Origin of the sequence: Acinetobacter sp. 243_ASPC (assembly GCF_001054715.1) — a bacterium.
GTDB lineage: Bacteria > Pseudomonadota > Gammaproteobacteria > Pseudomonadales > Moraxellaceae > Acinetobacter > Acinetobacter soli.
In genome coordinates this window covers 1-57,671 of sequence record NZ_JVOR01000121.1, presented here as the reverse complement: position 1 = coordinate 57,671, position 57,671 = coordinate 1, and the positions used below count along the sequence as shown (strand labels likewise).

59 protein-coding genes and 1 pseudogene (1 of these 60 running past the window's edge) are annotated in these 57,671 nt (G+C 43.0%); 24 read left to right on the top strand and 36 right to left on the bottom strand.

Going from position 1 to position 57,671, the window contains the following annotated elements:
- Positions 1 to 678, bottom strand: the start of a protein-coding gene (locus ADA42_RS16145) for an EcsC family protein (protein ID WP_048766238.1). It extends 717 nt beyond the left edge of the window; the window shows 678 of its 1,395 coding nt (coding positions 1-678); it begins with the start codon at positions 676 to 678; its stop codon lies off the left edge, out of view.
- A 298-nt stretch (positions 679 to 976) separates the two neighbouring features.
- Here ADA42_RS16145 and ADA42_RS16140 point away from each other — a divergent pair, with 298 nt between their 5' ends.
- A complete protein-coding gene (locus ADA42_RS16140) occupies positions 977 to 2,203 on the top strand; it encodes a beta-ketoacyl synthase N-terminal-like domain-containing protein (RefSeq protein ID WP_004935411.1) in 1,227 nt (408 codons plus the stop codon).
- 307 nt (positions 2,204 to 2,510) lie between these two features.
- Positions 2,511 to 2,963: a protoporphyrinogen oxidase HemJ gene (gene hemJ, locus ADA42_RS16135; RefSeq protein WP_004935408.1), complete on the top strand. Its 453-nt coding sequence runs from the start codon at positions 2,511 to 2,513 to the stop codon at positions 2,961 to 2,963.
- 23 nt (positions 2,964 to 2,986) lie between these two features.
- On the opposite strand, the pseudogene ADA42_RS16130 reads toward hemJ, so the two are convergent.
- Positions 2,987 to 4,115: pseudogene (locus ADA42_RS16130) on the bottom strand (acyltransferase family protein).
- 124 nt (positions 4,116 to 4,239) lie between these two features.
- The gene (locus tag ADA42_RS16125; RefSeq protein WP_025096264.1) at positions 4,240 to 4,917 is read right to left on the bottom strand and encodes an HAD-IA family hydrolase; all 678 of its coding nucleotides are present in this window, start codon (positions 4,915 to 4,917) and stop codon (positions 4,240 to 4,242) included.
- Positions 4,918 to 5,015: 98 nt separating this feature from the next.
- Between ADA42_RS16125 and ADA42_RS16120 the strand changes: the two genes are divergently transcribed.
- Positions 5,016 to 5,783, top strand: a complete 768-nt coding sequence (locus ADA42_RS16120; protein ID WP_048766235.1) for a hydroxymethylpyrimidine/phosphomethylpyrimidine kinase — start codon at positions 5,016 to 5,018, stop codon at positions 5,781 to 5,783.
- A 120-nt stretch (positions 5,784 to 5,903) separates the two neighbouring features.
- Here ADA42_RS16120 and lysM read toward each other — a convergent pair whose 3' ends face one another.
- The 6 genes from lysM to ADA42_RS16090 all read right to left on the bottom strand — a co-directional run bounded on the left by lysM (position 5,904) and on the right by ADA42_RS16090 (position 9,573).
- A complete protein-coding gene (gene lysM / locus ADA42_RS16115; protein ID WP_048766233.1) occupies positions 5,904 to 6,380 on the bottom strand; it encodes a peptidoglycan-binding protein LysM in 477 nt (158 codons plus the stop codon).
- 180 nt (positions 6,381 to 6,560) lie between these two features.
- Positions 6,561 to 6,797 (bottom strand): acyl carrier protein, encoded by a 237-nt coding sequence (gene acpP / locus ADA42_RS16110; protein WP_004935385.1) that lies wholly within the window; start codon positions 6,795 to 6,797, stop codon positions 6,561 to 6,563.
- A gap of 85 nt (positions 6,798 to 6,882) precedes the next feature.
- Positions 6,883 to 7,617, bottom strand: coding sequence for a 3-oxoacyl-ACP reductase FabG (fabG, locus tag ADA42_RS16105; protein WP_048766228.1), 735 nt, complete (start codon positions 7,615 to 7,617; stop codon positions 6,883 to 6,885).
- A complete protein-coding gene (gene fabD, locus ADA42_RS16100) occupies positions 7,614 to 8,600 on the bottom strand; it encodes an ACP S-malonyltransferase (RefSeq protein WP_004935379.1) in 987 nt (328 codons plus the stop codon). Before fabD ends, fabG begins: the two co-directional genes overlap by 4 nt.
- A gap of 154 nt (positions 8,601 to 8,754) precedes the next feature.
- Positions 8,755 to 8,940: a 50S ribosomal protein L32 gene (gene rpmF / locus ADA42_RS16095; RefSeq protein WP_004922151.1), complete on the bottom strand. Its 186-nt coding sequence runs from the start codon at positions 8,938 to 8,940 to the stop codon at positions 8,755 to 8,757.
- A 72-nt stretch (positions 8,941 to 9,012) separates the two neighbouring features.
- Positions 9,013 to 9,573, bottom strand: coding sequence for a YceD family protein (locus tag ADA42_RS16090; protein ID WP_025094556.1), 561 nt, complete (start codon positions 9,571 to 9,573; stop codon positions 9,013 to 9,015).
- Between the two features lie 96 nt (positions 9,574 to 9,669).
- On the opposite strand from ADA42_RS16090, the gene ADA42_RS16085 reads away from it, so the two are divergent.
- Complete coding sequence (locus ADA42_RS16085) at positions 9,670 to 10,332, top strand: elongation factor P hydroxylase (protein WP_048766224.1); 663 nt, start codon at positions 9,670 to 9,672, stop codon at positions 10,330 to 10,332.
- Between the two features lie 101 nt (positions 10,333 to 10,433).
- A complete protein-coding gene (locus ADA42_RS16080) occupies positions 10,434 to 11,051 on the top strand; it encodes an L-threonylcarbamoyladenylate synthase (protein WP_004935370.1) in 618 nt (205 codons plus the stop codon).
- A 21-nt stretch (positions 11,052 to 11,072) separates the two neighbouring features.
- Here ADA42_RS16080 and ADA42_RS16075 read toward each other — a convergent pair whose 3' ends face one another.
- On the bottom strand, positions 11,073 to 11,783 hold the full coding sequence (locus tag ADA42_RS16075; protein ID WP_048766222.1) for a GNAT family N-acetyltransferase: 711 nt from the start codon (positions 11,781 to 11,783) through the stop codon (positions 11,073 to 11,075).
- A 305-nt stretch (positions 11,784 to 12,088) separates the two neighbouring features.
- Here ADA42_RS16075 and ADA42_RS16070 point away from each other — a divergent pair, with 305 nt between their 5' ends.
- Genes ADA42_RS16070 through rluB form a run of 3 tightly spaced genes read left to right on the top strand, consistent with a single transcriptional unit; the run spans position 12,089 to position 14,444 of the window.
- Positions 12,089 to 12,880 carry a segregation and condensation protein A gene (locus ADA42_RS16070; protein ID WP_004935364.1) on the top strand — a complete coding sequence of 264 codons (792 nt, stop codon included), beginning with the start codon at positions 12,089 to 12,091 and terminating at the stop codon, positions 12,878 to 12,880.
- Positions 12,877 to 13,467 carry an SMC-Scp complex subunit ScpB gene (gene scpB / locus ADA42_RS16065; protein ID WP_004935361.1) on the top strand — a complete coding sequence of 197 codons (591 nt, stop codon included), beginning with the start codon at positions 12,877 to 12,879 and terminating at the stop codon, positions 13,465 to 13,467. The genes ADA42_RS16070 and scpB overlap by 4 nt, the downstream gene beginning before the upstream one ends.
- Before the next feature lie 41 nt (positions 13,468 to 13,508).
- Positions 13,509 to 14,444, top strand: coding sequence for a 23S rRNA pseudouridine(2605) synthase RluB (rluB, locus tag ADA42_RS16060; RefSeq protein ID WP_004935357.1), 936 nt, complete (start codon positions 13,509 to 13,511; stop codon positions 14,442 to 14,444).
- A gap of 174 nt (positions 14,445 to 14,618) precedes the next feature.
- Here the strand turns inward: rluB and bioD are convergent, their stop codons facing one another.
- The 5 genes from bioD to ADA42_RS16035 form a co-directional block, all read right to left on the bottom strand.
- Complete coding sequence (gene bioD / locus ADA42_RS16055; protein ID WP_048766220.1) at positions 14,619 to 15,260, bottom strand: dethiobiotin synthase; 642 nt, start codon at positions 15,258 to 15,260, stop codon at positions 14,619 to 14,621.
- Positions 15,257 to 16,024 carry a malonyl-ACP O-methyltransferase BioC gene (gene bioC, locus ADA42_RS16050; RefSeq protein WP_228137589.1) on the bottom strand — a complete coding sequence of 256 codons (768 nt, stop codon included), beginning with the start codon at positions 16,022 to 16,024 and terminating at the stop codon, positions 15,257 to 15,259. Before bioC ends, bioD begins: the two co-directional genes overlap by 4 nt.
- Positions 16,015 to 17,172 (bottom strand): 8-amino-7-oxononanoate synthase, encoded by a 1,158-nt coding sequence (locus tag ADA42_RS16045; RefSeq protein WP_048766217.1) that lies wholly within the window; start codon positions 17,170 to 17,172, stop codon positions 16,015 to 16,017. Before ADA42_RS16045 ends, bioC begins: the two co-directional genes overlap by 10 nt.
- On the bottom strand, positions 17,159 to 18,451 hold the full coding sequence (gene bioA / locus ADA42_RS16040) for an adenosylmethionine--8-amino-7-oxononanoate transaminase (RefSeq protein WP_048766216.1): 1,293 nt from the start codon (positions 18,449 to 18,451) through the stop codon (positions 17,159 to 17,161). The genes ADA42_RS16045 and bioA overlap by 14 nt, the downstream gene beginning before the upstream one ends.
- A 95-nt stretch (positions 18,452 to 18,546) precedes the next feature.
- Entirely contained in the window at positions 18,547 to 19,266 is a 720-nt protein-coding gene (locus ADA42_RS16035) for an alpha/beta fold hydrolase (protein WP_048766214.1), read from the bottom strand.
- Between the two features lie 149 nt (positions 19,267 to 19,415).
- On the opposite strand from ADA42_RS16035, the gene ADA42_RS16030 reads away from it, so the two are divergent.
- The gene (locus ADA42_RS16030; protein ID WP_048766213.1) at positions 19,416 to 19,973 is read left to right on the top strand and encodes a peroxiredoxin; all 558 of its coding nucleotides are present in this window, start codon (positions 19,416 to 19,418) and stop codon (positions 19,971 to 19,973) included.
- 46 nt (positions 19,974 to 20,019) lie between these two features.
- Here ADA42_RS16030 and ADA42_RS16025 read toward each other — a convergent pair whose 3' ends face one another.
- Entirely contained in the window at positions 20,020 to 20,793 is a 774-nt protein-coding gene (locus ADA42_RS16025) for a BapA/Bap/LapF family prefix-like domain-containing protein (RefSeq protein WP_048766211.1), read from the bottom strand.
- Positions 20,794 to 20,975: 182 nt separating this feature from the next.
- A complete protein-coding gene (gene ftn, locus ADA42_RS16020; protein WP_004935333.1) occupies positions 20,976 to 21,440 on the bottom strand; it encodes a heteropolymeric bacterioferritin subunit Ftn in 465 nt (154 codons plus the stop codon).
- 348 nt (positions 21,441 to 21,788) lie between these two features.
- Between ftn and ADA42_RS16015 the strand changes: the two genes are divergently transcribed.
- A complete protein-coding gene (locus ADA42_RS16015; protein ID WP_025094545.1) occupies positions 21,789 to 22,844 on the top strand; it encodes an SDR family oxidoreductase in 1,056 nt (351 codons plus the stop codon).
- A 144-nt stretch (positions 22,845 to 22,988) separates the two neighbouring features.
- Here the strand turns inward: ADA42_RS16015 and ligA are convergent, their stop codons facing one another.
- From ligA to ADA42_RS15990, 5 genes are all read right to left on the bottom strand, one after another.
- Positions 22,989 to 25,019 carry an NAD-dependent DNA ligase LigA gene (ligA, locus tag ADA42_RS16010; RefSeq protein WP_025094544.1) on the bottom strand — a complete coding sequence of 677 codons (2,031 nt, stop codon included), beginning with the start codon at positions 25,017 to 25,019 and terminating at the stop codon, positions 22,989 to 22,991.
- 79 nt (positions 25,020 to 25,098) lie between these two features.
- Positions 25,099 to 26,070 carry a cell division protein ZipA C-terminal FtsZ-binding domain-containing protein gene (locus ADA42_RS16005; protein WP_025094543.1) on the bottom strand — a complete coding sequence of 324 codons (972 nt, stop codon included), beginning with the start codon at positions 26,068 to 26,070 and terminating at the stop codon, positions 25,099 to 25,101.
- A 1-nt stretch (position 26,071) separates the two neighbouring features.
- Entirely contained in the window at positions 26,072 to 29,521 is a 3,450-nt protein-coding gene (gene smc / locus ADA42_RS16000; RefSeq protein ID WP_048766209.1) for a chromosome segregation protein SMC, read from the bottom strand.
- Between the two features lie 95 nt (positions 29,522 to 29,616).
- The gene (locus tag ADA42_RS15995; protein WP_004935317.1) at positions 29,617 to 30,324 is read right to left on the bottom strand and encodes a GntR family transcriptional regulator; all 708 of its coding nucleotides are present in this window, start codon (positions 30,322 to 30,324) and stop codon (positions 29,617 to 29,619) included.
- A 211-nt stretch (positions 30,325 to 30,535) separates the two neighbouring features.
- Positions 30,536 to 31,336 (bottom strand): sulfite exporter TauE/SafE family protein, encoded by an 801-nt coding sequence (locus tag ADA42_RS15990; protein WP_048766207.1) that lies wholly within the window; start codon positions 31,334 to 31,336, stop codon positions 30,536 to 30,538.
- Positions 31,337 to 31,366: 30 nt separating this feature from the next.
- On the opposite strand from ADA42_RS15990, the gene ADA42_RS15985 reads away from it, so the two are divergent.
- Complete coding sequence (locus ADA42_RS15985) at positions 31,367 to 32,137, top strand: biotin--[acetyl-CoA-carboxylase] ligase (protein ID WP_048766205.1); 771 nt, start codon at positions 31,367 to 31,369, stop codon at positions 32,135 to 32,137.
- A complete protein-coding gene (locus ADA42_RS15980; RefSeq protein WP_048766203.1) occupies positions 32,134 to 32,871 on the top strand; it encodes a pantothenate kinase in 738 nt (245 codons plus the stop codon). The genes ADA42_RS15985 and ADA42_RS15980 overlap by 4 nt, the downstream gene beginning before the upstream one ends.
- 44 nt (positions 32,872 to 32,915) lie before the next feature.
- Here ADA42_RS15980 and ffh read toward each other — a convergent pair whose 3' ends face one another.
- Positions 32,916 to 34,325 carry a signal recognition particle protein gene (gene ffh, locus ADA42_RS15975; RefSeq protein WP_048766202.1) on the bottom strand — a complete coding sequence of 470 codons (1,410 nt, stop codon included), beginning with the start codon at positions 34,323 to 34,325 and terminating at the stop codon, positions 32,916 to 32,918.
- 145 nt (positions 34,326 to 34,470) lie between these two features.
- Between ffh and ADA42_RS15970 the strand changes: the two genes are divergently transcribed.
- From ADA42_RS15970 to ADA42_RS15960, 3 genes are all read left to right on the top strand, one after another.
- A complete protein-coding gene (locus tag ADA42_RS15970) occupies positions 34,471 to 35,280 on the top strand; it encodes a cytochrome C assembly family protein (protein ID WP_004935303.1) in 810 nt (269 codons plus the stop codon).
- Positions 35,281 to 35,374: 94 nt separating this feature from the next.
- Positions 35,375 to 36,307, top strand: coding sequence for a tRNA dihydrouridine synthase (locus ADA42_RS15965; protein ID WP_048766200.1), 933 nt, complete (start codon positions 35,375 to 35,377; stop codon positions 36,305 to 36,307).
- A gap of 307 nt (positions 36,308 to 36,614) precedes the next feature.
- On the top strand, positions 36,615 to 37,952 hold the full coding sequence (locus ADA42_RS15960) for an OmpP1/FadL family transporter (protein ID WP_048766198.1): 1,338 nt from the start codon (positions 36,615 to 36,617) through the stop codon (positions 37,950 to 37,952).
- Positions 37,953 to 38,005: 53 nt separating this feature from the next.
- On the opposite strand, the gene thrH is transcribed toward ADA42_RS15960, so the two are convergent.
- A complete protein-coding gene (gene thrH, locus ADA42_RS15955) occupies positions 38,006 to 38,623 on the bottom strand; it encodes a bifunctional phosphoserine phosphatase/homoserine phosphotransferase ThrH (RefSeq protein WP_048766197.1) in 618 nt (205 codons plus the stop codon).
- A 182-nt stretch (positions 38,624 to 38,805) separates the two neighbouring features.
- Between thrH and ADA42_RS15950 the strand changes: the two genes are divergently transcribed.
- Together ADA42_RS15950 and ADA42_RS15945 are read left to right on the top strand one after the other, a co-directional pair.
- Positions 38,806 to 39,540: a phosphoadenylyl-sulfate reductase gene (locus ADA42_RS15950; RefSeq protein WP_004935291.1), complete on the top strand. Its 735-nt coding sequence runs from the start codon at positions 38,806 to 38,808 to the stop codon at positions 39,538 to 39,540.
- 171 nt (positions 39,541 to 39,711) lie between these two features.
- A complete protein-coding gene (locus tag ADA42_RS15945) occupies positions 39,712 to 41,118 on the top strand; it encodes a WS/DGAT/MGAT family O-acyltransferase (RefSeq protein ID WP_004935288.1) in 1,407 nt (468 codons plus the stop codon).
- Between the two features lie 56 nt (positions 41,119 to 41,174).
- Here ADA42_RS15945 and ADA42_RS18620 read toward each other — a convergent pair whose 3' ends face one another.
- From ADA42_RS18620 to ADA42_RS15920, 6 genes are all read right to left on the bottom strand, one after another.
- The gene (locus ADA42_RS18620) at positions 41,175 to 41,348 is read right to left on the bottom strand and encodes a PA1571 family protein (protein ID WP_004935285.1); all 174 of its coding nucleotides are present in this window, start codon (positions 41,346 to 41,348) and stop codon (positions 41,175 to 41,177) included.
- 137 nt (positions 41,349 to 41,485) lie between these two features.
- Complete coding sequence (rng, locus tag ADA42_RS15940; RefSeq protein WP_048766195.1) at positions 41,486 to 42,940, bottom strand: ribonuclease G; 1,455 nt, start codon at positions 42,938 to 42,940, stop codon at positions 41,486 to 41,488.
- A 39-nt stretch (positions 42,941 to 42,979) separates the two neighbouring features.
- Positions 42,980 to 43,546, bottom strand: a complete 567-nt coding sequence (locus ADA42_RS15935; protein WP_048766193.1) for a Maf family nucleotide pyrophosphatase — start codon at positions 43,544 to 43,546, stop codon at positions 42,980 to 42,982.
- Complete coding sequence (gene mreD / locus ADA42_RS15930) at positions 43,534 to 44,025, bottom strand: rod shape-determining protein MreD (protein WP_004935277.1); 492 nt, start codon at positions 44,023 to 44,025, stop codon at positions 43,534 to 43,536. Before mreD ends, ADA42_RS15935 begins: the two co-directional genes overlap by 13 nt.
- Positions 44,012 to 44,869 carry a rod shape-determining protein MreC gene (gene mreC / locus ADA42_RS15925; protein ID WP_004935273.1) on the bottom strand — a complete coding sequence of 286 codons (858 nt, stop codon included), beginning with the start codon at positions 44,867 to 44,869 and terminating at the stop codon, positions 44,012 to 44,014. Before mreC ends, mreD begins: the two co-directional genes overlap by 14 nt.
- 18 nt (positions 44,870 to 44,887) lie before the next feature.
- Positions 44,888 to 45,928 (bottom strand): rod shape-determining protein, encoded by a 1,041-nt coding sequence (locus ADA42_RS15920; RefSeq protein ID WP_004935270.1) that lies wholly within the window; start codon positions 45,926 to 45,928, stop codon positions 44,888 to 44,890.
- 130 nt (positions 45,929 to 46,058) lie between these two features.
- Between ADA42_RS15920 and gatC the strand changes: the two genes are divergently transcribed.
- Genes gatC through ADA42_RS15900 form a run of 4 tightly spaced genes read left to right on the top strand, consistent with a single transcriptional unit; the run spans position 46,059 to position 50,296 of the window.
- A complete protein-coding gene (gene gatC / locus ADA42_RS15915; RefSeq protein WP_048766192.1) occupies positions 46,059 to 46,370 on the top strand; it encodes an Asp-tRNA(Asn)/Glu-tRNA(Gln) amidotransferase subunit GatC in 312 nt (103 codons plus the stop codon).
- A gap of 52 nt (positions 46,371 to 46,422) precedes the next feature.
- A complete protein-coding gene (gene gatA, locus ADA42_RS15910; RefSeq protein WP_048766190.1) occupies positions 46,423 to 47,901 on the top strand; it encodes an Asp-tRNA(Asn)/Glu-tRNA(Gln) amidotransferase subunit GatA in 1,479 nt (492 codons plus the stop codon).
- The gene (gene gatB / locus ADA42_RS15905; RefSeq protein ID WP_048766188.1) at positions 47,901 to 49,388 is read left to right on the top strand and encodes an Asp-tRNA(Asn)/Glu-tRNA(Gln) amidotransferase subunit GatB; all 1,488 of its coding nucleotides are present in this window, start codon (positions 47,901 to 47,903) and stop codon (positions 49,386 to 49,388) included. Before gatA ends, gatB begins: the two co-directional genes overlap by 1 nt.
- A 59-nt stretch (positions 49,389 to 49,447) precedes the next feature.
- Positions 49,448 to 50,296: a hypothetical protein gene (locus tag ADA42_RS15900; RefSeq protein WP_048766187.1), complete on the top strand. Its 849-nt coding sequence runs from the start codon at positions 49,448 to 49,450 to the stop codon at positions 50,294 to 50,296.
- A 195-nt stretch (positions 50,297 to 50,491) separates the two neighbouring features.
- Here ADA42_RS15900 and ADA42_RS18900 read toward each other — a convergent pair whose 3' ends face one another.
- From ADA42_RS18900 to ADA42_RS15880, 4 genes are all read right to left on the bottom strand, one after another.
- Entirely contained in the window at positions 50,492 to 50,617 is a 126-nt protein-coding gene (locus ADA42_RS18900; protein ID WP_193786305.1) for a hypothetical protein, read from the bottom strand.
- Positions 50,618 to 50,785: 168 nt separating this feature from the next.
- The gene (locus ADA42_RS15890) at positions 50,786 to 51,298 is read right to left on the bottom strand and encodes a hypothetical protein (protein ID WP_048766185.1); all 513 of its coding nucleotides are present in this window, start codon (positions 51,296 to 51,298) and stop codon (positions 50,786 to 50,788) included.
- An 81-nt stretch (positions 51,299 to 51,379) separates the two neighbouring features.
- The gene (locus tag ADA42_RS15885; RefSeq protein ID WP_048766183.1) at positions 51,380 to 52,150 is read right to left on the bottom strand and encodes a hypothetical protein; all 771 of its coding nucleotides are present in this window, start codon (positions 52,148 to 52,150) and stop codon (positions 51,380 to 51,382) included.
- 37 nt (positions 52,151 to 52,187) lie between these two features.
- A complete protein-coding gene (locus tag ADA42_RS15880) occupies positions 52,188 to 53,267 on the bottom strand; it encodes a DUF1176 domain-containing protein (protein ID WP_048766182.1) in 1,080 nt (359 codons plus the stop codon).
- A gap of 131 nt (positions 53,268 to 53,398) precedes the next feature.
- Here ADA42_RS15880 and ADA42_RS15875 point away from each other — a divergent pair, with 131 nt between their 5' ends.
- Positions 53,399 to 54,154, top strand: coding sequence for a DUF4850 domain-containing protein (locus ADA42_RS15875; protein ID WP_048766180.1), 756 nt, complete (start codon positions 53,399 to 53,401; stop codon positions 54,152 to 54,154).
- On the opposite strand, the gene ADA42_RS15870 is transcribed toward ADA42_RS15875, so the two are convergent.
- The gene (locus ADA42_RS15870) at positions 54,144 to 55,067 is read right to left on the bottom strand and encodes a LysR substrate-binding domain-containing protein (protein ID WP_004935244.1); all 924 of its coding nucleotides are present in this window, start codon (positions 55,065 to 55,067) and stop codon (positions 54,144 to 54,146) included. The two genes, ADA42_RS15875 and ADA42_RS15870, sit on opposite strands and share 11 nt — an antisense overlap.
- Before the next feature lie 103 nt (positions 55,068 to 55,170).
- On the opposite strand from ADA42_RS15870, the gene ADA42_RS15865 reads away from it, so the two are divergent.
- Positions 55,171 to 55,740, top strand: a complete 570-nt coding sequence (locus ADA42_RS15865) for a chromate transporter (protein ID WP_048766179.1) — start codon at positions 55,171 to 55,173, stop codon at positions 55,738 to 55,740.
- Positions 55,737 to 56,264, top strand: a complete 528-nt coding sequence (locus tag ADA42_RS15860; protein WP_004935238.1) for a chromate transporter — start codon at positions 55,737 to 55,739, stop codon at positions 56,262 to 56,264. The genes ADA42_RS15865 and ADA42_RS15860 overlap by 4 nt, the downstream gene beginning before the upstream one ends.
- A 186-nt stretch (positions 56,265 to 56,450) precedes the next feature.
- Here ADA42_RS15860 and ADA42_RS18185 read toward each other — a convergent pair.
- Positions 56,451 to 57,595 (bottom strand): IS3-like element ISAba14 family transposase gene (locus tag ADA42_RS18185; RefSeq protein ID WP_100833519.1). Its coding sequence is split into 2 segments (ribosomal slippage): positions 56,451 to 57,331 and positions 57,331 to 57,595, totalling 1,146 coding nucleotides; the frame shifts between segments, so codons are not numbered across the junction.
- Positions 57,596 to 57,671: the final 76 nt, after the last annotated feature.

Genomic DNA, 57,671 nt, shown 5'->3' with positions numbered 1-57,671 from the left:
TGCGATCAGACTCAAATCAATTTCTTTAAAAACAAACTCGACGATATCTTGCTGAGTAGAATCACTTAAATTAAACCCGTGCGCATGACCCGTTTGATAGATAGTACGTAGCGCCAGAAGCAGTGACAATGGAACATCAAGGGCCGCTCCAGCAACACCAGTTGCGCCACTGAATGCTCCTTGTGCAATTGCAATCAGTTTATTTTGCTCGATAAAGGCATGACTCAATCGTTGCGAGCGATCTGGATTGGTGGTCAGATCTTCAATACGCTTAACCCCAGCCTCTTCAAGTACACGTTCTAGCGAACTGGTTTGCGCCGTAAAGTCATTAAGGCGGTCAAAAAGATAGTCGGCAATCTTGTCTTGAAAGTCTGGCGATAGAAAATTTGCAACACTATAGACCCGGCCGTAATGTCGACCTAAAAGCTGATGTGATACTTTCGGCAAGTGCTGACGCAACATCTGCTGAGGATTATCATACTTTTCAATTTCAAACGCGCCCTTGATTTGTGATTTTCCTTCTACGGTACGTGACTGATCCACATTGGAATTCATCTTGGAAATTGTGCCGGGAGCAACATGATTTAAGACATCCAAACCCGAAGAGCTGAGCTTTTTAGCCACTCCAAAGGCTGCCGACAACAGGCTCTGGCTTTGATTATTATTAGAATTGGTCATCAAGTACCTCTATATTCTGTTTCTTTCATTTAATGCTAAATACTAGGTGGAGTACGGATTTATCTCAACTTTAATCTGTTTCTTTTAGTTAATTGCTGTACACCACGATGCCTGATGCTGAAACATAGCACAGTTAGGAATACATATAAGATTTGCCATAAGAATTAAAAAATCATTCTGTTATTATGAATGCAATTTTAAACAATCAGCTATTGCGCCTGACGGTTGCACCCGATTGGTCAAATTTTTTGGCGCACTGAAACAAACTCAAGACTATCACCATATAAGGGATACTTAAATGAAACGTGTTGTAATTACTGGTATGGGTATTAACTCATGTATTGGTAACACTCTAGAAGATGTCACTCATTCACTCCAAAATGGAATCTCAGGCACACGTTTTAACCCAACTTATGCAGAACTCAACTTTAAAAGCCATGTGAGTGCAGCTGCAGAACAAGATTTTGACAATATTGATCGTAAACTCAAACGCTTTATGGGTGTTTGTGCAATGTATGCCTATAACTCAGCAGTTGCTGCGGTTGAGCATGCAGGTTTGACTGCTGCGGACCTTGAAGGCAATCCACGCTACGGTATCGTAGGTGGCAGTGGTGGCGGTTCAACTGCATCTGTTGTTGAAATGCAGGAACTACTTGAAACTAAAGGCGCACGTAAAGTGGGACCTTTCTTTGTACCACGTAACATGACCAACACCATTACCGCGAACGTTGGTGTTGCATTCAAACTTCAAGGCGTTTCTCACTCGATTGCCAGCGCATGTGCAACATCTGCAGATGCAATTGGTTATGCGTATAACCTCATCCAATTAGGTAAACAAGACCTGATTCTTGCAGGTGGCGGTGAAGAAGATCACTGGTCTCAAAGCTTGTTGTTTGATGCGATGGGCGCGCTCTGCTCAAAGTACAACGACACACCTGAAACTGCTTCTCGTCCATACTCGGCTGACCGTGATGGTTTCGTGATTGCTGGTGGCGGCGGTTTCTTGGTACTTGAATCACTTGAACACGCTCAAGCACGCGGTGCTAACATTTTAGCTGAAGTTGTTGCTTATGCAGCGAACGCAGACGGTGCAGATATGGTTGCTCCAAGCGGTGAAGGTGCAACACGCTGTATCTTGATGGCACTTGATGAAGCCAAGCAACACGGTGTTGAATCGATTGACTATGTCAATACACATGGCACATCAACCCCTGCTGGTGATATTACGGAGCTTAAAGCAATGGAACGTGCGTTCGGTGAAGGTAAAGTTCCTGCATTCAGCTCAACCAAATCTATGACTGGTCATAGCTTGGGTGCAGCAGGTGTTCACGAAGCGATCTACTCAGTCCTAATGCTTCAAAATGAGTTCATTGCACCAAACATCAACGTGACTGAACTCGACGAGGGCGCAAAAGGCTTCGACATCGTACTTGAAAAGCGTGATACCAAGCTCAACTCGGTAATGAGCAACAGCTTCGGCTTTGGCGGTGTGAATGCTTGCTTAATTTTCAAAAAATGGAATTAATGCCATTTTTGCAAAGCCGATTGGCCTTCTTTAAGTAACATATATGTATATAAAAAGCGGAACAATGGTTCCGCTTTTTTGTTGAGCCTACTCACAATACGACTACACTAAAATTCAATCATCACGCTTGCTGAACGATATCTCAACGTCGATATAAGTAAAAGGCAGATTGCCATTATCCTCTTGAAAAATTCAATCCAACATTGAATACTGTCCATATTCGCTGGGTGCAAACCTTATGATTTCATTTTGTTTTGTTACGTCAAATCATCAGCTTTCCACCATTGTCTTAATTTAAGGAATTGTAATGGATGCTCCATCAGACGCATTTTTATGGGTCAAAGCATTACACATTATTGCGGTAGTGTGTTGGTTCGCTGCCTTATTTTATCTACCTCGACTCTATGTTTATCATGCCATGAGTGAAGATGAGATTAGTCATCGTCGCTTCGAAATTATGGAACGTAAACTATATCGCGGTATCATGTGGCCCTCCATGATTGCAACGCTGATCACGGCTCACTTTTTAGTAGATTGGGGCGATGCCACTCGGCATTATCATGAAGCGCTTTGGTTTTATATTAAAGTGGGGTTAGTGGGACTGCTGGTTATTTATCATTTTGTGTGCGGGTATTATCGTAAAAAACTGATTGGAAATGCGCATTACAAATCACACAAATTCTGGCGTTATTTTAATGAAATGCCGACACTGATTTTATTTGCTGTCGTTATACTGGTGGTGGTTAAACCGCAGTTTTAAATAGCAAAAATTACAATAAAGCCTCAGTCGATCTGAGGCTTTTTAATGACCCATTTATCCCGAATCTTTTGGTTTAATGGTGACGAATAATATTTTTCGATTAACCAGCTCAAAATACAAGTCACAATCAAAAAAAACAATAAGTAGCATGATTTTTTGATCTGGCAAGGTTGTTTTTGGAATATACATCACCTTGATTAACCCTAAAACAATCAAGTGAAACAGATACATCTCATAGCTGCGCTGCCCGATCCAAACCAATATTTTAGAAAAAAAGGTTAAGTTTTTAGCTTGCTGCGGTTGGATAGAGCAAAATATTAATACTGCACTTAATAGCGCAAATACACTTATACTCCATGTACTCACCTCTTTGATCGGCGCATAACCATATAAAGCAATCATCAGAGCAATCACAATAAAAATGACAAGCTGAATATTTCTGAATCGAATTGATATTTTTTGTGCCAGCAGCGCAGTAAGACACCCGATTGCAATCCCATCAAAACTTGAGAAATAATGATACAAATATGCACCGCTTTCTTCGCCCGCATGCAAAAAGCGAAAGTATGGGGCATAGACAATGATCAATATAAGAAATAAAACAAAAAATTTAAATTTACTTCTGCCCAGTATCAAACATAAAAGCGGAAAAGCCAGATAAAAAACTTCCTCAACCGAAAGCGACCACAGCACTCCTAGAGCATAATTGACCCAACCATATTCGATAATTAAAAGATTCATCCAAAAGGTCAAAGCAGCAAAAACAGTAAGGTGATAAGAAACCTCTATACCAATGGGTGCCTGATTCAGAAAAGGTTGCAATCCGAAACTTCCCAATAGTGTAACCATGGATATCAGCAGAACTAAACAAGGAACAATACGAGCAATACGCCGCAGATAAAAATTCCGAATATTGATTTTGGATAAATGGCCTTCTCGACTCAAAGTATGCTGAGTAATAAGAAAACCTGAGATAACAAAAAAAAGCGTGACGCCATAATTACCGTTTCGAGCAACTAAAGTACTTAAAGGTTCACCCAAAACTGACATACCCAGCCAAGTGTCATGCAGTTTATAGGGAATATTAAAATGATGGAGTAGCACCAACAAGATAGCTACTCCTCTTAATATATCAATCCGATAACTTCTCATTTTTTCTCATTCTTATTGTATTAAAACCTATTAAAAATTTAGCAAATACCACTGATTCTTAATCAGTTTTTAGTAAAGCTAGATATTTAAAAATAAAATCAAACATTTTTAAACTCAATATATGTTACTTAGACCTTACATCCTCATGCTTGATCAGTATATTTAAAAGTTGATCAAAACGTTGAATACGATATTTTGGCATTGCCAAATCTAGTTCTTGTGCAGATCCATAACCATATTCCACCGCAATGGTCTCAATTCCATTACGACGCGCACCTAAAATATCGTGCTCGCGATCTCCGACCATGACACATTCGGCAGCATCAAGCTGCTCTTGCTGCAAAATATAAGCAATCAGGTCACCTTTATTGGTACGCTCACCTGTTAACTCGCTTCCATAAGGATGCGTGAAATAGCCAAGCAGTCCGAAATGCTCCAATATGCGTACTGCATAGACGTGTGGTTTTGCAGTGGCCAAATATAGTCGATAGCCTTCCTCTTTAAGCGCTGCTAGCGTCTGAGCCACATGTGGATAAAGCTCATTTTCAAATAACCCCACCACTGAAAATCGCTCACGATAACCCTGTAAAGCCTGCTCTGCTCGCTCATGCTCTGGCTCAACATTTAAAATTTTTGCCAATGATGCCTTAAGTGGTGGACCAATGATCCAGTCAATATTTTCACTTTCAGGCAACACACAACCTACTTTATTTAGACCAAAACGTGCCGATGTCGTGATTCCGACTTTTGGATCAGTTAACGTGCCATCAAGGTCGATCAAAATATTTTTAATGCTGCTCACAATTCATACTCAAACAATGTCAGATGAAAAAATAGGGTCGAGAGTTTTTTTAAACTTGCCTATACTACCTCAAATTCAATATTTTAAGGATGATCGTCGTGCGTCCAACCGTTCTTTGTTTTTCTGGTCTTGATCCTTCTGGCGGCGCTGGATTACAGGCCGATATTGAAGCCATTGGTCAAAGTGGCGCACATGCAGCAATCGCCTGTACAGCACTCACCATTCAAAATTCGCAGCAAGTCTTTGGTTTTGAAGCAACATCGAAAGAATTACTCCTTGCACAAGCAAATGCCGTTGTGGGTGATTTACCCATTCGATGTGTAAAATCGGGTATGCTCGGTACCACTGAAAATATTGCAGCATTGGCTGAGTTTTTACGTGCGCATCCTAACTATCAGTATGTACTTGACCCAGTACTGGTGGCCAACAGCGGCGGCTCGCTAGGCGATCAAGCCACATTGGTGAAAGCCTTTGTTGAACTCATTCCACTGGCAACCATCATTACACCGAATACTGTCGAACTGCGTGCTTTAACTGGATTAGACAACATTGAAGACGCCACACAAAAACTATTTGATTTAGGTGCGCAGGCGATTTTGGTGAAAGGCGGCCATGAAGCAACACCAGATCATATTCGCAATCAGCTCTTTGTAAAAGGTGAACTGGTTGCAGAAAGTACCTGCCCTCGCCTAGAAGGTGAATATCACGGATCAGGATGTTCATTGGCCAGTTTTATAGCAGGACGTCTGGCTTTGGGTGATGAGCTTAAAATCGCGGTTCAACACGCGGAAGTGTGGTTATTTGGTGTGCTTAAAAATGCCGAAACTCCCGTTCCAAATGGGCAAAAGATTCCAAAGCGGTTTTAAGCATTATAATGTGCGCTGTAGATGGAGCTTAAAATTACGTTACAAGCATAGCAAGCTATAGCCATAATGCAAAAAGGGCGCAATTTAATTGCGCCCTTTTACTTAGTTACTTATCACACCTTAAGCAGGAATACGCAGTACCTGTCCTGGAAAAATATCGTCTGCGTCTTTAAGTAATGGTCGATTCGCTTCAAAAATTTTATTGTAGTGATTTGGATCACCATAATATTGTTTTGAGATTTTAGATAAATTATCGCCCGATTTTACCGTATAAAATTGGCTTTCTGGTTCTGGCACTTCGACTGTCATTTGATCATCCACTTTCGCCACATGATCGATATTACCCACAGCCAGTACAATTTTTTCTTTGTCGGCCTGACTTTTCACTTTACCCTGAATCGTGGCCAGATCGGTAGTACTGTTATAGTTGATCACCAAGCCCTGCACGCCCAAACCAAGTTGCTGTACATGTGCCAGTAACTGATTAGCAATTTGCTGGGCTGTGGGTTCCTGAGGTGTAGCGGCTGGTGTTGGTGCTTGTTCGACGTGTGCCTGATTCTTTTTTCCAATTCCTTTAACAAAATCAAAAAGGCCCATCATTTTCTCCTGTTGTTTTTTTCATTAAGCAAATAAACGCCTTTCTAGTAAAACTGAAAATCACTCTGATTTAAGTGGTGATTCCCTTACAGCAAGTAATAAAATGTAAATTGCATCACATATCTTAAATCACACACATAAAAAAACCACCTTGCGGTGGCTTTTATCAACATCAATTAATTAACCAAGTTTTTTGGTTACATAATCAATTGCTGATTGAACAGTTGTGATTTCGTTTGAATCTTCATCAGGAATCGTGATGTCGAAGTCATTTTCGAAAGACATAACAAGTTCAACTAGATCTAGAGAGTCAGCGCCCAAATCATCCATGAAAGATGCTTCGTTTTTGATCTCTTCTGCTTTCATACCAAGTTGTTCAGCAACTGCTTGCTTAACACGTTGTTCGATATCGCTCACAGGAATTCTCCTCATTGCTTGTGGCGTTTTAAATGCCGTTAGTGTAATTGAATATTGGATTTTTTGAAAGTTAATACATCAGCACTTAGGCCATGTATAAACCACCATTTACGTGTAATACCGTGCCAGTAATGTAACTTGCCTTATCGGAAGCCAAATAACTTACTGCATTTGCGATATCTTGTGGTTCACCAAGACGACCCAAAGCGACTTGATCACTCATCTTCTTGCGCAAATCTTCACTCAGCGCATCAGTCATTTCAGTCGCAATAAAGCCAGGTGCGATACTGTTCACCGTAATCTGGCGGCTACCCATCTCTTTTGCAAGGCTGCGGCTAAATGCTTCAATACCGGCTTTAGCGGCTGAATAGTTGGCTTGGCCTGGGTTTGCAAAATGTGCAACCACCGAACTGATATTGATAATACGGCCAAAGCGAGCTTTGGTCATACCCTTCAATACGCGCTTAGAAAGACGATAAACCGCTTTCAGATGAATATTTAGAATGTCGTCCCAGTCATCTTCGCTCATACGCAGCAAGAGATTGTCACGCGTAATACCCGCATTGTTGACCAAGACCAAAACTGGACCATAATTTTGTTCGATGTTTGAAACAACTGCTTCAATTTCATCCAAATTACGTACGTCTAGGGTGAGGCCTGTACCTTGCTCCCCAAAACTTTCAGATAATTTTTCAGCCCCAGATTCGCTGGTTGCTGTACCAACGACAAAGAAACCGTCTTGAATAAGTTGCTGGGCAATCGCTGCACCAATGCCACGGCTCGCGCCTGTTACCAATGCAACTTTACGTTGTTGTGTCATGCAATTTTTCCTTCAGCCACTAAAACTGCATTTAGGGCATCTTCCATGCGACTATTCGTATCGATCGCAAATGCTTTTTCAATATTTGGTAAACGTTTTGCCAGATTGCTTAATACCGTACCCGGGCCACACTCAACAATGTACTGGATGCCTTGATCCTGTAAATATTGCATGGTGCGTGTCCATTGCACAGATTGATACAACTGCGCAGTTAACGCTTGGCGTAATTGAGTCACGTCAGAGGCAATTCCTGCGTTTACATTTTGTATTACAGGTAGGCTTGGTAGCTCAATGGCAGTTTGTTCCAATGCTTCAGCAAATTTTTCTGCCGCAGGCTTCATTAATGAACAATGCGAAGGTACCGAAACAGGCAGTGCAATCGCTTTACCCGACTGCTCTTTTGCAAGCGTCATGACTTGATTGACCAATGCTGCCGAACCTGCAATCACTACCTGACCTTGAGCATTGTAGTTTGCTGCCTCGACAGAGCCTTCACCTGCTGCTGTCACTTGCTTACAAAGCTCAATAACTTGATCGTCTGCCAAGCCCAGAATTGCCGCCATAGCGCCCACACCCTGAGGGACTGCGCTTTGCATCAATTTACCACGCAGATTGACCAATTTGGCCGCATCGCCGAGCGACAACGCACCAGCAGCCACCAACGCACTGTATTCGCCAAGTGAATGTCCTGCAAGGTATTTAGGGGCCAAACCGCCTAAATCCAGCCAGACACGCCATAACGCAATACTTGCCGTTAATAGTACCGGCTGAGTGTTTTCGGTTTGATCAAGCCCTTCGCCACTTTGTGCGATATGCCACAAATCAAAACCGACTGCGTCAGAAGCCTCCGCAAAGGTTTCTTTCACACCACTAAACTGCTCTGCAAGTTCAGCGAGCATGCCGACTTTTTGCGAACCTTGACCAGGAAATACAAATGCAGTTTTCGTTGCTTGAGCGACTTGATCGAGTCGTTTAGCAGACATATAAAAATCCTTTATTTCGTCTTTGCTTAATTTCTAAGGCGGAAATTTATCATTATTCTATAGATTTTATAATTGCGAAAAACAACAAAAAAAGGGAGCTTTCGCTCCCATTTTTTCTACATTAAAGCCTTAAGCTCAATGCAAATTCACTAAATTATTCAGCGTCAGCTGCTTTAGCGAATAATTGACGACCACGGTAGATACCATCTTTAGTCACGTGGTGACGGCGATGAGTTTCACCAGTAGTTTGGTCAACTGTTAATGCATTCTCGGTTAAAGCGTCATGTGAACGGCGCATGTCACGGCGAGAGCGACTTTTACGGTTTTGCTGAACGGCCATGATGGCTCCTTACAAAGATCGAAAAAAATGGATCAGAACAAATTCAGTTATCTCAACCAATAAGTATAACACTTATGAGTTAAGTTTACCTTTCAAACTTGCTAAAACATCAAACGGATTATCACGTTTTTCTTCAACAATGTCCTGAACGGTAGGCTGATGTTTATGTTCACAAGCATCATGCTTGGGAGACAGAGGCATCAACAGTAACAGTTCATCTTCTAGTAATGAGAGTAAATCAACAGTCGCAGGAGTGGTAAAATCACCCTTTGTTGACGATTCACTTTCACCTAAAACGATGAAATCAGCATCCTCATCCAAGCGCTCTATCAGTGACTCATCATCGATCAAGGCAAGACGGAAATCTGAAACAAGAGGAATTTCCACTGGCTCCAGACAACGCTGACATTCTAGCGGAACTTTTGTTTCAACATGACCATCAAACCATACAACGCGATGATACGCATCCATTGATAGTTTACAGTCTATATAGATCAATTGATCATTAATTGATCCAACAGCTTCACGAGCAATACGAGCAAAGCGAGACAATGGCAGTGTTCCTGACCATGTAAAGCCTTGTTCAGCCCATTTATACGGCTCAATCTGTGCCGGAAAGGTATTTGCTGACATAATTAAGGCGGCAATTCTACAAATTCATCAGTACTCTGTCAAAGATTAAGATACAATTTTGTACCAAATCTGACAGAACTCGGGGTAAATTAAGCAATGCACCTGTTGCAGCCGCAACCTGAAGTAACAACTTCATCACTTGTTCGCACCCATCTCACGTGTGATTCTGCCTTGTCGATAGACACAGTGCAACTCTCACCATGGAGAAATTTACAAACTGAGCAGGATCAGGTGGACTGGCTCATTTTACACTTTAATCACTGGTTTTCCCATCAAAATGTGACTTTAGTGAAAGGTGAAGTAGAACCTGAGTATTTTCCTGCATCAAATCATACGCCTGCGCGTATTCAGTTTGCGCATGGTTTCTTTAATAGTGCCTTACATGAAATCAGTCACTGGACGATTGCCGGCGCCAAAAGACGCTTATTGCCAGATTTGGGCTATTGGTATGCTCCTGATGGCCGTACAGCCGAGCAGCAAGCGCTTTTTGAACAGGTCGAAATCAAACCGCAAGCCATTGAATGGTTATTTGCGCAAGCGTTTGGGCGTAAATTTAGAGTATCTCTAGATAACTTAACTGGCGATGGTGGTGACGGCTCGCGATTTAAAGACAATGTCTTTCTTCAGGTGCAAAAGTTTTTTTCAGGCGAGACCAAAATTCCTGCCGATGCATTGCATTTTATTCAATGTATTTGTATGACCACTCGAGACGGTGAGCTTCTTGGCGCACATGAATTTTTACGCAACGCACTGGATTAGATTACATAATCTCTACTTGTGGTCACGCATTCGACGCAGCGCATATGCTTAAATGTAAACACTGACTTTAAAACAATAACAGAATCAAGGAGTATCCAGATATGTTGCATTTGCATATACATCCAGACAATCCGCAAGCACGCTTAATTCATCAAGCAGTGGAGCGTATCCGAGCAGGCGATGTGGTGGTCTACCCGACTGATGCAGCGTACTCGATTGGTTGTCAAATTGGAAATAAATCGGCAATGGAGCGAATTGCTCAAATCCGTGGCTTAGGTCCAAAACATCAATATGCCATTATGTGTTGTGATTTATCCGATATTGCCACCTATGCTAAAGTGGATAACGCGATGTATCGTCTACTTAAGACCAACACACCCTCGATCACGACTTTTATTTTACCTGCAACCAGCGAAGTCCCTAAACGCTTGATGCACCCCAAGAAAAAAACCATTGGCTTACGTATTCCAACCAATCCAATCTGTCAGGCCTTACTTCAAGAACTGGGCGAACCGATCTTGACCAGTACCCTGATATTGCCGGGGCAAGACGATCCACTCGATGACCCTTATGATATTGAAAACCAGCTCGCTAAGCGTGTCGATGTCTTCATTGATGGTGGCTTCGGTACGCTCACTACCACCAGTATTGTAGATTTGTCGGGAGAAAATCCGGAAGTTGTACGCCGAGGTGCCGGCGATGTCAGTGCTTTTGAATAAGCACTGACATGCTGATCAGCCTTAAATCTCCTGACTCGCACATTCGTCCAAACGTCTTTTTTGTTTGCCCAATTTGTCGAAGTTCAGCGGATCAAGCCATTGCAAATAGGTGTTTTGACGCTTTGGCCACTCAATATCAATCATTGAAAACCAAGCGGTATCACGATTACGTCCTTTAGTCACCCGATCTTGCCGGAACAACCCCTCATAGGTAAATCCGAATCTAAGTGCTGCATTTTTTGAAGGTTGGTTAAGGTCATCACACTTCCATTCCACGCGACGCATACCTTGTTGAAAGCAATCTCTCAACAATAAGAAGATCGCTTCAGTGGCAGCGGGTGTTTGTTTTAATCGGTGCGAAAAGTAAACATTACCAATCTCGACTGCTGCATGCTGCGCGCGTAAATTTAGCAGTGCAACCCAACCAACCGCCTTGCCCTCTACGACAATCCAATAATGATGAGAAGGTTCAAAGCCAAACTTACACCTCAGATTTTGCTCAAGTTCAACCTCACTTTGTGGTGCTTCATAAGGCAAATACGTCCAACACCTTGCATCAGGCTCTGAATTCACGCATGTCCAGAGCTGCTTGGCATAATCTAAAGTAAATGTATCTTTTTCAATGGGCAGCAAATCGACATAGTTTCCCGTAAGTGTATGGGCTTTAAATTGAATCGGGACAGCGAGCGCTACCGCATCACCTACGGGCTGACCAAATTGATTCGATTTCATTTTTAGTCCTTGAAATGTGTTTTATATGAATATGTTTTTGCATTGAGGATCAAAAAACTTAAGACCAACATGCTAAATAAGTAGTGTAAGCAGGTAAATCATGTCACCAATTCACAAAGATGGCATCAACAATGTGCCTCTTCATCGATTTAATTTTGGATTTTATTCTTTTAGGCAATGTATTCGATACCAAATTTAGATTAGAATGGCGCATATTTTATTTACTTCTCCTTTTTAAGTAGCGATTATGCGTTACTTACGAAACACTTTCATGCCTTTGAAAATTCGCGTGGCCTAATATTGTAATGAATCAAGCTTTACCTTCTTCAGAAGATCACCTTCCCAATATTCGTGTATTGGATGAATGGCAAGCGTCTATTCCTGAAGATCTTTATATTCCGCCTGCTGCATTTGAAATATTACTCGAACATTTCGAGGGCCCACTCGACTTTTTAATTTACCTGATTCAAAAAAACGGTTTTGATTTATTGCAGGTTGATATTGCACCAATTGCCACGCAATATTTGGCTTACATGGACGCCATGAAATCGCTGGATATCGAACTGACTGCCGACTATATGGTGATGGCGGCATTACTTGCAGATTTAAAATCGCGCCTTTTGCTTCCAAAACCAACGACGCTCTCTATTGAAAAAGACCCTAAACAAGCGCTGATTGATCGTTTAGAAACCTATTTGCGCGTCAAAAAAGCTGCCGAACGTCTTGGACAGTTTCCTGTTTTGGAGCGTGATACCTTTCATCCGAATGTCGGATTAGGTGTGATTGCGCCGATATATGAAGGCTATGATGTACAAAGCCTTCACGATGCATTGTTTTGTATTTTTAATCGTCCCGAACCAGTGACGCATACCGTTGCGCAAGAACCTGTTTTACTTGAAGAGCGTATTGCATATATTGAAGCACAGGTTCAATCGGGTGAGATTTTAAACTTTGTCTCACTGTTAAAGCCACAACAGGGGCGCATGGGCATGGTGGTCACGTTTATGGCCATTTTAGAACTGACGCGCCAGCAAAAAATTAAAATCATCGCTTCTGGTGTAGAGGCACCGCTCGCAATTCAAGGAGCTCAGATATGACCATAGACCAAAGTGCTGCACTGTCTTTTGAAGATATTCATCATGAAGTCTTGTTGCAAATGGAAGCCATTTTGTTTGCAAGTGACGCGCCTGTTTCACTGGCACGTTTAAAAGAAGCATTTAACAATCAATACAGTAAGCAACAGCTTCGGCATTTTTTACAACAACTTGCCGTGTTGCAGCATGGTCGTTCTATTGAATTAATAGAGACTGCTCAAGGTTTTAGGTTTCAGGTTCGCTCAAAATATCGTAATATAATTGCGCAAGTTTGGCCTGAACGTCCAACAAAGTTGTCTCCCTCCCTTCTTGAAACGATTGCGGTGATTGCGTATCACCAGCCTGTGACACGTGCGGATATTGAACAAATACGGGGCGTCTCAAATAACAGTCAGATTTTAAGGCTGCTGTTTGAATGGAACTGGATCAAGGAATCTGGTTTTAGAGACTTGCCCGGAAGACCTGCGTTGTTAATTACAACGCCTCAATTTTTGAATGCGTTTGGCCTAGTCTCACTGGGTCAATTGCCTCCCCTGCAGGATGCCAAGGACGCGTTTATGGGTTTGGATGTACATGCACCCAAATCATAAATCGGTGAACTGTTGACAATTATTTCTAAGGTTATGCTGTCATGAGTGAAAAATTGCAAAAAGTATTAGCGCGAATTGGTTTAGGTTCTCGCAGATATATGGAAGAGGTCATTGCCGCGGGTCGCGTCAGTGTGAATGGCCAAATTGCTCAAGTTGGTGAACGGATTGAACCAGGCGATGAATTAAGGATTGATGGTCGTAAGGTACAATTTCAGATCGAAGACGAAATTCGTCGTCGCGTACTGATCTATTACAAACCAGAAGGTGAAATCTGTTCTCGTAACGATCCAGAACAGCGTCCAACCGTGTTTGATCATTTGCCACAAATCGCCAATGATCGCTGGGTGATGGTGGGACGTCTCGACATCAACAGTACTGGGTTATTATTGTTTACAAACGATGGTGAACTGGCCAACCGCTTGATGCACCCCTCTAATGAAATTGAACGCGAATATGCCGTACGCGTCATGGGTGAAGTGACCCCTCAAATTCGTCAGACCTTACTCAATGGTGTCGTACTTGATGATGGTCCAGCGAAGTTTGAATCTTTTTCTGAGCTCGGTGGTGACGGAATCAACCGTTGGTATCAGGTCGTGGTTAAAGAAGGCCGTAACCGCGAAGTTCGTCGTTTGTTCGAATCTCAAGGGCTTAAAGTCAGCCGCCTGCTTCGTACCCGCTACGGTTCAGTTATTTTACCGCGTGAATTGCGTACTGGCCGCTGGATGGAACTCGACAAAGGCGATATCGATAGCTTAACCAAACTGGTTGAACTCAAACCACGTCAAGGCACTGGCTTATACGGTATGGCAAAACGTCGTACTGAACGTATGGCCGAAAAGCCGATGGCAGCGCGTCGTGGCGGCTATTTACGCCAGCAAAAGCGTGACACCAGCGAAACTGAAAACACACGTGAAGGCGGCATGAAAAATACTCGTCGTCCAGCACCGAACTATCAAAAAGGCTTTAAAAAGATGTAAGTCTTAGTTGCTAGGTTGTGCAATAAACATTAAAAGCCAATGTAGAACGCTACATTGGCTTTTTTTATAAATTAATCAAACAGAATGGCTAAATATACAGCGCACATCAATTTTTATATGTCGTCTGTTCTGTAGATATTTTTACGTTTTAAAATATAAGCTATAAGATACAAATTAAAACTTTGGAATATCAATCCAGAGCGCCTCTGGAAAGTGTTGCTGCAAATAATGTTTTAAATAAACTGCCGTATCTTGTGAAATCAACGGATCTTTGGATTCATCGTTTAGGTTGTACGCCAACGCATAGAGTGTGAGTCCGCGTTGCTTGAGCGCTTCAAGACTCAGTAAGGTATGGTTGATACTCCCCAAGCGCCCAGAACTCACTAAAATAACTGGAAATTTTCTCTTCACAATATAATCAATGGTGAGCAACTGATCGGTTAACGGCACCATCAAACCGCCTGCACCTTCAAGCAAGACCGTATCAAAGCGTTGCATCAACGTTGCTGTAGCGTGTTCGATTTTATCAAAATCGATCTCACGACCATCGATTTTTGTCGCCAGATGTGGCGATGCCGGATAGCTAAAAATCTCGGGCATGGTCAGCTTTTCAAAATCTTCAGGCAACAAGCCGGTTTGCATAATTTCACGATGCTTTTGAATATCTTCAGACAGTTCTTGATTGCCTGTTTGAATGAGCTTTTGCGTGATCACACGCTGGCCTTCGCTGCTCCATTTTTTTGCCAGATAACCCGTGGCAAAGGTTTTACCAATTTCGGTATCGATACCGCTGACAAAATAAACCGATGCTGTCATGTTGTTCTCCGTGCCAAGCAGTAAAGCGGATGATAGGTCAAAGGATATAGACCTTCATTATTTTTAAATTGCTGATAATCCTGATAAAAATTTTGTAAGGTGCCTTTGGTCCAGTGCGGCTGATTACCTTGAGTTGTTCCTGTCACGCCGGTCAGTTTCAGGTGCTTGAGCACTGCCTTGGGGGTATCAAAATACATCTCAAGCAGTTGATCTTCCAGATAGACACATTCAAAGCCAGCACGCTGTAACTGCACTTGCCAATCTTGACGCGACCAATAGCTTAAACCTTGCCCGGTTAATTGCTTAATTTGGGTGAAATTTAATGGAGCAAAACTTGATAGGCACAGCCAAGCGCCGGGTTGTAAGGCATCATGACAGCGCTGTAGCAATTGGGGCAAATCATGCACCCATTGCACTGCTGAACTAGAAATCACTGCGTCGAGTGCTGTAGGTAAATCGATATGTTCGATGTCGCCTATGCACCATGTGATCGGTTGTTCATCGAGAAAATGCTGTTGTACATCAGCATACAAATCGTTGAGGTACAACCGACTGATCGCAAAATTGGCCAATACATAGTGCGTGAGATTACCCGAGCCACAACCAATTTCAAAGACATGTGGCAACGCTACTGGACAATACTGTTGCATCAGCTCAGCCAATTTCTGACTAATCGCTTTTTGAACGACTGCTTGCTCGACATAGCTTTGCCCTGCTTTGGCAAAACGCTGTGCTATGCGTGTTTTATCTAATTTCACAAACAGCTCACCAATCGATCAAGATCGTGTAATTGAATCATTGAGGTTAATGAAATGCGTAAGCGTGCGCTGTGCTGCGGCACAGTAGGTGGACGTACAGGCATGGCATAAAAACCACAATCTTGCACACGTTTCGACTGATCAACGGCAGCCTGACTTTCGCCCACAATAATTGGCACAATATGGCTACTTGATGGACTACTATACCCCTTTGCAACCACAGCGCGTTGTAAATGCTCGCTGATTGCGGCCAAATGTGTACGTTGCTGCTGTGCATGTAACATCTTCGACCAGACAAAATGTGTCCAGGCGATGCTAATTGGGGGCAAGGCGGTACTAAAAATCAGTGGTCGCATGGTATTAATCAGATAAGTTCGTAAGATCGGATCACAAATCAGATAACCGCCCACTGAAGCCAGCGCTTTGCCAAAAGTCCCGACCAAGCAATCAATCTCTTGAATCACACCGTATTGTTCTGCACAGCCTAAACCTAATTCTCCCCGAACGCCTATCGCATGGGCTTCATCTACATAGAGCATGGTTTTGCTAAAGCGTTTTTTGATGCTCACCAACGCTTTTAGGTCGGTTTCATCACCATCCATACTAAAAATACTTTCAGTGACAATAATAATCCGATCAAACTGATCATCATCATGATATTGAGTCAGCAGCTTTTCTAAATGAGCTAAATCATTATGACGATAACGAACGTACTTGGCTGGTGAAAGCCGAATGCCGTCAATCATACTGGCATGTACCAGCTTATCGGCTAAAATCAGGGTCTTGGCATCGGCCAAAGCAGGCAAAATACCAATATTCATATGATAGCCACTGTTGAACAAAAGCGCGGCTCTGCCACCAAAAGCCTCACTCAAGGTATGTTCAAATTGCTCATACTCAGCAAAATTTCCAGTCAGTAAACGCGAGGAAGAAGAGCTAAAGTAACAGCGCGCTAACGGCTGTAAATCTAAAAATGCTTCACGCAAGGTCAGATCGGCAGCCAGACCCAAATAATCATTTGAAGATAAATTCAACATGCGCTGCCCAGCAATCTCGATGTAGGCATCTTGCTGATGATTTGGCTTAAACTGACGCAGATTCCCGCTTAGCTTTAATTGCTCGAGTTGCTGAGCATAATGATCAAGCAACGCCATAATGTACTCCCTGTTCCATTTCACGCACCACCTTGATCATATTTTGGAGCAACTGTTCTAACTCATGCGTTGTAATCACATACGGCGGCATTATGTACACCAATTTACCAAATGGCCGAATCCAGATGCCAAGCTCTACAAAGCGCTGCTGTAATTCACGCATGTTGACATTATATTTGAGCTCTACGACACCAATTGCACCCAAAATACGTACATTGGCGACATGGTCTAGCTCCGCAAGCGAGTGAAGCTGCTGCAACTGTGTTTCAATACGGCGAATATTGCTCTGCCAGTCTTGCTCAATCAGCAACTGGGTACTTTTATATGCCACCGCACACGCCAGTGGATTTCCCATAAATGTAGGCCCATGCATAAATACACCAGCCTCTCCCTGACTGATGACCTCAGCAACATGCTTACTGGTCAAGGTGGCGGCGAGACTCATATAACCACCCGTTAATCCTTTACCTATACACATGATGTCTGGCTCAACTTGAGCATGCTCCCATGCAAAGAGTTTGCCTGTGCGGCCAAATCCTGTCGCAATCTCATCAAAAATGAGTAGTAAATGATATTTATCACAGAGCTGTTTGAGCTGGCGCAAATATTCGGGATGATAAAAGCGCATTCCTCCCGCACCTTGAACAATCGGTTCAATAATAAATGCCGCTAACTCTTGATGATGAGCCTCAAGCATCTGTTCGACCACGTGCATTTCTTCTGGATTCCAGTCTGCATCGAAAGGCGTCTGTGGCGCCGGCACGAAGATACGTTTTGCAAGACTGCTACCAAAAACTTGATGCATACCCGTCACGGGGTCACACACCGACATCGCGTTCCATGTGTCACCATGATAACCAGAGCGCGTTGTAATGAAATTGGTTTTTTGCGACAACCCCTGAGCAGTCCAGTATTGCACGGCCATTTTAAGTGCGACTTCTACCGACACCGATCCAGAATCGGAATAAAAGATTTTATCTAAGCTTGGCGGCGTTATTTTTAACAGGATTTTGCCCAGATTGATGGCAGGATCATGGGTAAAACCACCAAACATGATGTGTGACATCTGATCAAGCTGGTCTTTGGCTGCCTGATTCAATTCAGGATGATTATAGCCATGAATGGTGCACCACCAAGATGACATACCGTCTATTAACTGACGCCCGTCATCAAGCTCAATGGTAACACCGTAAGCACGCTTAACCTTAAAAGTTGGCAATGGATTCATCATCGAGGTATACGGATGCCAGATATGTTCCAAATCAAACTGATCCACCACGGATGACTCCTTATTGCTTAAATACTTCAATCGCCACCATGTTAAACCTGCTCGGTTTAGAAATAAATTGCGAGAACCATCATTTCGGCTAAAGCTTAGACCGATGTTTGAATAAATTTTTCAATTTCCTTGCAAGTTTCAATCACTTTCGTAAATGGAAAACTATGCGCAGCATCATGAAAAGTAATTACTTTAATTTTTTCTGAAGCTAAATACTGCATTTTTTCAACAATTTGGCAAGGAACTAATGCATCTTGCCTTGCAAACACATGAAGCTGATTTCCCGAATAACTTTTTAGTGTATCGACCAGATTGAGTTGTTGCAGGAGTTTTAATCCTTGTTGAAGCAACGAAATGGGTTGTGCCCGTAACAAACTTTGCATAAAAGTCCAATCGTGTTTTGCACTTGTAACGCCTTTGGTGACCAGCAATCCAAATCGCTTGAGCGTACTTGCCGGATCATGCAGAAATCCAGCTTTAAACGCTGCAAATGTCTCTTGTGGCATAGCACATTCCCAGTTTGGCTGTGCAACAAAACATGGATTGCTCGCGAGTGTGATCACGGGCAACGTGTCTCCTGTCTCTTGTTGTAACGCATGAGCCAAAAGCAAGGCAAGTTGGCCGCCTAATGACCAACCTATTATTACATCGGCAGTCTTTGCCTGTTGAACCCGATCTTGCATCACAACAGGATCGAATGCATCAAAGATATTCATTAATGTAACTGTATGACCGCACTGCTGTAATTGCTGTTGAAGCGGCTCAAGTAGCCCTGTTCCACCACCCCAACCTGTAATGAGTAAAATTTGAGCCATTTCAAAACTCTAAGCACAAAATAACAATTTGACCCAGTATAAAAGAGTTATAAACGATGACTATGGCATAATCACATCAACACTACAGCAATCGATCTTCATCACTGCTAAAATACAGGCATTAAAAATAACAATTCTGGTTTATCATGATGAAAACTATCGCTTTATCAATCGCACTGGCACTGGCAGCTACAGTCACAACATCTACGATTGCCGCAAATCCTTTGAGTTCATCCAATCAAGCCGAGAAACAATGGGTCGGCCAGCCTGCCCCTGCATTTAGATTACAGGATCAAAATGGCAAATGGCACAGTTTGAATGACTACAAAGGTAAATGGGTGGTGTTGTATTTCTATCCAAAAGATAATTCTCCGGGCTGTACGCAAGAAGCCAATCAGTTTAAAGCGTTATACCCGCAATTTTTAAAGTCTAATGCTGTGGTGTTAGGCGTGAGCCTAGATGATGTCAAATCACATCAAAAATTTTCGGAAAAATTAGGGCTCAACTTTCCAATTTTAGCCGATAACAACCATGAACTTGCGAGCAAGTTTGGTATTGTACGTAATCTGGGCATTGTAAAAATTGCCAAACGTGAAAGTTTTCTGATCGATCCGAAAGGTACTATTGTGTATCACTACACCAGCGTAGATACCCAGACCCATGCCAATGATGTCTTTAATGATCTTAAACGCTTTCAGGCGAAATAACTGTGTTTTAAAGTCATGCGAGGTGGGTACAAAGCCCACCTTGTCTTTATACAATGATAGAGTTGCTACTGATTAGATCTGTATAAAGATCGGTTCTGCTGGTATAAATCTCTAATGATGCATTGCTGGCAGTCGATGTAACCGATGTTGTAGAAGAAGCACCGCTTTGATCTAAAATTTCACTGACCAGTGTAGCGACGTCATCACTGCTTGAATCTGTATTTGAAGTTGATGGCTCGCTCTGATCTTGTGCTGAATGGTCAGTTGCTGTTTCATCATCTGATTGAGTCGATGAAGATTTAGATACGACAACGACCGTATTTTCACTGCTATTAGTTGTGTTTGGTGCAGCCTCATTATTATTATTTTCTTCATGATCTTTATCTTTATGATCATGCGCCCAAAGCGCAATACCCCCTGCGGTTAAAGGAACGACTGCCCATGACCAAACTGGCTCCATCGCCATTCCACCGCCGTGATACATCAGTGCATCAGTAGATTCAACACGCTCAAATACCAACTGCGGCTGAGAATTGCCTTGTGCCTCAATAAACTGCACCCAAATGAGTTTCTGTGATTCATCTTGTAATACTAAGCTGTTCTGATTGGTTGAATGCTCGTTAAAAAACTGATCGATAATGATAATTTCACCATCTTTAAGCTTGATAATCATGCTTGTGCCGTCTTTGACGATTTCATCAATTTGATCCGAAGGTAAATTGGCAACAACTACAGAAGCTTGGTCAAGTTTTAATGAATTGTCTGAAAGCTCTTGCAAGACTTTATGATTTTCTTTACCAATCACACGGATTAAAGGCATTGATCTCCCCCCAATTAGAATTAAATGAATTCAAATAGTTAGATAATATAATTTGAGGTCTATTAAATACTGAAAAATAAAAAAAAGAAAGGGATCGTCGAATAGCGAGATATAGCAATTTAGTTTTGGTTTTTATGAAGAAAAATAAAATAAAAACTCAGCCGGAGCTGAGTTTAAGAGTCTTACATTTGAGACTGAATATAATTTTGAAGGCCCATCAGTTCAATTAAACGAAGCTGTTTTTCAAGCCAATAGGTATGGTCTTCTTCGGTATCCGACATTTGCGCACGAAGCATATCACGCGTCACATAATCAGCTTTTTCTTCACAGAGCTTCACGCCATCAGCAAGTTTCTGGCGAACATGATATTCCAAGGCCAAATCAGCTTTCAAACACGTAACGACATCTGTACCCACCTCAATGTCATCACGATGCATGTTTGGTGTTCCCTCTAGGAACAAAACACGACGAATGATGGCATCGGCATGCGAAGCTTCTTCTTGCATTTCGTGATCGATACGCTCGTAAATTTTACTCAAACCCCAGTCTTCATACATTCTGGAGTGAATCAGATATTGATCACGAGCAGCCAGTTCGCCACCGATCAACATGTTGAGATAGTCTATGACTTCTGGATTGCCACGCATTTCAATTCTCCCGTATTCTTTACTTATTATGCGCAAACCCCTGATGAATTGCAAAGCTTTTTACACCTTAACTCACTGATTTTTATAAAATTAAAATGATAAACATACGCATTTACAGTTCGAGTTATCCTATTTTGTTGATTGAAATGAGTGGTTTGCGATCATTTTCTAGCAAAAATTTAAATGGTAGACCTTGATCTAAGAGCGTTTATCTTTTTGTAACAAAACACAAAATAATCCATTTTATGCATCATTAAAAATTATTTTAAAATCAAAACTGCATTAAACAGCAAAGCCAGCTAATATGACTCAAGTACCTTCATTTCACTTGCCAAAACGATGATAAAAATGCAAAAAAATACCCCGATTCTTGTCACAGGTGCGACTGGATATGTCGCTGGTTGGATTATCGAGCGACTATTAGGTCAAGGCTTTACAGTTCATGCCACAGTAAGAGATCCATCCCAGACTCAAAAACTTCAACATCTCGTAGACATTGCAGAAAAATCTTCTGGGCAAATTCATTTTTTTAAAGCAGATCTTCTCGATCAAGGTGCTTTCGATACGGCGATGCAGGGCTGCGAAATCGTGATTCATACCGCATCGCCCTTTGTGATTACCAATTACAAGGATGCCGTAAAAGATATTATCGAGCCAGCAGTAAAAGGCACTGAAAATGTGCTTGAGTCGGTCAATCGTACAGCCTCGGTGAAACGCGTCGTGGTGACCTCAAGTATTGCCGCTACCTATGGTGATGCCATCGAAATTAAACAAACGCCACATAACGCATTTGATGAAAGCTGCTGGAATACAACCAGTAGCGAAACCCATCAGCCTTACTCTTATTCTAAAGTTGCTGCCGAACGTAAAGCATGGGAAATGGCTGAGCAACAAGATCGCTGGTCTTTGGTATGTATCAATCCGGCATTGGTGATGGGGCCTTCTCTGACCGCTTCTAGCCAGTCTGGAAGTATTGAGTTACTACAACAGTTTGCTAACGGTGTGACCTTGTTTGGTGTTCCGCCTATGTGGAACGGTATCGTCGATGTACGCGATGTAGCCGATGCACATGTGGCTGCTGCACTCAATGATGATGCACACGGACGATATATTGTTTCTGGCGGAAGTTTAAGCCTTTTGGAAATGGGTAAAGCACTGACGCAATGTTTTGGTTATCGCTTTCCATTTCCGCATTTTACTGTGCCTAAAAAAGCATTTTCGCTGATTGGGCCATTGCTTGGATACTCTCGTGAATTCATCAAACTGAATATGGGCTATCCAATATATTTTGATGCAACACGAAGTCAAAAAGAACTCGGAATTCGCTATCGCAACATAGAAGCAAGTGTCTGTGAACATTTTCAGCAATTACTTGATGATGGTGTCATTAAAAAACGAATCTAATTTTTCGAATAAGCAAAAAGTAGTCATACCTCGTTTTGGCAAAAAAGGCAGTCTTTGGACTGCCTTTTTTAATAATGCTTGTTTTAATGATGCTCGAATCAATCACCCAATATAGATTCAAGAGCCATAAGCGGTGAGATACCTTTAAGCGTTGTATTGCGCTAAAAATGCTAAAAACTCATCTTCATTCATCACTCGAACTTGCAGTTTTTCTGCTTTGTCGAGTTTACTACCCGCTTTCTCACCCGCCACAACACATTTGGTTTTACTCGATACACTTCCGCTCACACGCGCACCCAATGCCTGCAAGCGCTGTGTGGCTTCGTCACGACCCATGGTACTTAACGTCCCCGTAACCACCCAGCTTTCACCATTGAGTGGCTGACGTGTCGGAGCAATCGGTGCATCCCAATGGATTCCAGCTGCCAGTAGGCGTTCAATAACTTCGACATTGTGCTCTGCCAAAAAGAAATCGTAAATCCATTCTGCGGTAATATCACCGACATCTGGCGTTTTTTTCAGCATGTCGACATCGGCCTGTTTCAAGGCATCCAGTGTCTGGAAGGTATTGGCCAGCATTCGGGCCGTTGTTTCGCCCACACCTCGAATACCGAGTGCATAGATAAAACGCGCCAATGTGGTTTTTTTACTGGCTTCAATCGCATCAATCAAGTTTTGTACAGATTTCTCACCCATTTTTTCAATCGTGAGCAATTTTTCACGGTGCTCGTGTAAATGATAAATGTCTGCAACATCTTTAAGTAAATCAAGATGTAGCAATGACTCCACCCAACGATCTCCCAAGCCTTCAATGTCCATGGCTTTACGTGATACAAAATGACGAATGGCCTCGATACGCTGTGCGGCGCAGTACAAACCACCCGAACAACGCGCCAGTGCTTCACCTTCAGGCATCACCACAGGGGATGAACATACCGGGCATTGTGCTGGTAATTGTACTTCAACTGCATTTTCAGGACGAAATTCTGGCCAGACTTTCTCCACCTTTGGAATCACATCTCCACTACGATATACACTGACCCGATCGCCAATACGCACATCTAAACGGTGAATTTCACCGATATTATGCAGTGTCACGTTAGATACCGTCACGCCACCCACCAAAACAGGCGTCAGACGTGCCACTGGCGTCAGTGTTCCAGTACGCCCGACCTGCCAGTCAATATTTTCGACTGTGGTCATGGCAACTTCTGCAGGAAACTTATAGGCGGTGGCCCAGCGCGGCTCACGGCTTAAAAAGCCCAGTTGCTGCTGCTGTTTCAGATCATCGACTTTGATGACCATACCATCAATTTCAACTGCCAGTTGAGGCCGCTCTTGCTGTATTTGCTCGTAGCGCTGCTGGACTTCCTGAATCGATGAGCACAGAAATTGACGCTCCGCAATTTCGAAACCCAGCGCTGTTAACCATTGCAAGCTTTCATGCATACTGGCCAAGCCATGTGCAGGCTCACACTGTGCAATACCATAGGCATAAAATGCCAAGGGACGCGACGCTGCAATACTCGGATCAAGCTGTCGTAAACTTCCAGCTGCGGCATTACGCGGGTTTGCAAATGTTTTTTCACCCTTGGCCTCGTTGGCCGCATTTAAACGTTCAAAACCGAGCTTTGGCATCAAAACCTCACCACGCACTTCTAAGAAGCGCGGAACAGGCTGTGAGCTATGATGTAAATGTTTCGGTAAATTGCGAATGGTTTTCACGTTTTGGGTAATGTCTTCACCTGTTTCACCATCGCCACGTGTGACCCCACGCACAAGCTTTCCATCTTCATACCACAGTGAAATTGCCAGACCATCCAGCTTTAGCTCGACATCATACTGAATCTGTTGATTGGGCAAGCGCTCTTCAATCCGGCGTGCAAAAGCAAACAAATCTTCTTGATTAAATACATTCCCCAGCGACAGCATCGGAACTGTATGCGTTACGGTTAGAAATTTTGTTAATGCCTGCCCACCCACGCGATTGGTGGGTGTATCTGCCTGTACCAGATCAGGATGATCGGCCTCAAGTGCTTTAAGCTGATGAAACAACTGGTCATATTCGTTATCGGTAATGGTGGGTTGATCCATCACGTAATAAGCATGATTGTGTTTTGCGATTAATTGAATCAGCTGCCGCATCTGCGCAACAATATCAGCAGGTTGCATCATAAAATTTCACCATATAAAAGGGCGGAAACATCCGCCCTCAATTTTGTCGTATTGCTTATCAGTATAAAAGATTTTTAGCTTAAACTGATGTCTGTGATGAACGATAGTCAATCACATGGTGACGCCAGTGTTCTTTCAACTGTGGTGTCAGTTCATTGTTGTTTTCATCATACACTTTACCGTCAATTTCTCGGGCAACCAGACCTGCAATACTTGCCATCATGTCAAAGCCAGTGAGCGCATTGTTATGCGGCAGTGCCAAGAAAAAAGCCAAACCTTGTACTTGCTCGACCGATAATGCTTCAAGATCAAAACCTGCCGGACCGTTATCGGTCATGCGAAGTACAGAGAACATGAGCGGGCTTGGTTCATCGGTTTTTTCATAACGATGAAAGCAAGAGAGTTCGCCAAAACGTAAACCATATTTCAGTAATACTTTTAGCGTTTTATCGCCCGAAAGCGCACGGCGCGGATTTGGATAAACATTCAGTGCCAAAATTTGTTCCGCTGTAGCTAAAGCACTTTCGTCATCAAACTGTTGTTGCTGAGATAAATGCACATCAAGAAGGCTACTTTCGCCGTCAAATTCTGCAATTTCAACCGTTGCAACATCTGGATTAAGCTTAAGTTCAGCCTCCTTAGGCTCTGGCTGAGTTTCAGGTTTCACCGCAGATTCAGTCACTGGTGTTGTGGCGGTAGATTCTGTATTAAGCGGCTGGAGCACCACGACATCGGACTGTGTGGCAGCTGGAGCAGCAGACGCTGGTTCTGCTGGATTTGCTTCGGTCGCTACAGACGCAGATTTTGGATCATCTTGCTCATCTGGAATCGCCTGCAATGTAGGCTCTTTACGCTCGTTTTGTTCAGGCGCCTGAGCAGGAAGCTGATCTCGCACATGACGCGGAATGATCGGCTGATTACTTTGAGAGTCAATGTGTAATTCACTTTCGAGAGAAGGTTCAGCGGGTGTTGATCTTTTAAGCAGTAGTTTTAATCCAATAATCATGATGATCACGGCTACAACAATACCCACAATCGTGGTGACTTCCATACTATGACTCCGTAACTAACCCGTATTCTTTTGCTTCTTCCAAATTAACGGTAACTAATTTAGAGGTGCCCGGTTCTGGCATGGTGNCCCCCAGTAAATCAGTTGCCATTGTCATTGCAAGTTTATTATGTGTAATGTAAATGAATTGCACGTGCTCAGATAGTTCTTTTACCAAATTACAAAAGCGTTGTACATTGGCGTCATCTAGCGGTGCATCCACTTCGTCCAGCACACAAAAAGGCGCCGGATTTAATCGAAAAATTGCAAATACCAATGCCAAAGCGGTTAATGCTTTTTCACCGCCGGAAAGTAGCGCCAGCGAACTGTTACGCTTACCTGGTGGTCGTGCCATTAGTTTTACACCCGATTGCCAGTCATCTTCAAGACTTAATGCAGCCTCGCCACCATTAAATACCTTTGGAAACAGATCTTGTAGTTCATGATTGACCCGATCAAATGTGGTCATAAACAGTTTACGGGTTTCTAAATCAATGCTTTTCATGGCATCTTTGAGCTGATTGACCGTGTTTTCCAAATCTTGCATCTGATGATTCAATTCATCGAAACGCGTAGAAACCTCTTCATACTCTTGAGAGGCTGCCAAATTGACTGCACCGAGTTTTTCAAACTGCTTGAGGGTTTTATCGAGCCGTTGCTGATGCGACTCAAGATCAATTTTTAGGCCGGTACATATTTGTGCATTGAGCGCCTCAAGCTGTTCTTGATAGTGCGCCAAATCCGATTTTGTGGCCTGCCATGCCAAACGTTTTTGTTCCAGCGCAGCACGGATCTTCTCATCTTTTTGCTCAGTATCATGGCGCTGCTCAGTCAGTGTCTGCTGTTTTTCCTGAACATGATTCAGCTCTAGTTGCCATTCTTTCCACTGCTTTTGCAGGGCTTCAGTTTTTTGAAACTGCTCGAAAAACTCGGTTTCTAACGCGGGCAGCTCCAGTTGTACCGGATCGACAAATTTTTTCGCCTGCTCCATTTGTGCCACAATCTGCTGCATTTGCGTTTTTAAAAACGATAGATCTTTTTCAAGTAGCTCAATTTGCTGCTGGGTCTGTGCCAACTGACGACTGCATAACTCACGTGTTTGCTGATGCTGCTGTAATTGCTCAAATGCCTGCTCTTTTTGCTCGGTAAGCGTTTCCCACTCGAGTTGCTGAATTTTATATTGCGGCAAATGTGCATCTAATTTTAACTGTAGAGCGTGCAAGTCGATCTCCAGATCATCACGCTGCATGGCATCTTCTTCAAGCTGCTGCTCAAGTTGAGTTAGCTGTTGCTGTAGTTGCTGTTGTTGCAGGACATACGCTTGTGCGGAAGCATGTTGGCGTGCAATTTCAAGCTCAGTTTTTTGCACAAGCGGCCGTAGATCTTTGAGTTCACGCTGAATCTGCTGCATATTTTGCTGCTGCATCTCACATTGCTGCTCAAGCGTTTGCCACGCGTTGATCAGCGTTTCACGCTGAGCGATACATTGCGGTAATTCATGGGCTATTTCTTCGAGCCGAATACGGTGACTGAGCACGCCACTGCTCTGACTTTGATGGTCATAATCTAGACCAATTATCCAGTCTCTGGCCACATGATAACCATCGAGCGTCAATAAACTTTGCCCCACACTCAATGAGGATTGCAAAGCTAATGCAGCATCTAATGTGTCAATGATCCAGATATCATTCCAAAGTGAGAGCTGCGGTGCTTCAATCCAGTCTGCCAAAGCGACCAAGTTGGCAAATGATCTCTGCGGCGCCATAGTTACCGGACGAACCTGACGGGCAATTTCACTTTGAAAGGGTTGATGCTGATCTAAATAATGCGCGTCCATCCAGCGGTTATACAGTTTCTCGATCAAACTAGCGTATGAACGCCCCGCTTCTTTGAGTTGTAATACTTGTAAAAGTTGCGTGCTACCTACCTGAGATTTGTTACTTTGCTTGGTTACCAGTTGTTGCAGATTTTTCTGCTCTGTTTGCAACACCTTGATTTGTGTTTCAAGCGGATCAAGTTGGGCTTTTTGCTGCGCCTGTTGCGCGTGTAACTGTGTAAGTACAGCATTTAGCTCATCTCGTTTTTGCTCAAGCGCAAAAACCTCATGCTGCTGCTGTTCAAGTGCATGCTGTAATTCACGTTGTGCGTCATCTTGCACCTGTGATGAAATATGCGCAAGCTGCTGCTGTAAGGTCTGTTTTTGCTGCTGGGTACGATCAATCGATTTTCCCAGTTGCTCCATTTGAGCTGTCATTTGAGACTTTTGCTGTTGATACTTTTCAATCTGGGCTTTGAGTTGCTCAAATTGCGATTGAACCTGTACATGCTGTGTCTGTAAATCGGCATAACGCTGCTCAGCCTGTTGTGTATCGGCTTCAGCTTGATGCCAGTCAGTATTTTGCTGCTCTATCTGTTCATGTAAATGTTCAAGTTGAATATCACTCAGCTGGATACGCTCTTTGGTTTGCGCTTTTTGTTGCTCAAGTTGGCCAAGCGTTACGCTATTTTGCTGAAACAAACTCTGTTTTTGTTCGAGCACCATTTTAAGCTCAGCACATTTTTTTTCGGCAGATTGCCATTCGGTTTGCAAGGGTGTCGATTGTTGAATTAAGCGCTGAAACAAGGAACTGGTCGATTCAAGATCATGTTCGATGGTATTGAGTTCTGAGCGAATCAGTTTAAATTCTTCGCCTAATGCGTTCATCTGCACAGTATATTCTTGCTGTAGGTGCAGGCTTTGTTCAGATTGAAAAGATAAAATTTCAATTTTGAGCGTTTTGATCTCTTGTTCAAGCGTTTTATATTGAATAGCTGCTTCGGCTTGACGCTTAAGCGTTTTGAGCTGACTTTTTAACTCAAGTGCAATATCGTCCAGCCGTGCCAAGTTCTGCTCGGTATGTTCAAGATGTTGAAGCGTTTCACGGCGGCGTGCCTGATAACGTGAGACTCCTGCGGCTTCTTCAATAAATACACGCATTTCTTCGGGTTTGGCATCAATCAGGCGGTTGATCATGCCCTGCTCGATGACAGCATACGAACGTGGTCCAAGGCCTGTTCCCAAGAAAATATCGGTAATATCACGACGACGGCAGCGAGTACCATTTAAAAAGTATTCGGACTTTCCATCGCGATTCACCTGACGGCGTACTGCAAGCTCTGAGTAGGCATTATAGGTACCACCTAATTTTCCGTAGGTGTTTTCAAAACGTAATTCTACACTGGCCATTCCCACTGGTTTGCGTTTTGCAGTTCCGGTAAAAATCACATCCTGCATGCTGCCGCCACGCAATTGACGGGCATTGGATTCCCCCATCACCCAGCGAATGGCATCAATCACGTTGGATTTACCACAACCATTGGGCCCCACAACCGCTGTTCGGTTGGCTTTAAAGTGCAAAGTGGCACTATCAGCAAAAGATTTGAAGCCCGCAAGTTTTAAACTGCTTAAACGCATAGTGTCTCAATCAATCCAGAAATATGATGTCTATTATTTATACATGCCTCAATGCAGGCACACATCTCATCATCTGGTGTGGATACTTAAAACGATTAGCGCGTCGAAGAACGACGTGAACGGCGTGCCCATGCCAGTTCGATCTGTTTCATGCGCGTCAAGGAGTCCAACACCAAGTTACGCAAGTGTCGGCAAAAATCTTCCATAAATAAAGTGGCTTGATGTGATTTTCGGATTAAAATTGCATCAATCACCAGCTTAAACAGCGCAAAAGCCTCCTGTAACTCGCGTCGGGAGGTATTTAAGGTTAAAAAATAACTACGGCGCAACGAGGGCAACAGCTCTTTATAAAATTTCATTAAATAGGGATTTCCCACGATATCGTGCTGGGCAGCCAAATAGTCGAAAATGCCATCGTAAAATTTTTCGGTGTCACCTGCTTTAACTTGCTCTTCAAGCTGTACAAGCAAATGTTGTAATTGCTCTGCTTCATGTCCGCGCCAGCTTTCACTCAAGCGCTGCACAATGTGCCCCAGTACCAACACACTGCTGTCAAATAAAGCTTTGACTTGCTGTGAGGACATTTCGGACACGATCGCACCGCGACGCGGAAAGATATCAATCAGATGCGTACGCTCAAGCAGCAACAAAGCCTCACGCACTGAGCCACGACTCACGTCAAGCTCTTTAGCAATGCGAAGCTCCTGAATACGCTCACCTTCGACCAATTCCCCTACAATAATTTGCTCACCGATCCGTCGTGCAATGTGTTCTGAAAGACTGTCTACGTCATCAAGATTCATGGCTCACCTTTTTTCATTTTTTATTGGACGCACTTGTGCCAATCCTGCATGGTGTTTATTGTTTTTAACTGATTTGAATCTAATATTGCTATGTCTTTGTCTAACAATTTTATTGCATTTTAAGCCAATTGCCGTCTTTTACAGGATGACTGTGCATTTCTGTATGCGCTGCGCCATTTAAAAAAAGATCAATCAACTGGCTCAGGTTTAATTAAGATAAGCCTTGATAAATAAAGTAAATGCCTACCGTGGTCAATAAGCAAGCAAAACATTTTTTTAACATGGCAGGCGATAACTGATGCGCCACACGAGCCCCCAATTTGGCAGTGATAAAGCTCATGATACTGATGCCCGTAAACGCATAGAGATGAATATAGCCAATTGCATTCGGAACAGAAACGTGCTGTTGATAACCAAACCACATAAAGCCAAGTGCCCCCGCAATGGCAATCGGTAAGCCACAGGCAGCCGAAGTAGCAACTGCCTGCTGCATCACCACGCCATTCTTATTCAAATAAGGTACGGTCAGGCTACCACCGCCAATTCCGAAAATAGCGGAAGCCACACCGATGCCTCCCCCTGCCAGAATTTGCATGGCGCGCGACGGCAAAGATTGTGTCTGGTCAACTACAGTATGAGCGCCTTTAAACATTTTAAATGCTACCCAAATTGCAAAGCTGCCAATAATCAGTTGCAGATGCGGACCAGACAATAGATCGGCAATTCCCGCTCCAACCAATGATCCGATCACCAGCCCAGGCGCCATATTTTTAAATACATGCCAGAGTACCGCACCTTTTTTATGATGTGCCATCACAGAGCTGATCGAGGTCACAATAATGGTCGCCAGAGACGTACCCACCGCCATGTGCATGATCACGGTAGGATCATACTGAAGCTGATGAAACACCACGTATAAAATTGGAATAATAATTAACCCACCACCTACACCAAATAAGCCTGCGGCAAATCCAGCGATTGCACCAATAGCCAGATATATGATTAACTCCATAAATAATTTTCCACTTTTCTCAGATTCAACATGGATTTAGAGACACGTATACTCAGACAACGTCTTTTAGACGCACAGCAACTGCCAGAAATTCTTCTTCTCAAAGAAAGCACTACATCGACCAACGATGATGTGCGTGAGCTTGCGCAAAAAAATGTTGCAACTGCATTGGTATGCAGCCAGATTCAGACCCAAGGACGGGGCCAGCACCAGCGCGAATGGATTTCACCCAAAGGTAACATTTATTTAAGCACGCTGGTCAATACTCAAACAACGCTTGATGGCCGTCTGGCGCTTGAAATTGCATTAAATATCTTACAAATGCCAGCTTTAAGCGAGCTTAAATTACAGGTGAAGTGGCCGAATGATTTATATAGCCTACAAGGAAAATGGGGAGGTATTCTGGTCGAGCCGTTATCACCTCATCAGGCGATTGTTGGCGTAGGCATGAATCTGGTTACACCCATGCAGTTGCCGACTGATCAGGCAGTTACTTCGCTTAGCGATTTGGGGCTACTTCAGGCAGACCGGACGGAGCTGATTGCGCAGCTCTACCTTGCTATTCAAAATGCCAAGGACTGGTTTGATCATGGCTGCTATAACCTCGACCAGCGATTTAACCATTATGCTGCCTTTATGCACCAGGCCATCCGTTTTGAGCATCATCAGGGTCACATTACGGGTAGTTTTGAAGGTATTAACAGCGAAGGTGCGGTGATGGTGCGCGACCAAGACGGCCTGAAGCATTTTTATCAAGGTCGTATGCGTCTGATTCAGCATGAAGATGGATCGGCGCTATGAAACAGTTATGGCTCGATATCGGCAACACCCGATTAAAATACTGGATCACTCAAAACGGTGAGACGATTGAACATGCTGCCGAGCTGCATTTGCAATCACCTGCGGATTTACTGCTCGGCCTTATCCAGCACTTTAATCATCAGAAAATTCAGCGTGTCGGTGTCTCGTCGGTACTCGATGCAGAAAATAATGCCCGTATCCAGCAAATTCTCGCCCGATTAAATATTCCGATTGTCATGGCTCAAGTGCATGCCGAATACGCACAACTCAAATGTGGCTACGAGCAACCTGCCCAGCTTGGAATCGATCGTTGGTTACAAGTTCTGGCGGTTGCCCAGCCTGATCGAAATGTATGTGTGATTGGCTGCGGTACCGCCCTGACAATCGATTTGGTTCAAGGCCACCAGCATTTGGGTGGCTATATTCTGCCGAATTTATATTTGCAGCGTGATGCGCTGATTCAAAATACCAAAGGCATTAAAATTCCAGATTCTGCCTTTGATAATCTTGATCCGGGACACAACACTATAGATGCCGTACATCACGGGATTTTACTGGGATTGGTCAGTACAATTGAAGCCATTATGCAGCGTACACCGCAGCAATTGGTTTTAACGGGTGGCGATGCACCTTTATTTGCCAAGTTCTTGCAGCATTATTCCCCGCAAATCGAATCTGATCTTTTACTCAAAGGCTTACAGCATTATCTACAGCATCAGCCCGCTTGTACCTAAAGCATAAAAAAGGCGCCGTAGCGCCTTTTTTATGCTGTTTAAGCTTATTTCTTGTCGTCTTTTCCGCCAAACAATGACCCGACACCACCGCCACCGCCAAACTGCTTTTGCAGATTGCCGAATGACCGCATCATTTTGCTCATGCCAGACGGATTGGCAAATTTTTTCATCATTTTTGCCATCTGACTGTGCTGTTTAAGCAATTTATTGATTTCAGAAACATCCATACCACAACCAGCCGCAATACGTTTTTTACGGCTTGGATTGATAATATCTGGATTTTTACGCTCTTTAGGCGTCATCGACTGAATAATGGCTTCCATTTTCTTGACTTGCTTTTCAGGATTGGCCTGCTCAATCGCCTGCTGGATACCTGAATTGCTCATGCCTGGAAGTTTATCCAGAAAGCCCATCATGCCGCCCATTTTTTTCATCTGTTCAAATTGCATGAGCATGTCTTCCAAATTGAAAGTACCACCCTTTTGCAATTTTTTCGCCATTTTTTCGGCTTTTTCTTTGTCGATTTTGCGCTCGACTTCTTCCACCAGTGACAAAACGTCACCCATGCCAAGAATACGCTGTGCGATACGTTCAGGATGGAACGGCTCGAGAGCATCGAGCTTCTCGCCCATACCCAAGAACTTAATCGGTTTACCAGTAATTGCACGAACAGAAAGTGCTGCACCACCGCGTGCATCACCGTCGGTTTTGGTCAAAATCACACCCGTCAATGGTAAAGCATCGTTAAATGCTTTCGCAGTATTGGCAGCATCCTGACCAGTCATGGCATCGACCACAAACAAGGTTTCTGTCGGTTTGATCGAGGCATGTAATGCTTTAATTTCGCCCATCATGTCTTCATCGACATGTAAACGACCTGCGGTATCGACAATCAGTACATCGGCAAACTGAATTTTGGCTTGCTCAATGGCACGGTTGGCAATATCAATCGGCTTCTCATTGGCATTCGATTCAAAAAAGATCGCGCCAACTTCGCCCGCTACCGTCTGTAGCTGCTTGATCGCAGCCGGACGATATACGTCGGCAGATACCATCGCGACTTTTTTCTTTTGGCGTTCTTGTAAAAAACGTGCAAGCTTTGCAGCTGTGGTGGTTTTACCCGCACCTTGCAAACCGGCAAGTAACACCACCACGGGTGGTTTTGCCGCAAGATCGAGGCTTTCATTGGCCTCACCCATCATTTTGGTCAGTTCGTCATGCACAATTTTGACGAATGCCTGCCCAGGGGAAAGCTGAGTCATCACTTCCTGACCCAATGCCTGTTCCTTAACTTTCGCGATAAATTCACGAGTTACAGGTAACGCAACATCAGCTTCAAGAAGTGCCATACGTACTTCACGTAAGGTATCTTTAATATTGTCTTCGGTTAGCTGCCCTGAGCCAGTAACATTTCTTAAACTCTGCGTGAGTCGTTCTGTTAAGGTATCAAACATTGCAAAATCCGCTAAAAATGGCCAGTTGCAAAAAAATCTTTCTCAAAATAGAAAATTTATGCATAAGATGCTATAGGATACTGTAGTTCGCCGCGAATTTATATCTCATCTAGATGAATATTCTAAATCCCGAAAAAGGTTTGACATGATCAGTCTTCCGTTGGTTTATACCATTTTGGCACTTATTGCGTATACGACCTCATTCTGGTATCTGTTTATGCACTTGATGTCAAAACATAATCCCAACTCTTGGCTTATTGGCAGTGTGGTCAGTTTAGGTTTGGCATTGCATGCAGCTGTTTTATATAACAGTATGCTGACTCCGCTGGGAATCAATTACGACGTATTTAACCTTATTTCATTTACTTCAGGTCTCATGCTACTCATGAGTCTGATTTTTAGTACGTTTCGGCCTATTTTGGCACTGAATCTGATCGGAATTCCTGTGGCAGCCACGGGCCTTATTTTAGGCTATGCGTTTAGTCGACCAGATCAGTTCATTGAAAGGCACAGCCTCGGTCTAGACCTACATATTATTTTGTCTCTATCTGCCTATGCTGTACTGCTGATGGCAACCATTCATGCAATTTTGCTTTGGTTTCAAGATCGCGAACTCAAAAAGAAGCAAAAACATCGCTTCTGGGTGAATTTATTGCCTCCATTTCAGGCCATGGAATCCTTGTTATTCGATTTGCTGCGTACTGGTTTTGTGCTTTTAACCGTCGCGCTGGCTTTTGGCTTTTTTACCGTTGAAAATTTCTTGGGTCAGCATCTGGCTCACAAGACCGTGTTTAGCATAATTTCATGGATCATCTATGGCGCTCTCTTGATTGGTCATGCCAAATTTGGCTGGCGAGGCCAAAAAGCCATTCGCTTTACCCTGATCGGCTTTATTTTACTTGCCATCGGATTTATTGGCAGCAAAATGATTTTAGAGCTCATTCTGGGTATTTGATGCTTGCTGTTTTAAGCCACATGTCATGACTGGACATCGCCTGTAAAAATGCGTATAACGCTCTGGTTTATTCAAACCAGTCAGGGTATATACGTTGAAACTCATTCTTGCACCAATGGAAGGTTTAACCGATCCGATCATGCGTGATGTGCTCACTCATGTTGGCCGCTTTGACTGGTGCGTAACCGAATTTATCCGTGTTACCGATAGCGTATTGCCCGACCATGTGTATTATAGCTATTGCCCAGAGCTTAAAAATAACGGTAAAACTGCGGCTGGTACGCCAGTTCATGTGCAGTTTCTGGGGAATAATCCGGATATGCTGGCAGCCAATGCTGAAAAAGTGGTGGCCTTGGGCGCACCTGCCATCGATCTGAATTTTGGCTGCCCAGCCAAAACCGTAAACCGACATCGTGGTGGATCAGTTCTACTCGATGAACCCGATGTGGTCCATGAACTGGTCAAGGCGGTGCGCGATGCTGTACCTGCTCATATTCCGGTCTCTGCAAAAATGCGTCTGGGTTACCTCGATGAAAACCACACGATGGACAACGCCTATGCCATTCAAGCCGCAGGCGCGAGCTGGCTGACGGTACATGCGCGAACCAAAGCAGATGGCTATACGCCACCAGCTTATTGGGAAAAAATTCAGCCAATTCAGGCCGCACTTGATATTCAAGTAATTGCCAATGGTGAGATCTGGAACAACCAAGATGCCAAAGCCTGTCAAGCCCAATCACAGTGTGAGGACTTAATGTTGGGCCGTGGCGCAGTGACAACGCCTGACCTTACCCTATGTATTCGAGAAAACTCAGACCAGCCACTCATGACATGGTCAGATCTGGTGGTGCTGCAACAACGCTTTTTGAGTGGTCAATTCAAAACCGAAGTGGGAATGATTGGCCGCTATAAGCAGTGGTTGGGCATGATGACCAAGGCCTACCCTGAAGCAAAAAGTTTATGGGATGAGGTCAAGCGTATTAAACAGCTTGATGAGATTCTCCTTAAACTTGAGAAAGTCCAATGATTAAGCTCATTGCGATTTGATGGATTGAACTAGCTACACAATTCAATCTACGAAAATCCATAATGATTTCATAGTTCAGCTCTATCTTGCACACAAGTTGATCAAATATAAACCATAAACAATGCGTAAAGCGAAAAATTTATACTAATTGGTTCATTTCCAGCATTTACACGCCTGTGAATTGTGTTATTTTTGTACCACGGAGTAACTTTTTGATTTTCGGCATTTAGATCGAAAGGAAAAAGTTTAAACATCAGTTCCATGAAGGAACACCATAATAAAACATTGATGTTCAAGGGAAAATACAATGAAATTAAAACACTTAAGTACGGCTGTATTACTTGCAAGCTTACCACTGACTGGCGCCTTTGCAGCAGCGCTAGACCGTTCGGGTCAGTCTATGTCGGCATTCTTGCAACCAGGAAATTACTTTGAAGCGGGTCTTTCTATTCTAGATCCAGATGTTTCGGGTAAAGAGGCAGGAAGCAGCACCACACGTCGTGATGTTGGCGACATGGCAGAAGATTATTATTTTCCAAGTGCTGCATTAAAACTGCAACTTACAGATCACTTTTCTTTTGGTTTACTTTATGATCAACCCTTTGGAGCCAAAGCAGAATATTCTGGCAATAACGTTTTTGTAGCCAGTCCTTCAGATCCAGTTTTGGGAGGCTTGCCAATTACAACTTCAACACTCGGGGGTGTAACAGGAAATACAAAAGTAGAAGTTGATAGTCAAAATATTTCAATGGTTTTAGGCTTTCAACCCAATCAAAACTGGAATTTCTATGCGGGCCCTGTCTATCAAACAGTTAAGGGGAATGTCAATTTACGTGGTAGAGCATATAGTCTCTACAATGGTTATGATGCCAATATTAAAGAAACCGATGGTGTAGGCTGGCTTGCAGGACTTGCTTATCAAATACCTGAAATAGCCCTAAAAGCATCATTAACTTATCGTTCAGAAATTGAACACAAAGTAAATATTAATGAATCAGTGGGTTTAGCAGATGCTTTAAGTAGTTTATCACCGGCGCAATTAGGTGGATTACTGGCACTCTTAGGTCCATCAGCTTCAACTTTAGGGCCTGTAATTCAAAACACACTAATTGCTAATGCTCAAAACGGTAAAACCACGATTACTACACCTCAATCGGTGAATCTTGATTTCCAAACCGGAATCATGGCCAATACCGTTGCATTTGCCAATGTACGCTGGGTCAATTGGAAAGATTTTTCAATTCAACCTTACAAATTTGGCAAAGTATCCGAAGCAGTTGGTCCGCTGATTGGTCGTCCAAATGGTTTTAATCTGGTTGAATACTCAGATGACCAGTGGTCTGCCAATGTCGGTGTGGGTCGCAAGCTTAATGAGCAGTGGGCCGGCAACGTTTCTGTGGGCTGGGATTCAGGTGCTGGAAATCCGGTCACTACACTTGGGCCAACCGAAGGCTACTGGAATGTCGGATTGGGTGTGCAATATAGCCCACAACCGAATTACTTTATTGCAGGCGGGGTAAAATACTTCTGGCTGGGTGATGCCAAAGCACAGACAGGTGCACAAGCTGGAGGCAGTGACTATGTAGCAGAGTTCAGTGATAATCATGCTATTGCCTATGGCATGAAAATTGGCTACAAGTTCTAAGTAGGATTCAAATAAAAAAGGCGCATCTAGCGCCTTTTTTATCGTTCAGTTTTTCACGCCGGAATGTCACGCTGTGATATGGCACGAATCGCTTCTTTCAGCGCATCATAACCATGAATCGCTGGAAATTGAGGAAATTCTGCAATCACATTCTCTGGTGCATCAAATAAGAAACCATGATCGGCTTCACTCAACATCGTCGTGTCATTATAAGAATCACCGGCAGCAATGACTCGGAAGTTTAAGCCATGCAACGCTTTGACTGCTTCGCGCTTTTGATCTGGTTGACGAAGTTTGTAGGCACTGATCATCCCCTTTTCATCTGTTTCGAGTTTATGACAGAAAATAGTTGGCCAGCCCAGTTGCTGCATAAGCGGATGTGCAAATTCGTAAAATGTATCGGACAAAATAATCAATTGGAAATGCGTACGTACCCATTCCACAAACTCTTTAGCGCCCGGTAGTGGCCCCATGTCTGCAATTACGGCTTGAATATCATTTAGGCCTAAACCATGTTGCTTTAAAATATTAAGACGCTGAGTCATTAAGACATCGTAATCCGGAATATCGCGTGTGGTGGCTTCAAGCTCTTTGATTCCTGTTTTTTTTGCAAAATTAATCCAGATTTCCGGAACCAAAACACCCTCAAGATCAAGACATACGATTTCCATGGAAGACTCCAACTGTCAGTTTTAAAAATGGATGTATAATAGCATTAAGCTGATCAAAAATGGGGCATCGTTGAAGATTTCATTGTGTACCCCAAGATCGTTGATTTATTTATTCTAAATTCGGCACTTTAAAGAACGCTGCGCTATATAATACGCATCCAAGCCTGTTGCCAGGAGCCTATATGACCGCCATCCCTACTCTCGATTTGGTTGATGCACTCAATACCGAATATGCAGATAAGTATCCAACTGAAATTTTAGAACTTGCACTGAATCAAGAAGGTGAAATTGCAATTTCATTTTCGGGCGCCGAAGATGTGGTGCTGATTGATATGGCCTCTCGTTTGCGTAAACCGTTTCGCGTTTTTAGCCTCGATACAGGCCGTTTGCATCCTGAAACTTATCAGTTTATCGAAACGGTTCGTAAGCATTACAATATCGAGATCGAAATCTGTTTTCCAGAATCGGATGCGGTACAGCAGTTGGTGAAAGAAAAAGGCTTGTTTAGCTTCTTTGAAGATGGACATACTGAGTGCTGCGGAATACGAAAAGTTCAACCGCTTCGCAAGAAACTGGCCACACTCGATGGCTGGATTACAGGTCAACGAAAAGATCAAAGTCCGGGTACACGGAACGAAATTCCCGTTGTTCAAGCGGATGCTGGATTTTCTGGCCCCGGCAAACAGCTGATCAAATACAATCCGCTGGCTAACTGGTCGAGTGCCGATGTATGGAATTATATTCGCATGATGGAAATTCCATACAATCCGCTGCATGAACGCGGCTTTATCTCGATTGGCTGTGAACCATGTACCCGTCCGGTGTTGCCAAACCAGCACGAGCGCGAGGGACGCTGGTGGTGGGAAGAAGCCACCAAAAAAGAATGTGGTTTACATGCCGGTAATGTGAATAAATAATTCAAAAAAAACCACTGTTATTACAGTGGTTTTTTTATGAACTCGCTATTCAACATAATTTGTTAGATTTATGTCGGCGAATAACGATATACTAGTTGTACGGTTCTATAATTCTAAAAACATAGCTCATATCAGGGTTATTATTATCATTGCAGTGAGGCAATCCACGCTATGCGCCCATTACATCCGATTGATTTTATCTTCTTGTCATTAGAAAAAAGACAACAGCCCATGCATGTCGGCGGATTATTTTTATTCCAGATTCCAGACAATGCACCAGCCACATTTATACAAGATTTGGTAAATGATATTCGTATTTCAAAGTCGATTCCTGTTCCTCCATTTAACAACAAACTCAACGGTTTGTTTTGGGATGAAGATGAAGAGTTCGATTTAGATCATCACTTCCGTCATGTTGCGCTGCCTCATCCAGCTCGAATTCGTGAACTTCTGGTGTATATCTCACAAGAACACAGTACCTTACTCGATCGTGCCAAACCTCTTTGGACCTGTAATATTATTGAAGGGATCGAGGGCAATCGTTTTGCCATGTATTTTAAAATCCATCATGCCATGGTAGATGGCGTGGCAGGTATGCGCCTGATTGAAAAATCTCTGTCTCACGATGTGAATGAAAAAAGTATTGTTCCACCTTGGTGTGTCGAAGGTAAACGTGCCAAACGCCTAAAAGAACCTAAAGTCAGTAAAATCAAAAAAATTATCACGGGGCTCAAAACACAATTACAGGCCACACCAACCGTAGTGCAAGAACTCTCACAGACGCTTTTTAAAGATATTGGTCGTAATCCCGATCATGTTTCAAGCTTTCAGGCTCCTAGCTCGATATTAAATCAGCGCGTGAGTTCATCACGCCGCTTTGCTGCGCAATCATTTGAACTGGATCGCTTTCGAGATATTGCCAAAGCTTTAGGCGTGACCATTAATGATGTGATTTTGGCGGTCTGCTCGGGCGCACTTCGCGAATATTTACTTAGTCACAACAGCTTGCCTTCAAAGCCGCTCATTGCGATGGTTCCCGCTTCTGTTCGAGATGATGATTCCGATACCAGTAACCGTATCACCATGATTCTGGCCAATTTGGCAACACATAAAAATGATCCGCTTGAACGTTTGCAAATTATTCGTCGTAGCGTACAAAACTCGAAACAGCGTTTTAAGCGTATGACCAGTGACCAGATTCTTAACTATAGTGCGGTGGTTTATGGTCCTGCAGGCTTAAATATCTTGTCAGGGATTATGCCAAAACGTCAGGCATTTAATCTGGTCATCTCCAATGTACCAGGGCCACGAGAACCACTGTACTGGAATGGCGCCAAGCTCGATGCATTGTACCCTGCCTCAATTGTATTAGACGGTCAGGCGCTCAATATCACCATGACCAGCTATTTAGACAAACTTGAAGTCGGTCTGATCGCTTGCCGTAATGCCTTACCAAGTATGCAAAACCTTTTAACACATTTGGAAGATGAAATTCAGCGCTTCGAAGCAGTGATTGCAAACAATGATGCGGATTTAAGCGCTATTACCGACGTTAAAAAAGACGCCGCGGCGTCCTAATCTCTTTATTGTTATTCTGATCATTACAAACAAAACGAAAGGGCTGAAATAGCCCTTTAGTTTTTAATGGTACGGCATTGTTTAAGTAATTGATGGCACACATTACGGATCATTGCGGTTGTGATCTGAACTTCTTTACCTTGATCATCTACCATATAACAAGATGCAGCCGTTTTGCTGTCGATCATATGCTTTAAACCTTGAGTTAATATTCTTTCACTAACATTCATGCGAGAGACCCCTTATATTTGCTAAGACTAATATGGGAGAAAAGTCTTTGGCTACGTTGTGTCCCTAGTATTGAAAATTCGCCAATAAAAGTAAAATTTCAGTTGTAACAAGGATTAAGCGAAATCTTGTTACATCTTTAACTCAAAATGATATCGTATTGCTCTTGCGTGTATAAATTTTCAACTTGGAATTTTATGACACGCGTGATGAAATGCTCAAGATCCGCGACGGCTGGCGCTTCTGCCGTAAGTAGCCGATCAATCACTGAAGGATGTGCGACAACAGTAAAGCCACTCTGTGATTCAAAAGCTCTCGCGTAACGTAAAATTTCTCGAAATATCTCGTAACAAACCGTCTCGGCTGTTTTGACATACCCCCGTCCCTGACAAGTCGGACACGATTCGCAAAGTAAATGCTCTAACGACTCACGCGTACGCTTTCGGGTCATTTCAACCAAACCGAGCTCAGACACTTGTGTGATCTTGGTTTTGGCATGATCGCGTTCGAGCATCTTTTGAAACTGGTTCATGACCTCTTCGCGGTGCGTCGCTTCCTGCATATCAATGAAATCAATGATAATAATTCCACCTAAGTTACGTAACCGTAACTGTCGTGCAATCACTTGCGTTGCTTCCATATTGGTTTTAAATACAGTGTCTTCAAGTGAGCGCCCACCCACATAAGAGCCAGTATTGACATCAATCGTGGTCATGGCCTCCGTCTGATCGATCATCAGATAACCGCCAGACTTGAGCGCAACACGTGTTTGTAAGGCTTTTTGAATATCCTCTTCGACATTGTGCAAATCAAAAATCGGACGTTCACCCGGATAGTGAATCAGACGATTTTTAATATTAGGTACAAATTCGTCGATAAATTCGCTGAGTTTGGTGTAAACCTCCCGAGAATCCACATAAACCTTTGCAGTGTCTTCATTGGCCAGATCACGAATCACTCGTTGTGGAAGCGGCAGCTCTTCAAAAATCAAGCTTGGAACTACAGCCTGTTTTTGTTTACGCTGAATAAACTCCCAAAGTTTGGCCAAGTAACGCATATCCTGAACAATCGATTCTTCATCGACTCCTTCAGCTGCTGTGCGTACAATCACACTGCCCGGCAACTTTTGCTCGGCCTGAATGCGCTCAATAATGCCTCTTAAACGTTCGCGCTCTTCTTCTGCTTCGATGCGCTGCGACACACCTATATGATGGCCGTATGGCATCATGACCAAATAGCGCGAAGGAATAGATAAATCGGTGCTTAGGCGCGCGCCTTTGGTTCCCAGCATATCTTTCATCACTTGAACCGTGAGAACCTGCCCCGGATGTAGCAACTCAAATACATTCGGCGTAGGTTGCGCGCGTGGCCAGACCATATCATTGATATGTAAAAAAGCAGTTCGGGACAAACCGATATCGACAAAGGCAGCCTGCATTCCTGGCAAAACGCGCACAACTTTACCCATGTAAATGTTGCCCACCAAGCCCCGTTTAACAGTACGTTCAACAAATAGTTCGTTTACTGTTCCGTTTTGAATTAATGCCACCCGACACTCCATGGGCGTGACATTAATAAGTAATTCTTCCGACATAAAAAAACTCAAAGCGTTATAAAAATTCTTGTTTCAGAGTTAATTTAAGGCCTTAACTCGTTGTAATAACTGTGTTAGCTCGTGCAAAGGCAAGCCCACTACATTGGTATAACTACCTTCTATACGCGGAATAAACTGCGCAGCAATTCCTTGTATGGCATATCCGCCTGCTTTACCGATGGGTTCGCCTGTAGCCCAGTAGCGCTCCATATCGGTCAGACTGAGCGACTGGAATTCGACGGCGGTGCGCACACAAAGCGACTCGTGCTGATGTCGTGTTGCAACGCAGAGTCCGGTCAAAACCTCATGACGACGTCCTGAGAGTTCAGACCAAATCGCAAATGCATGTTGTTTTGATTCTGGTTTTCCAATGATCTTACCATCAACACTCACACTTGTGTCAGCAGCAATCACAATTGATTCAGGAAATTGACGTAAAATCGTATGGGCTTTTTCGACGGCTAAACGTTCAACATAGTCATGTGCCTGCTCATGATCGAGAACAGACTCATCAATATCTGGTGCATGGACCTCAAAGGTCAACCCCAGTTGACTGAGTAATTCGTGTCGTCTGGGGGAGCTGGAAGCCAGTATTAAATGCGCCATCGTTTTAAACAATAGTACACAACAGGCCAAAATAAGATACTGGTCAAAAGCGGTTGCCAGTGTCGTGCCAGTGAAAAGCGCATATCACCCAGCGTTTGTGCAAACCAGATAAACAAAAGATGAGCTAAAATTGCCAATCCAGCAAGCGTCCAGATATTCCAAAAGGTTAAAATCCGGCGTTCACGGGTAAAGTAGCGCACAAAAAAGGTGATCAGTACAAAGCTTAACGCGTTTAAACCCAATGGTGCATCGAGCAGCAAATCGGTAAAAATACCCAACGCAAAAGCAAACCATACTCCACACCATGTAGGCTGGCACAGTACCCAAAACAGCATGATCATCAGCATGATCAGTGGGCGCCATCCTGAAATGTCATACGATAACGGGTACACCATTAGCACCGAGCCAATCACAATCGATAGGACGATCACCAATAATGGATCTTTAGATTTTTTTACACTGAGTTTAGCGATCGGCATACGGTTGCTCCATCGCCAAAGATTCCGAAAACAGTACCACGACATGATGACCGCTGGCCAATTGAGCCGCAGGCGTTACATCGATTTCGGCAAACTCGCCAGAATTGTGACGACGAACTTGAGATACAGTTCCAACCAAATATCCCGCAGGGAAATGCTCACCCAAACCAGAACTGTAAACTTTGTCGCCTACTTGAATATTGGCACTTGTTGCCACATATTCCATTTTCAGACGTCCCAAATCGCCAGTACCAGTGACAATTGCACGCATGCCTGTGCGCTCAAGCCGAACCGATAAGGAATGTTCTTTGTCTGATAGCAGCATGACACGGGAACTATGTGGATAGACATTAATAATTTGTCCCATGATACCTTTGTCATCGAGTACGGTTTGTCCGACTTTTAGATGACTATTTGCACCACGGTTAATAATAATGATATGACGAAGTGGATCTGCATCTGTACCGATCACTTCCGCAATTTCCATACGACCATCGATAATCAACGGCGTATCGAGTAACCCACGTAAACGGGTGTTTTCTGCCGACAGCTCGGATAGTTTTTGCAGACGAACCTGTGCCTGAAGCAATTCAGCTTGCATCGCAGTATTTTCACGACGTAATTGAGCTTCAGATTTGGTTTGTTGATTGAGCCACTCTCGCGACAATACCGGATAGCTTGCCAGCGCATAAATTGGATTATACGCTGCATTCAAGACATCCCTTGCAGGCTGAATGACGTGTGGCATGCGCCAGTTAAAAAACAGCACCACCACACTTGTAATCACTGCAATAATAAAGGAGCGAAAAGATGGCGGTTGTCTTGAAAAAAGATTCGGTTGCACCGCCTCGTTCCTATTGGATTAGCCTACAAAAAGCATGTCATGGTTTGGATTATCAAAAAATTCAAGCACTTTGCCACCACCACGGGTTACGCAAGTGAGTGGATCTTCTGCAACCACCACAGGTAAGCCAGTTTCTTGCGCGAGTAATTTATCAAGATTACGTAGCAACGCACCACCACCAGTCAGCACAATACCGCGCTCTGCGATATCTGAAGACAATTCTGGCGGTGTTTGTTCAAGTGCAGATTTAACCGCGCTGACAATACTTTGTAATGGATCTGCAATAGCTTGCATCACTTCGTCAGAGGTCACGGTAATTGAACGTGGCACACCTTCTGCCAAATTACGACCACGCACTTCAATTTCAAGTTTAGTGTCGTCGGCAATGGCCATACCCACTTCTTTCTTGATAATTTCAGCGGTGGTTTCACCAATTACACAGCCATGCGCTTTACGTACATAATGAATAATTTGCTCATCGAATACATCGCCGCCAATACGTAACGAATCGGCATAGACACAACCCTGCAATGAAATAATCGCAATTTCAGTGGTTCCACCACCAACATCGACCACCATCGAACCACAGGCTTGCTCGACGGGCATACCCGCACCGATAGCAGCAGCCATTGGCTCTTCAATCAAACGAACATCACGCGCACCTGCATTAAATACCGCTTCACGGATGGCACGGCGCTCGACCAGTGTCGATTTACACGGTACACATACCACAACACGCGGTGCAGGTGGGAATAAACGCTTTTCGTGGACTTTACCAATAAACTGGTTCAGCATGGTCTCGGTCACTTCAAAGTCGGCAATTACACCGTCTTTCATTGGACGAATCGCGGAAATATTGGCTGGTGTACGACCTAACATTTGTTTAGCATCAAGACCTACAGCAGCAACAATTTTCTGTGAGCCACTGTGACGAATGGCCACAACAGTCGGTTCATTTAATATAATGCCTCGGCCTGGTGCATAAATAAGTGTATTTGCTGTACCTAAATCAATGGCTAGATCTGGCGAAAACAAGCCAATTAGTCGTTTTAGAATCACGGGTCGTTCTCAGTTAAACTTTATATGGACGCAAGTTGGCAACTTTAACTAAATGTGATGCTTTGAACAAGTCAATCGCTTATTATAAGCCACATTATTTGCAAATTTTCATACAGACTTAGGTGATGTTATGTCTACATCGGATGCTCAGCATTCAGATTTAAATGCACAAACCGTATCGCAAATCGCCAATCTTGCTCGATTGTCGCTGAATGATACGCAATCTGCCGAATATGCTCAAAGTCTAAATAAAATTTTAGACATGATGGAAAGCTTAAAAAGTATCGATACTGATGGTGTTGAGCCACTAAAGAGTCCGTTTGATACCCCGCAGCCGTTGCGCCAAGATGCGGTAACGGAAACTAATCATCGTGAAGAATATCAAGCAGTTGCTCCAGCAACTGAAGCTGGACTGTATCTGGTTCCTCGCGTAATCGAATAATACTCTCGCTACTTAAATTGCTTACAATTTTGAACGTAAAGAATTTTTACTTATGACCGATTTACACCGCTTATCTGTTCGTGAGCTCGCCGAGGGTCTAGGCCAAGCTCAATTTTCTTCCCGCGAACTCACGCAACATTACCTGAACCGCATCGACAAAATCGACGCTCAGGTGAAAAGTTATGTCACTGTGACCCACGAACAGGCACTGGCTCAGGCCGATGCTGCCGATGCCTTGCGTCAGGCTGGCAACGCAGGCTTCCTCACTGGCGTTCCATTGGCACACAAAGATATCTTTTGTACCAAAGGCATTAAAACCACTGCTGGTTCTAAAATGCTCGACAACTTTATTTCGCCTTATGACGCCACAGTGGTTGCCAAAGGCAATGCAGCAGGTTTAGTGACCTTGGGCAAACTCAACATGGATGAGTTTGCAATGGGCTCAACTTCAGAAAGCTCCTACTTTGGTGCAACGTGTAACCCATGGGCACTCGACCGTGTACCGGGCGGTTCATCGGGTGGTTCGGCAGCCGCTGTGGCCGCAGATCTTGCTCCGTTTGCCACTGGTACAGACACGGGCGGCTCTATTCGTCAGCCGGCGTCGTTTTGTGGTTTAACAGGGTTAAAGCCGACCTATGGCCGTGTATCACGCTTTGGTATGATCGCCTATGCATCTTCGCTAGATCAGGGCGGCCCAATGGCACGCTCTGCCGAAGACTGCGCTTACCTTATGAATGTGATGGCAGGTCATGATGCCAAAGATTCAACGTCTGTCAAAAAAGACGTCGATGACTACGTAGCGAACTTAAATGCAACAGCACTAAAAGGCCTGCGTATTGGTATTCCAAAGCAGTACTTCAATGTGGCAGGCTTAGATGCCGAGGTAAAAGCACGCGTAGAAGAATCTCTGAAAAAACTGGAAGAGATGGGCGCGGCACTGGTCGAGATTGACCTTAGCATGACTGAAAGCTATGTACCGACTTATTACCTGATTGCACCTGCTGAAGCCTCATCGAATCTATCGCGTTATGACGGTGTACGTTACGGCTACCGCTGTGAAAATCCGGTCGATTTGATGGATTTATACAAACGTTCACGCTCAGAAGGTTTTGGTGCAGAAGTACAGCGCCGTATCTTGATTGGTACTTATGCCCTTTCGGCTGGCTATTATGATGCCTACTATGTAAAAGCGCAGAAAGTACGCCGCTTAATTCAGCAAGATTTCTTAAAAGCATTTGAAAATGTCGATGTGATTGCTGCGCCATCTGCACCCACCACAGCTTATAAAATTGGTGCCGATCTCACACCGGTTGAAATGTATTTGGGCGATATTTATACCCTTGCAGTGAACCTTGCGGGCTTACCTGCAATCAATGCGCCTGTGGGCCTCGACAGCAACAATTTACCTGTCGGTTTACAACTGATTGGTAATTATTGGTCTGAGTCGCAATTGCTTTCAATTGTGCATCAGTACCAACAAGACACCACCTTCCACACCCAACGTGCGGCAATTGCTGAGGAGAATGCCTAATGAATAATCCTTCAAAAGCAGCTCAAAAAAAGCCAAAGTCGAACCTGATTGATGGTTGGGAAGTGGTGATCGGGATTGAGATTCATACCCAGCTTGCAACCCAATCTAAAATTTTCTCGGGTTCTTCTACCGAATTTGGACAAGATCCGAATACGCAAGCAAGTTTGGTCGACTTGGCCATGCCGGGTGTATTGCCAGTATTAAATGAAGAAGTGGTGAATCTTGCGATCCGCTTTGGTTTGGGCATCGATGCATATATCGATCAGGCTTCTGTATTTGCACGTAAAAACTATTTCTACCCAGATTCGCCAAAAGGCTATCAGATCAGCCAGATGGACAATCCGATTGTGGGCTTGGGTCATATCGACATCCAGCTTGAAGATGGCACCGTCAAACGCATCGGCGTAACGCGTGCGCATTTGGAAGAAGATGCCGGTAAATCGATTCATGACCAGTTCGAAGGTCAGTCGGGTATCGATTTAAACCGTGCCGGTACGCCATTGCTCGAAATCGTATCTGAACCAGATATGCGCTCGGTTGAAGAAGCGGTTGCATATATCAAATCGATTCACACGCTTGTGCGCTGGTTAGGAATTTCCGACGGCAACATGGCGGAAGGCTCATTCCGTGCCGACTGTAACGTGTCATTGCGTCGTCCGGGTGATGCATTTGGTACCCGCTGTGAGCTGAAAAACCTCAACTCGTTCCGTTTTATCGAGCAAGCGATCAATGTCGAAATTGAGCGCCAGATGGAAATTTTGGAATGGGGCGGCACAATTGATCAGGAAACCCGTTTGTTTGATCCAAACAAAATGGAAACCCGCTCAATGCGTTCTAAAGAAGAAGCGAACGACTATCGCTACTTCCCAGATCCAGATTTGTTGCCTGTGATCATTGCAGATGAGCAAATTGAAGCAATTAAAGCGACCATGCCGGAGCTTCCTGCTGCACGCCGTGAACGTTTTATCGCTGAATTTGCAATTACCGAATACGATGCGCATGTACTCACCTTGTCTCGTGAAATGGCCGATTTTTATGAAGCGGTTGTGGCAGCGGCTGGTGGTGCAGCACACGGTAAAATTGCTGCAAACTGGGTGATGGGTGAATTCTCTGGTGCCTTAAATAAAGCTGGCCTAGAGCTTGCAGATTCGCCTGTGTCTGCCGAACAATTGGGTGGCATGATTGCACGTATTGTCGATAACACCATCAGCGGCAAAATTGCAAAACAAGTCTTTGGCTTTATGTGGGATGAAGGCAAATCTGCCGATGCCATTATTCAAGAAAAAGGTTTGAAACAAGAAACTGATACAGGTGCGATTGAAGCCATTATTAAAGACGTACTTGCAGCCAATGAAAAAATGGTTGAAGAGTATAAGTCTGGTAAAGAGAAAGCTTTTAATGGCCTTGTAGGTCAAGTGATGAAGGCTTCAAAAGGCAAAGCCAATCCTGCTCAAGTGAATGAATTGATGAAGAAATTGATTGGTTGACTCGTTGGCTAGTCAATTGATTTCATGGTATAAAACCTCACAAATGTGGGGTTTTTACTATGTCATATGCTATCACAAATGAAATTATTGATATCGACCAACAAATTGAAATTATAAAAGTCAAACGTAAAAATATGAAGGAATATGAAGAACAATTTATACATCATAAGTCCATTGAACATTTTTATGATTGCCTTAAAAAGTTAGAACCAGAAGATAATTTTTTAATCTCAAAAATCTATGGTAAAGGACGTGATACCGTTATTTCTTTAAACAGTATTATATTCGACTCAACTTATCCACCAATTACACCAACGCTAAAAAAGCTAGTAGATCACCTATCTGTAAACCTCAAGTACCATAAAAATATTTGTGAAAGTACATATAAAGCAGTTGAAGAAAGGATTCATGAACTTGAGTTTTACGAATGGTCTATACTTGAAATGATTAACATTTGTAAATATATCTGCGCCGATATTGACCAAATTTCAGACATATTAAATCTACTTAAGCAAACCAAAACATATAGACTTCAAAAAGGCACCATACAAATGGATGATATTGATCCGATAATGAAACCCAACACAACTATTCAAAATAATTATAATGCGCCAATACAGCAAAGTATGATTCAAAGTGGTCATAACAATACAATGACTGTTAATCAAATTAATAATCAAGCATTACAACAAGTATGTAATCAAATCCGTGAGGTTATTAATAACTCCCAAGAGCCTAATCCAATAAAGCAGACTCTAAATACTGATATAAATAATTTTGAAAATGCTAAAGGTAATACTGAAAGAAAATCAGCATTAGAATCTTTGTTATCCAACAGTGCATCAATCGCAACTCTTTGGTCTTCTTTAGCACCATATATCCCTGAATTAATGAAATATATAGGGTAATTTTTCACTAAGAGCCTGCTCCTTAATTGCAGGTTTTTTATTTCAAAATATAAAGTTATATAAGCGTCAAAAAAGTATCCTCTATTTCCAAACTCGAAGATTCAAGACACAGTTAAAGTCTTTCATTTTGTAGCTAATTCTGTATACATTATTCCCTCTACGCTTGAATTTTACACAAACCCAATAAACCATATATTAGATAGAAGTCGCAATCCGTTGCTGTAATTCTTGCAAAATTGGCAAGTCAGGCGTATTGATTTGGGTATGCGGTGGTGCATGTTGCTCAAGCCGAGCACGAAATAGCTCCTCAACAATCATCATATGATTTAACTGCTGCCTTGCAAAATCATAGTTTTGTGGAAATTGACTTTAGTCAATTTGTTCTTTTGCATTGAATAACCGCAAATCCAACCATTGTTTATACAAAAATTATTTTTTAAAACTCATTCAATAACCAACATTCTCCATCCTTAATATTTAAGTTTAAAATTACAATCCAATCTTATTTAATAAACCCGGCGTCAAAAACGTCATCGCCACTTTATTTAAATCGATATAACGAAGCGTTCCTTGTAACTGCTGTTTCACTGCCGGATCTTTTACAATCTCTTCACCTGCATTTTGCCCCAATTGCTGAAAACTCTGTCCCACTGCCTGCAAGCCTTCAGTTTGAATCACATTTTTGGTCTGTGCCGAACATTGATCGATAATAATTCGCTGCAACACTTGCGCAAGCTTTTGGTCAAGCTGATCTTTTTGCTCAGCACTCACATTACTAAATGCTTTTAAATCGGGATGCACCGACAACGCCGCATATGTCCATTGCAACACCGTCGTTTTATCGGCTGCTGTGGTCGATTTCACCAAGCAATCACTCAACTGATCCACCGCAGGGCCAGCATTTGCCATTTGAGTTGCTCCAAACATGGCCGCTACAAGTGTAAATGTACACGCAATGGTAGAACGTTTTTGCCCCAATAACGAATCACGACGCTGTAACATAAGTTTCACTCCAATCTGCAATTGCCTACTTTTAGCATATTTTGTTTTATTTAATCTGTTAGGTGGCTGTAAATATCACAATTAACCCTGACCGGTATAATTCCAATTTTCAGGAATATTGGGCTGCTTTGGTACTCGATTTAAATCGATATTTAAGTCGCGACTGCCCTTATAAGATTTTTCACCCGAATCGGATGCTGGTGATACATCTAAATGATAGCGATAACGAAATTGCCATAGCATCGGCTTGAGTGGCCGAATATCCAGACTCAAGCCATCTTCATCATGACAATGCCCTTTTGAAGTTGCATAGTCCTGCTCTGAAAAACAGGCTCGAACCATACGACTAAAACTAAATGGATAATTTTTAATAAAGCGATATGCCTGACCTGAATCTTTTAGTTCATAAAAACTGGCTTGTTCTATTTTTGCACCACCACCCGAATACATTTCTGAAAACTGATCGATGACTGCAATCGCATAACGCTGCTGAGTCAGTGGAAAAAGTTTGGGAAATACATATTGTTTTTGACCAACGTCTTCGCTGGCGACTGTCACGATATTCCACTGTCGAATCAATTTATAACCCATCGCTGTCGGCTTAAATTGTGCAACATCATTACGATTCGATAAAACCCACAAATTCTGATCTGGAGTTATTAGGCTTCTCCATTGCACCCCTTTTTTACATAGGTCTTTGAGTTGCTTACAGAGTTGATCTTGAGTCGTTTGATTAAGTTGTCCAGTTTTGAAATCGAGAATCTGTAAAGGTGCAGCAAAAACAGAGCCACTCAAGCAGGCGGATGCACCTATTAAAATTATTCCAATCAAACCAATCTTGTGCTGAAGCATGATGTTTCCTTTGGCTATTTTTATGTTCACAGTTTAATTATTTAACCACCGCTTCGATCTGATCGAGTTCCCAAACACCACCAGCCGCAATATTTTTACACATTCCTGTCCATCTGTTTTGATTTTGTACAAAGCGTTGTCCATCCCAAATCCATGATTGCTCTAACCAACAATCGCCAATTCCTCTGCCTTTAAACGCACTGCTGATTTCACCAGAAGCAATGTCGGTTGCCCATTCGGTCACATACGTGGCCTGCCCTTGCAATGACTGGTCTAATACCCATGCGCCGTAGCCTTCGTTGTATGCACCGCGCACGCATAAGGTTGTAGCCAAAACTTTACCGTTGGTGAGTTTATACAACTGAATAGGTTGAGATTTCACACCTTTGTCCGCGCCGTTATAAATCCCTTCACAAAAATCGGTTTCTTTTGGTTTTGGATTTGCAGCTAACAAGCGTGTATGCAGGCTTTGATATTGTTTGGTGTTGGGTTTTAGGGTGAGATATGGCTGATCGGCTGTTTTTACCTTTTTAATCATTAATTTAGGCTGAGGCATCAATACATTCGATTCATTTGCACTACCTTTTTTGACGATAGCTCCCGTGGTACCAATACGTTTTTGTAAATCATCCATTTTAAGCAGTACGGCGGTCATACCTGCATCGGAAATATTCCAAACGTAATGCGAATTTTTAAAGCTCATCTTGGTTTTCTGCGAAGCTTGTTTGAGCAATGCATTCACTTGTGCAGCCGAAAGCGTGCCCATCAATGGCGATTCAACCCCTTTCACGGCGACAGCACCCAAATCTTTGTCATTGATATAAAAATGAATATTCTTGACTTGATTGGCAGCAATGCTATCCTCGCCGCCATTTGCTAGCGCAAATTGTGCGCGTACAGGCTGCTTTGGCCCTGCCGCCCGAGTAAGTAGAATCGATGCTGGATTTTGCTGACCGTCATCACTTTGATAACCCGCGGCACGGCAAGTTCCAGTATTTGAACAATACACCTCCCAGTTTTGATGGGTAAAGGCAGTGCCCTGAATATCCTGTGCAAAGGCAAAGTAACTTATTGCCATAAAGCCACAACCTGACACTATTTTTTTTAGTTGGATCATTTGGAATTCTCATCAACTTATTATGAATCTATCCATCATTCTAAAACCTTTTTGAATGGAACAGTCATACACGCTTGTATTAAAAATATGCTAGCTTTAAAACAGCTATTTTATTGGGATCTATCCTTATAATGATAAAATTGATCATCAAAACTATTCTTTCTTTAGGTTCGATACTTTGGCTTCCGTTGACACATGCTGAAGTATCCACGTTTGAGCCGTCTTTTCCTCAATTTTCAAATACAGCTAAACAACGCCAAGCAATCAATCAAATATATGCATTGGGTGAAGTCTCCTTTAGCAATGATGTTCGCGTTCCTTTTTATGGTGTTACCGCACCTAATCCCGTCAATGATGGACTGTTAAAAGGCTTTAAATCGTGTACAGCAAAAAGCTGTCATTTTGATTTTAAGCTTGGTGCTAATCTAGCAAAGCAACTTAAATTGGTCGGACTACCTGAAATTGGCGCGGTACTGGTTCCAAAAGATTGGCAAGATATCGAAGCAAATGCTGGGGCAAATGGTACAGGTTCAGCATTGTTGATGAGCAAAAATCAAAAACAAGCCATTGAACTATATGATTCTTCAGTTTGTGTTGGTTGCGGTATGCCCTATGCCAGCCTGTATTTTCCAAACCTTTTAAAAGAAAGCATAGAAAATGAATTTGGCGGTTATAAAGACTCACAGAAATTGTTGAATGTGGTACATCCATCCAAACATAGCGCTTTCTTTAGTTATCAGATTCCGAAGCTGAATAATAAAACGCATGGCGTTGCAAAATATCGTGATGATGGCGACTTTAACTTTCGAGAAATCAAAGTCACGTTAGATAAATCACAGCAACATTTGGTTGGCCCGATTTTAAATTTCTATCATTTTACTCATTAATATTAACTACATTTTCAAATGACTGGCTGGCTTTCAACAGATTCAAAAAATGCGTCACACGGATATTGTTGTCTTTGGCCCGATAAATTGCATAAATTGGTGCAATACATGGCTTTTTTGCTTCGAGTGACCGATAAACAATTTGTTTATTCCAGAAATCTTGAATGGATGCTGGCACAATCGACAACCCAATGCCTGCGGCAATCAAGTTTAAACTCGATGTGAGCCTTGGCGCTTCCTGAATAATATTTGGACTAAATCCAGCCTGATAGCAATTGGCTAAAATATTGTCGAACAAATCCTGACCAGCAAGACGCCGATATAAAACAAACTCAAAAGGTTCAAGGTCAATTAAACGAATCGTATCAGGATGTTCTACCAAAGGATGACTGGTTGGCAAAGCCACAATGAGAGGTTCGTTCAGTACATGCACACTGTGTAGTTCGGTTCTTACAGGGGCCGGTTTTCTTAAAAATGCAATGTCTAGTTTCTCGTTCATGACTGAATCGATGAGCGCACCGCTGCTTTCTTCTTCTAGATGAATCGAGACCTGAGCAAACTGATCACGATATCGACGTAATAATGCAGGTAAAAATGGATGTAAGCCGACCGAATTGGTAAAGCCAATATTGAGCTGTCCAGCTTTACCCTGTGCAATGCTCTGTACTCGTCTGGGAATGGCCTGTGCATGTGCCAAAATGGTGAGTGCCTCTTCATACAGTGCTTTGCCGGCTTCAGTTACTTCAACGCCACGAGGCAGTCGCTTAAGCAACTGAATTTCAAGCTCTTCTTCAAGGCTTTTAATCAGTCGTGTAAGAGGCGGTTGCTGCATGTGCAGACGCTGTGCTGCTCTGGAAATATTATTTTCCTCGACCACCGCCACAAAGGCATTGAGTTTATGAATATCAATCATCGCTATACCTTTTCGGTATGTTTAATGGCAAAAATAGCATTTGTAAATATACCATGATCGGCTCATGCTATGTCTATCAAAGATTTAACAGTATGAGGGTTTAATGAAAGTACACGCCATGCCAATAGCCAGTGAACAGACATCTACGCCCAGTTGTAAGGCTTTGTTTATGGGGTTTATGAAACTTGGGCTCATGGGTTTTGGTGGAGTATTACCGCTGGCACATCGCATGATTGTTGAAGACCAGAAATGGCTCGATGAAGCACAATTTACCAATTTACTCGGAGTGTGCCAGCTTCTTCCCGGAGGCAATATTATTAATATGTCTGTTGCCATTGGAATGCAATTTCAAGGCGTAAAAGGTGCATTCAGTTCAATTTTAGGGCTCATTTCAGCACCCACTTTGATTGTGCTGGGGTTGTATCAAATTTATGAACACTTTCAACATCTTTCAACTGTAAGACACATGATTCAAGGCCTTGCTGCAGCCGCGGCCGGATTACTGTTTGCCACAGGTTTAAAAATGCTACGCCCGATCATGAAAAGTTACTTAACTGCCCTGACCATCGTGCTGACGTTTATATTTATGCTGATCGTGAAAATTCCCTTGGCGCTCACTTTACTGATTTTACTGGTCATCAATTTTGTCATTTTGGGAGCTCGAAAAGCATGATATCGGTTTTGGTGGTTTTAGCAGGTGTTTTCGCGCAATTGTCTGTATTGGCCTTTGGTGGAGGTAATGCCATTTTGCCTGAAATGCAGCATCAGGTGGTGAATGTACATCACTGGATGACGGCTGAGCAATTTAGTTCGCTATTTGCCATGGCACAGGCGGCACCCGGCCCCAATATGATGATTATCCCCTTGATTGGCTGGCATGTTGCAGGCCCAGCTGGCTTGCTGGTGACCTCATTGGCAAAATTTGGCCCCTCATCGATTATCACTGTATATGCATTAAAATTCTGGGATCGATTTAAAGCACATCCATTACGTGGTCGTTTTGAGCAGGCATTAAAACCCATTACAGTCGGTCTGGTTTTGGTCAGTGCATGGCTGATTGCAGATGCATCAGCACAAAATATGTTTCTGATTGCGATTGTGGTATTCACTGCGGCAATGGGACTGGTCAAAAAAATTCATCCGTTATGGATCATGATCTGTGGTGCAGGCTTAGGGGTTGTCTTTCTTGGCTCATGATTCACTTTTGCCAACAAGAGCAGCATCGCGATATTTTATGTACACAGTATGAATGGTTCTTCACACAACTCCTCTCATTTCTCCCTACTCTCTGGCTAGGCATGTCGCATCATAGACCTATAAAAAGAGGTGGTCCCACATGTTTGAACAACTAAAAGCGTATTTATAAGTGATATTCCGCTCTAGTTAAGCCACCTTGTTTTGTTGGGGTAGCTGATCATAGTAAAACTCATTTGGTGTCATTTTGTCTAGACTCGAATGAGGTCGTTTCAGATTATAAAACTCAAAATATGCACTCAATTGCTTTTTCGCATCTGTGACACTGCTATAAGCTTTGAGATACACCTCTTCATATTTAACGCTCCGCCATAATCGTTCAACCATCACATTATCAACCCATCGACCTTTACCATCCATACTGATTTGAATGCCATTTGATTTCAATACATCAATAAATGCATCACTGGTAAACTGACTGCCTTGGTCTGTATTAAATATTTCAGGTCGACCATATTTTTCAATAGCTTCATTTAATGTTTCTATGCAAAATGTAACCTCCATACTAATCGATACTCTATGCGCTAGTACCTTGCGGCTATGCCAATCAATCACAGCACATAAATAAACAAAGCCTTTTGCCATAGGGATATACGTTATATCCGTAGACCACACTTGATTACTGCGCTGAATAGCCAATCCTTTGAGCAGATATGGATATTTGCGGTGAGCTTGATTAGCCTGGCTTAAATTTGGTTTGCAATATAACGCATTAATGCCCATTTTCTTCATTAAAGTACGTGTATGACGTCGTCCTATATGATGTCCTTGACGATTCAACAAATCACGCATCATACGGCTACCTGCAAAAGGGTATTGCATATGTAACTCATCCATACACCGCATCAGCTTCAGATCTGATGCACTCACAGGTTTTGGGCGATAGTAATAACAACCACGGGAGACTTTCAGCAGCTGAGCTTGCTTAGATACTGAAATCTGAAGTGAGTCATCGATTAACTTTTGTGGTTGAAGCGGCCCAGTTTCTTCAACACACCTTCTAAAAAATCAATTTCTAATGCCTGCTCACCGATTTTTGCATGTAGTTTTTTTAGATCGATGGGTGGTTCTGTTGGAGCTTTTGATTGATCGAAAGCTTGCGAGGAAGCTGAAATCAGTTGATTTTTCCAGTCGATAATTTGGTTTTGATGAACATCAAATTCAGCACTCAATTCAGCAAGTGTTTTTTCTGCTTTAATCGCAGCAAGTGCTACCTTAGCTTTAAAATCATTTGAATGATTTCTTCTTGGTCTACGTGCCATAAAATACTCCATATATTGATGTTTATAACATCATTTGGGGAGCAAAATATCACTTATAAGTGTTGTTCAAATTTCCTGATCCACCTCT

Excerpts from the sequence above, each read along its gene's own strand:
- ADA42_RS16140 (WP_004935411.1), top strand. The coding sequence starts at position 977 with ATGAAACGTGTTGTAATTACTGGTATGGGTATTAACTCATGTATTGGT.
- hemJ (WP_004935408.1), top strand. The coding sequence starts at position 2,511 with ATGGATGCTCCATCAGACGCATTTTTATGGGTCAAAGCATTACACATT.
- lysM (WP_048766233.1), bottom strand. The coding sequence starts at position 6,380 with ATGGGCCTTTTTGATTTTGTTAAAGGAATTGGAAAAAAGAATCAGGCA.
- fabG (WP_048766228.1), bottom strand. The coding sequence starts at position 7,617 with ATGACACAACAACGTAAAGTTGCATTGGTAACAGGCGCGAGCCGTGGC.
- fabD (WP_004935379.1), bottom strand. The coding sequence starts at position 8,600 with ATGTCTGCTAAACGACTCGATCAAGTCGCTCAAGCAACGAAAACTGCA.
- rpmF (WP_004922151.1), bottom strand. The coding sequence starts at position 8,940 with ATGGCCGTTCAGCAAAACCGTAAAAGTCGCTCTCGCCGTGACATGCGC.
- ADA42_RS16090 (WP_025094556.1), bottom strand. The coding sequence starts at position 9,573 with ATGTCAGCAAATACCTTTCCGGCACAGATTGAGCCGTATAAATGGGCT.
- ADA42_RS16085 (WP_048766224.1), top strand. The coding sequence starts at position 9,670 with ATGCACCTGTTGCAGCCGCAACCTGAAGTAACAACTTCATCACTTGTT.
- ADA42_RS16080 (WP_004935370.1), top strand. The coding sequence starts at position 10,434 with ATGTTGCATTTGCATATACATCCAGACAATCCGCAAGCACGCTTAATT.
- ADA42_RS16075 (WP_048766222.1), bottom strand. The coding sequence starts at position 11,783 with ATGAAATCGAATCAATTTGGTCAGCCCGTAGGTGATGCGGTAGCGCTC.
- ADA42_RS16070 (WP_004935364.1), top strand. The coding sequence starts at position 12,089 with ATGAATCAAGCTTTACCTTCTTCAGAAGATCACCTTCCCAATATTCGT.
- scpB (WP_004935361.1), top strand. The coding sequence starts at position 12,877 with ATGACCATAGACCAAAGTGCTGCACTGTCTTTTGAAGATATTCATCAT.
- rluB (WP_004935357.1), top strand. The coding sequence starts at position 13,509 with ATGAGTGAAAAATTGCAAAAAGTATTAGCGCGAATTGGTTTAGGTTCT.
- bioD (WP_048766220.1), bottom strand. The coding sequence starts at position 15,260 with ATGACAGCATCGGTTTATTTTGTCAGCGGTATCGATACCGAAATTGGT.
- ADA42_RS16045 (WP_048766217.1), bottom strand. The coding sequence starts at position 17,172 with ATGGCGTTGCTTGATCATTATGCTCAGCAACTCGAGCAATTAAAGCTA.
- ADA42_RS16035 (WP_048766214.1), bottom strand. The coding sequence starts at position 19,266 with ATGGCTCAAATTTTACTCATTACAGGTTGGGGTGGTGGAACAGGGCTA.
- ADA42_RS16030 (WP_048766213.1), top strand. The coding sequence starts at position 19,416 with ATGAAAACTATCGCTTTATCAATCGCACTGGCACTGGCAGCTACAGTC.
- ADA42_RS16025 (WP_048766211.1), bottom strand. The coding sequence starts at position 20,793 with ATGCCTTTAATCCGTGTGATTGGTAAAGAAAATCATAAAGTCTTGCAA.
- ftn (WP_004935333.1), bottom strand. The coding sequence starts at position 21,440 with ATGCGTGGCAATCCAGAAGTCATAGACTATCTCAACATGTTGATCGGT.
- ADA42_RS16015 (WP_025094545.1), top strand. The coding sequence starts at position 21,789 with ATGCAAAAAAATACCCCGATTCTTGTCACAGGTGCGACTGGATATGTC.
- ligA (WP_025094544.1), bottom strand. The coding sequence starts at position 25,019 with ATGATGCAACCTGCTGATATTGTTGCGCAGATGCGGCAGCTGATTCAA.
- ADA42_RS16005 (WP_025094543.1), bottom strand. The coding sequence starts at position 26,070 with ATGGAAGTCACCACGATTGTGGGTATTGTTGTAGCCGTGATCATCATG.
- ADA42_RS15995 (WP_004935317.1), bottom strand. The coding sequence starts at position 30,324 with ATGAATCTTGATGACGTAGACAGTCTTTCAGAACACATTGCACGACGG.
- ADA42_RS15990 (WP_048766207.1), bottom strand. The coding sequence starts at position 31,336 with ATGGAGTTAATCATATATCTGGCTATTGGTGCAATCGCTGGATTTGCC.
- ADA42_RS15985 (WP_048766205.1), top strand. The coding sequence starts at position 31,367 with ATGGATTTAGAGACACGTATACTCAGACAACGTCTTTTAGACGCACAG.
- ADA42_RS15980 (WP_048766203.1), top strand. The coding sequence starts at position 32,134 with ATGAAACAGTTATGGCTCGATATCGGCAACACCCGATTAAAATACTGG.
- ffh (WP_048766202.1), bottom strand. The coding sequence starts at position 34,325 with ATGTTTGATACCTTAACAGAACGACTCACGCAGAGTTTAAGAAATGTT.
- ADA42_RS15970 (WP_004935303.1), top strand. The coding sequence starts at position 34,471 with ATGATCAGTCTTCCGTTGGTTTATACCATTTTGGCACTTATTGCGTAT.
- ADA42_RS15960 (WP_048766198.1), top strand. The coding sequence starts at position 36,615 with ATGAAATTAAAACACTTAAGTACGGCTGTATTACTTGCAAGCTTACCA.
- thrH (WP_048766197.1), bottom strand. The coding sequence starts at position 38,623 with ATGGAAATCGTATGTCTTGATCTTGAGGGTGTTTTGGTTCCGGAAATC.
- ADA42_RS15950 (WP_004935291.1), top strand. The coding sequence starts at position 38,806 with ATGACCGCCATCCCTACTCTCGATTTGGTTGATGCACTCAATACCGAA.
- ADA42_RS15945 (WP_004935288.1), top strand. The coding sequence starts at position 39,712 with ATGCGCCCATTACATCCGATTGATTTTATCTTCTTGTCATTAGAAAAA.
- ADA42_RS18620 (WP_004935285.1), bottom strand. The coding sequence starts at position 41,348 with ATGAATGTTAGTGAAAGAATATTAACTCAAGGTTTAAAGCATATGATC.
- rng (WP_048766195.1), bottom strand. The coding sequence starts at position 42,940 with ATGTCGGAAGAATTACTTATTAATGTCACGCCCATGGAGTGTCGGGTG.
- ADA42_RS15935 (WP_048766193.1), bottom strand. The coding sequence starts at position 43,546 with ATGGCGCATTTAATACTGGCTTCCAGCTCCCCCAGACGACACGAATTA.
- mreD (WP_004935277.1), bottom strand. The coding sequence starts at position 44,025 with ATGCCGATCGCTAAACTCAGTGTAAAAAAATCTAAAGATCCATTATTG.
- gatC (WP_048766192.1), top strand. The coding sequence starts at position 46,059 with ATGTCTACATCGGATGCTCAGCATTCAGATTTAAATGCACAAACCGTA.
- gatA (WP_048766190.1), top strand. The coding sequence starts at position 46,423 with ATGACCGATTTACACCGCTTATCTGTTCGTGAGCTCGCCGAGGGTCTA.
- gatB (WP_048766188.1), top strand. The coding sequence starts at position 47,901 with ATGAATAATCCTTCAAAAGCAGCTCAAAAAAAGCCAAAGTCGAACCTG.
- ADA42_RS15900 (WP_048766187.1), top strand. The coding sequence starts at position 49,448 with ATGTCATATGCTATCACAAATGAAATTATTGATATCGACCAACAAATT.
- ADA42_RS18900 (WP_193786305.1), bottom strand. The coding sequence starts at position 50,617 with ATGATGATTGTTGAGGAGCTATTTCGTGCTCGGCTTGAGCAACATGCA.
- ADA42_RS15890 (WP_048766185.1), bottom strand. The coding sequence starts at position 51,298 with ATGTTACAGCGTCGTGATTCGTTATTGGGGCAAAAACGTTCTACCATT.
- ADA42_RS15885 (WP_048766183.1), bottom strand. The coding sequence starts at position 52,150 with ATGCTTCAGCACAAGATTGGTTTGATTGGAATAATTTTAATAGGTGCA.
- ADA42_RS15880 (WP_048766182.1), bottom strand. The coding sequence starts at position 53,267 with ATGATCCAACTAAAAAAAATAGTGTCAGGTTGTGGCTTTATGGCAATA.
- ADA42_RS15875 (WP_048766180.1), top strand. The coding sequence starts at position 53,399 with ATGATAAAATTGATCATCAAAACTATTCTTTCTTTAGGTTCGATACTT.
- ADA42_RS15870 (WP_004935244.1), bottom strand. The coding sequence starts at position 55,067 with ATGATTGATATTCATAAACTCAATGCCTTTGTGGCGGTGGTCGAGGAA.
- ADA42_RS15865 (WP_048766179.1), top strand. The coding sequence starts at position 55,171 with ATGAAAGTACACGCCATGCCAATAGCCAGTGAACAGACATCTACGCCC.
- ADA42_RS15860 (WP_004935238.1), top strand. The coding sequence starts at position 55,737 with ATGATATCGGTTTTGGTGGTTTTAGCAGGTGTTTTCGCGCAATTGTCT.